This window comes from Williamwhitmania sp., assembly GCA_035529935.1.
Classification (GTDB): domain Bacteria; phylum Bacteroidota; class Bacteroidia; order Bacteroidales; family Williamwhitmaniaceae; genus Williamwhitmania.
Genome location: DATKVT010000102.1, coordinates 1 through 49,753, shown reverse-complemented (window position 1 = coordinate 49,753; position 49,753 = coordinate 1). Strand labels below are relative to the sequence as shown.

Here is a 49,753-nt window from a genome sequence, read left to right as displayed (position 1 = left end):
GTAACCAAACTGTGCGTTTGTGCTCAACACCAAATTGCCTACCAGTTGGCTAAACCACTGGTAGCGGAAATTCCACTTGTGATATTCAATCCATTTATATTTATCGTTTTGACTCATACCCGAATTAGAATAATCCTTTCCATTAAAGAGGGAATAGGGAGGGGTAAATTGAACAGAAAGAGATAAGTTCGACCCTCTTCTTGGGTAAATTGGTTGATCGGTTGAATTTCGTCCAAATGTTGTCTTTAGGCTTAAAATATTTGACGATCCATTACTAATAATAAACCCGGACCAATCCTTAAGATCGTAATTTTGATAGCTAATCTCATTCGACAATGTAAAATAGTTGTCTGGCCATTTTAAACGCTTACCTAGCCCAACACCTGCACCGCTAACCTTCATATACTGAGTTCCTGCTTGGTAAACATAGCTACTATTGTTTTGCACAGAATGGTAGAGCGATACGGATAATGAAGTAGGTTTCTTACCTCCAAGCCAAGGCTCTTCGAAGCTTAAGCTATAGGCTTTATAGTATGATCCATTGGTTTGAGCTCTAATGGCAAGTGATTGGCTATCTCCCGAAGGAACAGGTCGCCAAGCTCCCTTGTCGAAAACTCGCCTCATGGAAAAGTTTGAGAATCGTATCCCAATGGTTCCAACAAACATATTCGCACCCCATCCGCCAGAAATCTCGAGCTGGTCGTTGGGCTTCTCCTCTACAATATACTTAAGGTCAACAGTTCCGTCAGCTTGGTTTGGCATTGGAATTACATTGAGCTTCTCAGGGTCGAAGTGCCCAAGTTGGGCAAGTTCACGATTGGTTCGCATAATATCGCTCTTGCTAAATAGTTCACCTGGCTTGGTCCATATTTCGCGACGAATTACGTGCTCATTGGTTTTGGTGTTTCCGCTAATTAAAACCCTATTGATAGTGGCCTGCTTCCCCTCGTAAATTCTCATCTCAACATCAATGGAGTCATTCTCAATTTTCACTTCGGTAGGCTCCACGTTAAAGAACAGGTATCCATCGTCCATATAGAGGGTTGAAACTGAATTGTCGTCTTGGAGCAAGCGCTTATCGAGCAGCGTTTTGTCGTACACATCGCCTTTTTTAATTTTCAAGACAGCACTTAGAAACTCGGAGGGATATTTGGTATTTCCAACCCAAGTAATATTTCTAAAGTAATACTTTGGTCCCTCTTCAATCTTAATCACAATACCCACACGTTTAGGGTTTACAGCGTACACTGAATCGGACAATATGCGCGCATCCCGGTAACCCTTTTCATTATAGTAGGTAATTATCTTCTCCTTATCAGCCTCATAGTTAGACTCTACAAACTTAGCACTCTTAAAAAAGTTTAAGTCCTTCCTATGGGTTTTTTTCATTGCCCTGCGCAGCTTACCGTCAGGGATAGCCACATTTCCTTCAAAGTCAATGTTACTTATTTTTACCTTTTTCTTCCTATCCACCTGAAATGTTACTCTTACACCATTTGAAATAACGGTATCATTTGCCTGAAGAACATCAACGGTTATATTTCGATAACCCTTTTCAGCAAAATACTTTTTAATGGTTCCCTCTGCCGTAGACAACAAATATGGGGTAAGTTGATCTCCAATTTTGAGCGTCAACTTATCCTTTAACGCATCTTGCTCCGATTTCTTTAGTCCGGTATAAAATATTTTGGAGACTCGGGCTCGCTCAACAAGGTCCATATTAAAATATGCAGTATCACCTTTAAACCTAACAATGGAAACATTAATATTTGAAAACAATCCCTGTTTCCATAGTTTTTTAATCCCTCGTGTGACTTCATCGCCCGGAACCATAATGGTTTCTCCTTCGTCGAGGCCAAAAAGGTTTATCAGGGTTTGTGCATCTAGAAACTTTAGCCCTGAAATAGTTACACCGCCCACCACATATTGTTTAGGAGCAGTATAGTCTGCAGATGAAACTGAGGCTAACGAGTCGGTAACTTGAGAAAAAGCTGGAAGAGAAGTAAAAAATATTACTGCGGAAACTATTAATTTACGAAGCATTCTCAGATGTTGTTATTTGTAGTTAACACTTATGTTTTATTTGATCGCCCGTTTTTCCAAAACGACGTTCTCTTCGCTGGAAATCGAGTATTGCATTGAAAAATTCATTTTTATCAAAATCGGGCCAAAGCACTTCAGAAAAGTAAAATTCCGCATAGGCAAGTTGCCATAGCAAAAAATTACTGAGACGCTCCTCTCCGCTTGTTCTAATAAGCAACTCTGGGTCAGGAATACCCTTCGTTGTAAGGTAATTGCTGAAAAGTTCTTGAGAAATATTACCAGCGGGTAGCTTCCCGCTTACAACATCATCCACAATTTTCTTAGTGGCATCAACAATTTCCCATCTAGCGCTATAGCTGAGTGCAAGGATCAGGTTAAGTCCATCATTTTTCGCAGTTTTTTCAATTGCTTGAGCCACATTCAGTCGCGCCTTTTCGGGTAGACTTTCAATATCTCCAATAATGCTGAGACGCACTTTGTTTTTCGAAAGATTATCCACTTCGCCATTAATGGTGGAAACGAGCAAGTCCATAAGGGCATCAACTTCAGCCTTTGGTCTATTCCAATTTTCAGTGGAGAATGCATAAAGTGTCAAATATTTAACACCTATCTCACCAGCCGCCTCTACTGCCTCCCTCACAGCATTAACACCGTTTTGATGGCCAAAGATGCGTTGACTACCACGCTGCATTGCCCAACGTCCATTACCATCCATTATAATGGCAACATGGATTGGAACCTTTTGCAAATTGAGACACTCTTTGGACATTTCTGAAAATTCAATTACTTGTAAACAGGACAAACCACGCTATTATTTAAAAGGCGGAAAGTTATAAATAATCCGGCTACTGAGTACCAATCGTTGTTATGAATTACGGAATTTTTCTGATCCGTCCAGTTGGTATAGCCATCTAGCTTATCAGTGAACGTTTTACTAATGGTCCACTCAAAGCCAACGGTCCATCGACGTGCCGGTCGGTATTTAACGCCGATACTCAATGGTACCGAGGGAGACAAAGCTCCTCCAATATAGGAAACACCAAAGCCTGCACTCACAAATGGAGCATACTTTTTTCGTTTATACGCTAGGGCATCGAAGGGTAAAAAGTTAATCTCCAAAGCAACATTTCCATCAAAGATTAGCGTGTTGAAACCACCTCCTGCAGCAGGAAGGTATCCATTTGTAGCGGAATAGCCTCCCGAAAAGTTACCACCATTTACACCAAACCTGACGGCGTAGTAGTCGTTAAAATTATAGCGAAGAAAAACGCCACCGGCAATATTGGGGTGGCTAAAAGGTGTAGCTACGTTGTAGTCACCAATATAGTAACTCCCACCAACACGGCCACCAATATCTATACTGTTTTGAGATATTGCAATCGTCGTAATTAGATTAAGGAAAACAAAAAGGATGGTGTTTTTTTTCATGAAAACGGGCGAAATAGGAATCAGTTCCTTCGGAACTTCATCTTTTGTACCAACTGATATGAAACGCCAAAAGTGACAACATAGTATATATCGTTGGATTTTGAGTAGGGGGACGCAAAACCGTCCATACGATCGGTTGTAGTAAACCGTGTTCCAAACTCACCATTAAATGAAACTCTTGGCATTAAATTCACCTTAACACCCACTCCTATTGGGAAAATTGCAGCAAATGAAGATGAACCGTTAAAATTTGGGCTAGCTTCTAGCGCCGCATTGCCACTCGGAGAAAACATTGCACCACCAAAACCTGCATACACATAAAACCCATAAGGATTGCCATATGGCCTCACGCCTCCTCTTACCGCCATAATTGAAAAATACCTATTTTGAGCAGGCTTTACAAAATAGTATTCAGCAGTAAAGCCTATATCCGTGGCAAAAATATTTACCTTATAACCTCGTGTTTCGTTTCTAGAACCCTTATCGTTACTGTACATAATACCAGAAGCGATCATCCCTTTAACATAAAACCGATCGTTCACTTTATACCTCAAACCAATAGTTAAACCGGGTCGCAAGTTGGTAAAAGAAAAATCGCGAAGGCCGCCCAAATTATTCGAGGATGACGATCCACCAATATCATCAAAACCGTGATAAATAGAAAGTCCTGTAACAATTTCATAGTGACTATAACTCCACGATTGAGCGGCCAGATTAGTCTGAACACTCACAAAAGCCAACACTAAAAATAGATATTTAGTCAGTTTCATGGTTAAGTTGCTATGCACTACAAAAGTAACTATTTTTATTTACAAGCAGACATGCCTTTTTCAGTTCAGGTTGCTTAACAATATTTAACAAATATAATGCGCTAATTGTTTCGTCCGGTCAAACTTCGGTTATCTACACCCCACATCAGTTTTGTGCGTAACCGTTTAAAAAAATCCGTTTCTCCGAGCATGAGCAACTTTACGGTAAACGGTGCTTTCGAAATAAAAATTTGACTGCCAGAAGCAATGGGCATTGACCGGTTATCGATGGCGCAAATAACTGTTTCATCGCGCGATGTAGGTTCAAGCCGTAACTTATAGCTGTCGGGAACCACGAGTGGCCTCACTGTTAGATTGTGCGGCGCAATTGGTGATATTACGAAACTAGCAGAATCAGGTGTAATAATCGGGCCTCCTACACTCAAGGAATAAGCGGTTGACCCAGTAGGTGTCGCCACCAACAAGCCATCGGACCAGTATGTATTTATTAATCCCTCGTTATGATAAACATTTACCGATACCATAGAGGAGCCATGCTTTTGTATACTCACCTCATTCAGGGCAAAAGGAAAATCCGACAGCGGAGCAGGCAGACCTTCAACCATTATTAGTGATCGGTTCTCCACACTAATGGTGTTGCCAAGAAGCGTATCGATCACCTCATCAATAAACTCACACGAAATGGAAGTCAGAAAGCCAAGCCTACCTGCATTTATCCCTGCAATGGGGATTCCGGAATCGCGCACTAGTGCCACTGTTTCCAAAAAGGTACCGTCCCCACCTAGGCTAAACACACAGGCAGTATCCATATCAAGTTCCGATGGAGAATTAAAGACCAAAACGCCTTTAGGTTCAAAGCCAAAATCGTTTTTCAGCAGCTGGTAAAACGCCTCATACACCTTTACCTGAACACCATTCTTAGCAAATCGTTCGAACAGCACCTTAAGACAACTCAAGTGTGATTTAGGGAAATAACGTCCGTAAAGAGCTACCTTCATTACTTAAACATTTAAATACCTCATTAGTAAGTCAAATCTCTCCTCCATCAAGTCGTCCATCTCATCAACCCGCATGTGGGCACCAATAATTGTATATTCGTATCGGGTAAAAGTTTGAATTATAGATGTAAGATCCACCACATTAAGCTTAAGCGTTAACTCTATCTTCGTAGAATCTTTGTGAGCAGTAATGTAGCTCGATAATATTTTTGCTCCGTTACCCTCAACAATCTGGGCAATGTGCGCCAACGAATAATCATTTTCATTGAGTTCTAGAACCACAATTCCACCAGGGTTTTTTAGTGCTGACAACTCTGCAAAATAGTGCAGGAGGTCAGGTAGAGAGATCACCCCTATGTACTGCTTCTTTAGATTTAACACGGGTATTAGTGAAAGTTGCAGCCTCGACATTACATCCATAATCTCGAACACATGCTGATCCTCCAACACATATGGTCGTTGTAGAGAAAGTGGATGATTGCCTAGTGGCTCATCCGGCATATTGGTGTCGTAAATATCGCTTTCACCGATTACCCCAAGAAAATCCTCATTATTTACAATGGGAAGATGGGCAACCTTAAAAATGTCCATCCATCCCAAAGCCTTTGTACCTGTATCAGAAGTTCTCAGGGCAGGAATAACATCGGAGATTAAATCCTTGGCCAGCATAAGGTAATTGTTTTTAACTTTGTGCGATGTTAATACAACAAATCAACAATGACAAAGCTTAGCGTAAATATAAACAAAATTGCCACACTTAGAAATGCAAGAGGTGGCAACATTCCCAATATTGTGGAAGCAGCCATAAACTGCGAACGTTTTGGTGCGCAAGGCATCACTGTTCATCCACGGCCTGACGAACGACACATCCGCTACCAAGATGTGTACAACATTAAAAAGGTGATAAAAACAGAGTTCAACATTGAAGGATATCCTTCGGAACAATTTATTGACCTTGTTATGCAAATTGTTCCAGCCCAAGTAACCTTAGTGCCAGACCCTCCCGAGGCCATTACCTCAAGTGCTGGATGGAATACTCTTCACAATAGAACATTTCTTACAGATGTAGTTAAGGAGTTCCACAAAAAGGGAATTAGGGTTTCCCTGTTTGTGAATGCGGAATCGGCCATGGTAGAAGGAGCTGCAGAAACAGGCACCAATAGGGTAGAACTTTATACGGAACCCTATGCCTCGGGCTACTCTTTGGACAAGGTTGCTGCAATTGCCCCCTTTATCGCTGCTGCTAAGGTTGCAGTTGAATGCGGACTAGGACTTAACGCTGGCCACGATTTGAGTTTAGAGAACCTAAAGTATTTTTACCAGAATATTCCTGGCCTGCTTGAAGTTTCAATTGGGCACGCATTAATTTCCGACGCTCTTTACTTTGGATTGGAAAACACCATTCAGCTTTACCTAAGACAATTGTACGAGTAGCTCATGAAACTCTACCACCGAAGATTAGGACAAGGCAAACCCATAGTAATTGCCCACGGGCTCTATGGCTCTTCCGACAACTGGATGTCCATAGCCACTGCGCTCAGCAACCAGTTTGAGGTAATTCTAGTGGACCTGCGCAATCATGGTCAATCCCCACATAGTCCTGCGCACAGTTACCCTGACCTTGCCGCCGATCTTTTAGAACTTATTGAGGATTTGGGAATTGCCGTGCCCATACTCATTGGCCACTCCATGGGTGGTAAAGCCGCCATGCAGCTAACCCTTGACCATCCAGCAAAAATAGCAAAGCTGGTAGTGGTAGACATTGCTCCCACCTCCTATATTCTGTCCAATTCGCCCCAACTACAGGAACATCGTAAAATAATTTCGGCACTGCAAGAGTTACCGTTGAAAAGGATTGACACCAGAGTTGAAGCCGAACAGCTACTTAGCAAAAGCATTAAACCGCTAGCCGTAGTCCGCTTCTTGCTAAAAAACCTTGCAAGAGATGACCAAGATAATTTCTATTGGAGGCTGAACCTTGATGCACTTGACCAGAATCTCACAAATCTCATGGGTGGAATTTCCTTTAGTGCAAAAGAGGATTATCCAGTTGAGACGCCAACCCTATTTGTTAAAGGAGAACTCTCGCCTTACATCAAAATTGAAAGAGATCAAGAAATTATAAGATACCTGTTTAGTCACTATAAAATAGTTACTATTCCCAATTCTGGTCACTGGGTTCACGCTGAACAATCGGCCTTATTTCTGGAAAAGTTAAAAGAGTTTTTACTCAACGGATGAGCCCGATTGGCTGGCCCTCTCAATATTTTCGGCTGGGATTAACTCTTCACCCCGGTATTTTCTCAACAGCTGCACAATGGTGAGCACATCCTTTTCGCAGTAAGTTACAATTCGATCAATATCGTGCTGGCGATAGTAGACCTCAGCAACCATTGAACCATCAATGTCATCCTTAGGTGTCGGAATGCCAAAAATAGTGGCAAGCAGATGTAGCGAAGTGTAATTTTTATGATCACCAAACTTCCAAAGTTCCATGGTATCGAGAAACGCCACCTCCCAAGGTTTTTTCCCAGCAACATTTAGCATTCCAGGAAGGGATACCCCGTTTATCAGCATCCTTCTGGCAATATATGGAAAGTCAAATTCCTTTCCGTTGTGTGCGCACATTAGTGCTCCCTTTCGCTGGCCAAACTTGCGTAGGAGTTCACCAAACTCTTCAAGGAGCTGTTGCTCGTTGGAATTATAAAACGACTTTAAGCGAACGTATGGAACTTTTTTTCGAGAAAAAACAAAACCAACAGAGATGCAAATCACCTTGCCAAATTCAGCATAAATACCAGCCCGGTCAAAAACCTCGGCACTGGATTGATTCTCATCCTTTTTTATAAACAGTGCCTTCTTATCCCAAAGTTGCTGCATCACTTCAGGAAGTTCAGAGTAAACAGGAACAGCAGGCACCGTTTCGATGTCTAAAAATAGTATGTTCTCTATGTTTACTTCATTAAGCATTGCTAATAGCCATGTTGGTGAAGTGTTTTTTCTATAATGGTGGTAAGAATGCTAACAGCAACTTCATTGTTTCCTCCTTGAGGAACAATAATGTCAGCATATCGCTTAGTTGGTTCTATAAATTGAAGGTGCATCGGCTTCACTGTTTTTTCGTAACGCTCGAGAACCTTGTTTACGGATCGACCCCGCTCAATAATGTCGCGACGGACAACGCGGCTAAGTCTATCATCAGGATCTGCGTCCACAAAGACTTTAATATCCAGCAGATCGCGCAACTCCGGATTGGTGAAAATCAATATTCCCTCAACAATTATAACATGCTTTGGCTCGATATACACAGTTTCTGCCGCCCTAGCGCAGGTGAGGTAGGAGTAAATTGGCTGATTTACAGCCTCCCCTTTCTTGAGTTTCTTTAGATTCTCCACCAGCAACTCAAACTCAACTGATGAAGGGTGGTCAAAATTAATTTCCTGCCTCTGATCCATAGGCAGGTGGCTGCTATCCTTATAGTATGAATCCTGAGGAATAACGGTAACCTCGCCTGGAGGCAAACAGTCAACAAGTTTTTTTACTACAGTAGTCTTGCCTGAACCAGTTCCTCCAGCAATACCAATTATCAACATACTCTCAAAGAATTTATATGCTAACTTTGCAAAGTTTATAATTATATTCGGGAATTCCTTACGATGTGCATTCCCTAATTACTGATTTTTTTAACTACAAAACCATGCAAGAATTATACCCACTTAAATTTCAGCCAATTTACAAAGAGAAAATCTGGGGAGGGAACAAAATCGCAAAAATATTTGCCCGAAAAAACCTTCCTGCAGGTAAAATTGGTGAAAGTTGGGAGCTATCTGCCGTTGAAGGGGATGAATCGATCGTCAAAAATGGTTATCTGGAAGGCAATAGCCTGAACGAGTTGGTAGAAATTTACATGGGCGACATGGTGGGTGAAAAAGTTTATGAAAAATTTGGTTCTGAATTCCCTTTGCTCATCAAGTTCATAGAGGCCAACGATAAGCTCTCTCTTCAAGTACATCCCAATGATGAGGTCGCCATGGAGCGCCATCACTCCTATGGCAAAACAGAAATGTGGTACGTTCTCGATAGCGAACCCGACGCTGAACTTGTGTACGGCTTCAACAGGCCAACCAGCAAGAAGGAGTTCAAAGAAGCATTAGAAAGCAGCAACTTCGATCAGCTGCTAAACTTTGAAAAAACTAAAACAGGAGATGTATTTTACATTCCTGCCGGCAAACTCCACGCATTGGGAAGTGGGTTAATGGTGGTTGAAATTCAGCAAACATCGGACATCACTTACCGGGTCAGCGACTGGGGACGAAAAGATGAAGCGGGAATGGAGAGAGAGCTGCATGTTGATCTCGCAATTGACGTAATTGACTATGCTGGTGAAAAATCAGGTAAGGTTACCTACTCTAAAACAAAAAACCACCCTAGCCTGCTGGTTGAGTCTGCCTACTTCAAGACCAACTTGCTTGAATTCGACCAAGAACTTGCAGTGGATTACAACCTTATCGACTCCTTTGTTGTTTACATTTGCATTAAAGGAACGGCATTCATCATCCAGAGTTCTGGCAAATCGACCAAGATACAGGCAGGCGAAACCATTCTAATTCCTGCTGACTTGCGAAATTTCCGTTTGGTGCCAGAAAAGCCCTGTTCGTTGATTGAAACATACCTTCCGTAAACGATTACACATCTATAATCACATTTTACTAACCTGCACGATCCAACCAAAATATTTTTTCTAACTTCATGCTGATTAAAAACCGCATGGATAACGTTATATATTTCATAAAGTCAATACTGACTAACGAGCTCGCTTCCAGTGGGTTTCCCCTTATTTACAAGGGCGAAATGAACCATAGTATAATGAGGTCATTTGCTTTAATGGCCAACCGAAAGATTCAGGAAAAGCAACTTCCGACATCGATTAGAAAGAGAGTTTTTCACATAATCATTGAGTGCCTTCAGAACGTAACAAAACATTCCGACGATTTTGATGAAAAGGAGAAGCAGATTGGGAATGGAATGTTTGTAGTGGGCGAAACGATGGAAGGATTTTACGTTATTACGGGCAACCTCGTAATGAACGATAAAATTAAGATGTTACGGGAACGGATTGACACCTTAAATGGAGCTTCACCCGAAGAACTTCGAGGCTTGTTCATCAAACAGATGATGGAGGGAGAAATTGATACAAAAGGGGGAGCAGGTCTCGGGTTGATAGATATTGCAAGAAAATCGGGAAGAAAGCTCTATTATCACTTTGTTCCTTTTAATGAACGTGCACATTACTTCATTTTAGTTGTTACAATACCATCAAGCCACAATGTAGTTTAAATCGTTTTATAGCGGAATTAAACGACAAACGCACAATACAGAATGTGGGAACAAATTGCTAACTTTAGGCCCAAACTCATTAAGGAAAAATGAAAAAATTTCTGGTTTTTGTTGCATTATTCTCCTTAGCAACCACTTGCTATGGCCAAACAATTAACGAGCAACGGGAAAGAGAACGCATCGCTGAAAACAAAATTAAGGAGATTACCGTTTGGAACCACAAGTATGCCAACGGTATACCTTCGCCCAAGGGATATAAAAGTTCAGAAACCACCTATGATCTGCAAGGACTCCCAATTTCTGTTATAAACTACAAGTCGACAGGTGCCATTTCATCAAAGCAATCATACGCCTACGACAACCACGGGAATAAGACACAATACGTTAACATTAACGGAATAGATGGTAAAATTACCTACCAACAAACCATTGTTTACGACAACAACAATAACAAGTTGTTGGAAAATGGTTTTGATGGAAGTGAACCATATCGGATTGTTTATAAGTATAACAGCCAAGGGAAACAGTCCGAAATTATCCGCTATAAGGCAAATAATAGCATTGATGAGAAATGGGTTTACAGCTACCAGGGGAACAAAGCAACCATTACTGTATACAAACCTGAAAACGTTGTTTCCTATACCATGGAAAAGGTGAGCGACGCAAACGGCAATATTATTGAAGACATTCGCAAAGAAACCTCAGGTGCCATTTCAAAACGCTATTCAATGAAGTTCAACGATAAAAATCAGGAAATTCAGCGCGATGTTTATCTTGGGGGAAAGTTCGTATACAAACAATTTTTCACCTACGACAATTTCGCCAATCTGATGCAAATTGACCAAACCAACGCCAATGGAGAGAAATTTGTATACAGCAAATATAAGTACGACACTAAGGGAAATATTTTGGAGGAACAGTGGAACGAGGGTGATACGGATGAATTCTCAAAAAAAGAGTCTAAATATAACCCAAAGGGTGTGCTCGTAGAGGTGGATACCTTCTACGCACCTTATAACTACAAAGTGCTCTACAAATACACCTACGAATTTTATAAGTAAACTACGGCTTACTGTTTAACAACTATATACTACAAAACAGGCCGAGTCTCTCGGCCTATTTACATTATTGGAATCAGACACCACAAAATTAATTGTCATGCAAAACTTCAAGCAGGCGGACATCTACGCATTAAAGGAGAATCCCTTTAAGATTCTTGACAAGGACTGGATGCTTATAACCGCAAAGAAAGGTGACGCAGTGAACACCATGACAGCCAGCTGGGGCGGTTTTGGCATTTTATGGAATAAACCCGTTGCCTTCGTTGTTATTCGCCCACAGCGCTACACTTTTGAATTTGTTGAGTCTGCAGAACACTTTAGCTTAAGTTTTTTCCCAGAGCAGTTTCGTGATGCGCTAAAGCTATGTGGGAGTAAATCCGGTCGTGAGATAAATAAGATCAAGTTGGCAAACCTGCATCAGCTTGATCTTCCATCGGGTGTACCAGCATTTAGTGAAGCGAGGCTTATTATGGACTGCAGAAAGCTCTATTTCAACGATCTTGTTTCTTCAAATTTCATTGAACAAAGCATTCCTAAATCAGTTTATCAGAAAAATGATTTTCACAGACTTTATATCGCCGAAATAGAAACTTGCTGGGTTAAATAGCCTATGATTATAAAAGCCAGAGAAAACAGTCTCACGACTAAAAAACAGCTGATAATATTTTTCGACTCCAGCTGTATGCTTTGTAGCAGACTGGCGCACTGGATATTGAAATTTCAAAAAGCACAAGAATTACAGTGCTTATCGCTCGAAAGCGAAGACTCGAGAACGCTCCTACAAGCAAACAATATTCCATTCGACATTAACTCCATAATCGTAGTTGATAGCAATACGGTTTACACAAAAACCGATGCGATAGACAAGATTATGAGCCGGCTGGTTTGGATATTTTGTCCCCTTAGAGTTGCATTGTGGCTAACCCCAAAATTAATTTCCAACTGGGTTTATGATATAATTGCAAAAAACCGAAAGCATCTTTGGCCCAAAGAAAGTAGCTGTATCTTACATAGTAAAAACATAAATTTGTAGATCAATGCACTACCTAAAAATTTCTAAAACAACGGCAACTTTACTCCTTGTTTTCTTCGCATTCACGAGGATTGTAAATGCACAAGATAAAGTGCAAAAAGGAGACACACTAACAAAATCCGACACCACTAAAGCACCAATAATAAAACCATGGAAAATCAAGAATGAAGTGAGCCTAACCTTTTCTCAGGTTTCGCTAACCAACTGGGTCGCCGGTGGAGAAAATACCATCTCTGGTAATGGTCACTATGGATTTGCGTCAAGCTATAGTGAAGGAGATAATTCCTGGGACAATACTTTCGACGCTGGCTATGGACAAACACGGCAGGGCACTAGCAAAAACATCAAGAACGACGACAGAATTGAGGTCTCCTCAAAGTTTGGTAGAAAAGCCTCAGCGAAATGGTTTTATAGCGTGCTTGCAACATTCAAAACACAAATGTTCCCGGGTTACAACTACCCCAACGATAGCACAGTTGTGTCAGACTGGCTTGCGCCTGGATACCTAGGCTTATCTTTCGGTATGGACTACAAACCGTCAGACAGATTGAGCATATTTCTTTCCCCCGTATCGGGAAGATTAACGGTTGTCCAGCGCCAAGATTTGGCTAATGAGGGTAGTTACGGGGTTAAGGCTGCCGTGTATGATCAGAGTGGCAATCTAATAAAGAAAGGGGAACATTACCTATACGAAGCCGGGGCTCTAGTGAGAATACAGCTAATCCAACCCATTTTTAAGAAGAAATTGCTGTGGACTTCGAAGCTGGATCTTTTTTCAAACTTTATTAAGGATCCTCAAAACGTGTATGTAAACTGGGAAAACACGCTAGAGGCAAAACTAAACAGCTGGTTGACAGCTCGATTATTTATGCTGGCTATTTATGACGACAATGCTCGGATAGCGAAGGACACCAATGGTGATGGCATAAATGACAGGTTTACGCCAAAAATTCAGATGAAGGAGATTTTCGGGATAGGAATTGGCATAAAGTGGAAGAATTAATTACGGAAGGGCTATCCAGGTAGTTCCTTTTGACCCGCTTCAATCTGGTGGTAATATTTCGACAGCAGGGCGAGCAAGTTGGTTATATCTTCAACTGCTTGCCTTGTTTCGGTTGAAACAGGAGCATTTTTAAGACCCAAAAGCCAAACTCCATATATTGCAGTAAGAAAAAGGGAAACCATATTCTCCTCAGAGTTTCCTTTCTGGCGAAGTTCTTCACCAAATATCTCCACCTTTATATAGAGTTCATGGTATTCTTCCTCATTAGGTGCATTAACTAACCGCAAATGGAGTTGAAAGAGATCGTTTGTGAGGTTTACCACATGCTGCAAGTGATATTTTTGTTCAATTTTTTCCTCCTGCATCATTTCAGACATAGCCAAAAACCAAGCTATCCCTTCATCCCTATCGCCAAGTTCGCTTCCAAATCGTTGCTCGGCAACTTTAGTAATTATCGACTTGTCAAAATTACAAGCTCGAATAATGTCTTCAACCTGATACATTAGGAGCAAATACTCAAAGAGTGAGGTTTGCTTTAGCTTTCGTGCAAGTTCCATGTGCTAATCTTCAGGGTCTTGAATGAGTTTGTCGATATCACGACGTTCCTTTTTTGTTGGCCTTCCAGTTCCACGATCGCGCTGAAGTGTTATAATTATGCTATTCAGCGTAAGCTTATCCAGTTCCTCCTGAGGGGTCATATTCTCAGCATAGTTTTCGACCAGCTTTGCTGGTTGGCGGTTACCAATAAGGCCTAAAACACGAAAAGAGTATACCACCGGGCTTTTTCTTACAGACACAACATCGTTGAGTTTTAGGTCCCGCGATGGTTTTACCACCAACCCGTTTACCTTTACCCATCCCTTTCTACAGGCGTCGGCAGCTTCTGTTCTGGTTTTGAATACCCTAACAGCCCAGAGCCACTTATCTATTCTGGTATTACTTTCTTGGGCCACCTTTTTATTTTGTGTTGAAGAGATTCATCGTACGGCCTAGGCCAATAGTTCCAAAGTTCAGAACGGCATTGGAAGCCTTTTCAATAAATATTGACAGCTGCTCTGCTTCGGAAGCAGACCATTCGCTAAGCACATAATCCACCTGCTGACCACGCTCAAATTCGTTTCCAACACCCATACGAATACGGGCATAATCCTCACTACCTAAAACCCGTGCAACATCTTTTAATCCATTATGGCCACCATCGCTTCCCTTACCCCGCATCCTAAGCATTCCGAATGGCAACGCAATATCGTCAACCACCACTAGCAAATTCTCGATGGGAACTTTTTCTGTTTGCATCCAATATCGAACGGCCTTTCCGCTAAGGTTCATGTAGGTATTGGGTTTAATCAAAATAAAGGTACGGCCCTTATGCCTTAGCTCTGCGACGGAGGCATAACGACCATCTTTAAAAAAAATATTGGACGCTTTTGCAAGGGCGTCCAACACTTTAAAACCTATATTGTGGCGGGTATTAGCATATTCAGCGCCAATGTTCCCGAGCCCGGCTATCAGATACTTCAATGTTACCTATTCTATTTACTTTCAGCAGGATTTTCAGCTGTAGCTGCAGCGGCACCACGTGCAGCCCTAGTCAACTTAACAGTTGCAATTATTGAATTCTTAGGAGTTATAATCTCAAAATTATCAGCCACTATTTCTCCAACAATCTTTGAGCTGCCCATTTCCATACCAGTAATGTCAATGGTTACGGCATCAGGAAGTTGGGCTGGTAAAGCCGAAACACGAATTTTACGATAAAGAAGTTGTAGCTTGCCGCCTTGCCTTACGCCTTCGGAGGTTCCAACAACAAGAACCGGTACGTCTACGGCAACCTTTTTATCTTCAAAAACACGAACAAAGTCAACATGAAGGGTTTTATCGGACACTGGGTGAAACTGGCAATCCTGCATAACTGCAGAGTATTGCTTTTTGCCAATCTTCAGGTTAACTAAATGGGCGTTAGGGGTAAAGATGAGGGTATTAACCAACTTCTCCTCAACACTAAAGTGAACATTTTCGCCACCTCCATAAAGAACACATGGAACCAAATTGGCATTTCTCAATGCCTTAGTTTCCTTTTTACCAACATTAGTGCGCAATGCACCAACGATTTCTAAAGTTTTCATTTTCTTCTTGTAATTAAGAATTAGTAATTAGTGCTACTCAGAGCATTTGCTCCCCATTACACCATTTGCTAAAATTAGAGGTGCAAATATAGCATTAAATTATAAACTTGGAACTAATTGACTGATAGTTGTAAACTTTATCGATGACATCAGCAAATAGATCGGCCACGCTTAAAACGTGGATTTTTGAGATATCCTCTCCCGGCTTTAGTGGAATGGTGTCCGTAACAACAACCTCTTCCAAAACGCTATTGGCAATTCTATCGTAGGCTGGGCCAGAAAACACTGGATGAGTTGCAATAGCTCTAATGCTCTTTGCCCCTTTATCCATCATCATCTCCGCGGCCTTAGTCATTGTTCCAGCCGTATCGATCATATCGTCAAGAATTATCACATTCTTATCCTTCACGTCACCAATAGCATTTATTTCAGCAATAACATTTGCCTTTTCGCGCGACTTGTGGCATATTATCATGGAGGCATCCATAAACCGGCTGTAAGCATTTGCCCGCTTTGCACCACCCATGTCGGGAGCTGCAATGGCAATGTTATCTAGGTTATGGTTTTTGATGTAGGGGACAAAGATGGAACTTGCGTAAAGGTGATCGACTGGTACATCGAAGAATCCCTGTATCTGGTCTGCGTGCAAGTCCATGGTCATAACCCGATCAACTTTTGCTGCGCTAAGGAGATTTGCCACAAGCTTAGCTCCTATGGAAACACGAGGTTTATCTTTTCGGTCCTGGCGGGCCCATCCAAAATAGGGAATTACGGCAACCACCTTATAGGCTGAAGCACGATGAGCTGCATCAATCATCAGAAGCAACTCAAAAAGATTGTCTGTTGGCGGAAACGTTGATTGGATAATAAATACAGTAGAGCCACGAACAGACTCTTCAAAGCAAGGTTGAAACTCACCGTCGCTAAAATCTAGCACCGACGATTTCCCCAGCTCTGTTCCAAAACTTTTTGCAATTTTCTCCGCGAGGTAATGAGAATTTCTTCCGGAAAAAAACTTAATAGGACTCTTGTGGGACATTGGAGGCAAATATTTAGGATTCTAACTCGCATTCCTGAATGACGGGACAAATTTAATCATAAAAACTGGCCATTGATCCTTTTTCATAAACTGTTTAACCCGTTTGCCATTTTTTATCCTTGGATCCTTGGATCTTCACATCATACTTCATCGGATGCCCCAGCTTTAACATCAACATTCAATGCAGTGATGTAGCTAATAATTTCTTCACGCCCGAGCCTTGTTTCAGCCGAGGTAACAATCATTTTAGGTAGCTCTTCCCAGTCCTCAAGCATGCTACGCTTATAGCTTTCCAGCCTATTGTGAAGTGCATTGGTCCCAAGTTTGTCTGCCTTTGTAAATACAACCGCAAAAGGTATTTGGTTACGCCCAAGCCAACCAACAAACTCCATATCGTTTTTCTGTGGCTCATGCCGAACATCCACGAGTACAAAAACACAAACCAGATTGGTTCGTTGAAGAAGGTAGCCCGAGATCATCTCCCCAAAAGTTGCCCGCATTGTTTTGGATGCCTTGGCATACCCATAACCAGGAAGATCGACCAAATACCAGCTCTCATCAACAACAAAATGGTTAATATGCTGCGTTTTCCCAGGTGTCTGAGAAACCTTGGCCAACCCCTTCTTATCGGTTAGCATATTGATGAGTGATGATTTTCCCACATTGCTTCGGCCAATAAATGCGTACTCAGGCATGGTCTCTGCCGGACATTCGCTTAGCTTCGTGCTTGACTTAATAAATCTTGCCTGTTTTATCAAACTCCCCATTTTACGTGATTTTGCAAAGGTAAACAATCGTTGATCTAGAACCTTCCAACAATAGAAGTATCCGCTTTGAACTCAATCGAAAAAAAACAGCCCGAAGATATCGGGCTGAATCATAATTGTTGCCAACACCTATTGCTTTCCGGTTGTAATAGACACGGTTATCACAACTTGGTCGTCGATGAATTTATTTTTAAGGTTACCAAAAATAGATTTCGAACCGTAGTTTACACCCCAGTCGGTTCTATTAATGCCCAAAGGTCCTGTGGTGGCTTTTATTTCACCATTTAACATTTCAACTAAGGCCTTAAACTGTATGTTTTTGGTAATGCGCTTTAACGTCAAATTTCCCTCAATTCGATATTCAGAATGAGAAGCGTCAACTTTTTCCCGAACGATGGCTTTGGTAATAACAAACTCCGCAAACGGAAAAGTATCAACGTTGAAAAAATCGGCCGACTTAAGATGCATCTCCAATTTTTCACGTGAGGCTTGATCGGAAAGGTCCTTATCATGAAGTTTATTCATATTAATGGTAAATCGGCCACCTACCAACAGCTGATTGGCAACTTCAAAATAGCCATTTGCTAGCATAAATATACCATTATGCTGACCACCGGGCTTACTACCCACCCATGTAATCACCGATTTTGTAGTATCTATTTGGTATACCGTGGTAGTTTGTGAGGAAGATTCCACCTTTTGAGAATCCATCGCTTTTAATACGGAAACACCGCTAGAATCATTGCTACCACAAGAGGTGACCAGCAACAAGCCAGCAGTAATACTTGCAATTAGCACTCCAACTTTTTTCATAGAGGTGGTATTTTAATTCACAACCAAATAACAAAAAAATGCCGAACATGGCAAAATTCAATCACGGTTTCGACCTATTCCTCCTCTTCAAAGGTATAGTCGGAAACGTTAAACCGCTCCAGAATTGTCTTGTCGTTTATTTCCTTGGAAAGGGAGGTTATGGTTTCTATTGGAACCTGAAAGATGTCGAGAATTAGCAGTCCATCGAGGCAGTTGTTGAACAGCGGGTCAACATTGAATCCAATAATTTTCCCATTAAGCTTAATATACTTCTTCAGCAATACGGGCATCCTATAATCCTCCTCCTCAATATCGGCAATGAACTTATCGAGCCTATTGAGATCGTTGGAATGCTGAAGAAGAATGTCAGCATCTATTTTTCCAAACTTCACCTTAAACTTCTTTCTAGGCGAGATATACTTTGAAAACTCAGGGTCATAGTGATTTTCACGCATGAACTTTATGATAATACCTTTGGAAAAGGTAGAAAGCCTATCGCTGATAGAAACAGGTCCTATGAGGAACCGGTACTCAGGATTTTTCAACAAAAAGTATAGTATTCCTTTCCAGAGCAGAAACAGTGGCAAAGGCTTTTTTTGATAGTCCTTAACAATAAAAGATCGTCCCAATTCGATGCTCTGTCCAAGAATTGGAATAAAGGTGTCACTTATCTTAAAGAGAGTTTGTATGTAAAAACCGCCAACTCCATATCTGTCAAGAATTTCTTGGCCCTTGCCCGCACGGTATGCGCCAACAATTTTTTTCTCATCCTCGTCCCAGATAAACAGCTGGTGGTAGTATAGGTCGAATTCGTCGATGTCGATTTTACGATTCGTTCCCTCACCCACTTCACGAAAGGTCACCTCACGTATGCGTCCTATCTCCGTCATCAAGTTCGGCATCTCAATGGATGGCGCGCATATCACAGAATAGTTCTTGCTCTGAAAAAGGAGATAATCCTTCTTTAGCATTTCCACCTCTTCTTGAACAATCGCTGGATTGACAGGATCAATAATATTCTCAACGGCAATGGGTTCTTTTATAACCCTAGGTGAAAAAAAACGCTTCACCTCCAGTGATGTTCCAAGTGCATACGTTTTTGCCCGAAGAAACCGGCCATACTGGCTCAAGTCGGTAAACTCATTCTGCTCTTCGGTGCAAATTGGATTGCCAATCCTTATCCTAATTACCTTATTTCTCTTGTTCAGCAACTCCGATGGCAACTTAATGGTTCGGAGCATAGGATGAAGAAGTCCAAGAAGGTGAAATAACCTGCTGTTGGTTCCAACAAAATAGATTGGCACTATGGGCACACCGGCATTCTTCATGAGTTTCAGAGAGGAAGGTTGCCATTTTCGATCGGCAATCCCCATGAGCCCAGCCTGATACGATGACACCTCCCCTGCTGGGAAAAGGCCCATACAATGCCCTTCTTTTAAGTGACCTAGTGCAAGTTTGAGCCCTGTTAAGCTCGACTTGTCAGCCTTTTTTGATTCGAAGGGATTAACGGGAAAAAAGAAGTCCTCAATGGGCTTTATTTTGCTTAAAAGAAAGTTTGAAAGCATCTTGTAGTCTGGCCGTATTTCAGCAATCGTTCGGATGAGCAAAAGTCCATCCACACCGCCAAACGGATGGTTGGACACGGTAATAAACGGCCCACTTTTGGGAATGCGCTTTAAATCTTCTGGGCTAACTTCAAACTTAAGTTCCAACTCCTCAATAACCTTATCAATAAACTCAAGCCCATTCCTATCGGATATTTTAGAGTAAATTTTATTAATAGTGTTAAACCTTAAAATATACATCAGCAATTTAGACAAGCTATCTCCACCAACAGTGTTCAAGTTGGCTGCCTTTTTAAAATCTTCCGAATCAACCAGGTTCATAGTTTATCTTTTCTTTTTAACAAGGCTGCAAGATAAGAAATATCGGATAATTCCGACTACCATGCAATACGATGTTGATCACATTTAAAGTCGGTATTGTAATTTTTGTAATTTTGAACCATCAAGAAAGTTCATGAAAAAAATTGTCAATATTTTACTAATTTGCCTCTTAGCCTGCCAGACCTTTGCACAAGCTGACAGCGTTAGGATGGTGAAATATACACCTGATCTTAAGTTTAAGGAAGGCCTATACCTTTCCTTTGCCCAGCTTAAGAGCAATAATCCTATTCCAAAATCAAGAGTAATTATTTCAGAAAACATCAACAGTCCATCGTTCTTCGATAAGGTTCTCAGCGGCAAAAAGGTATTTTACTTCGACAGCGAAGGAATTCGGCAGGAAATTCTCACGGAAAAGATTTGGGGCTTCTCCAGCAATGGCTCTATCTACATCAACGTTGGAGGTAACTTTAACCGTATTTCAATCATTGGCAGCATTTGCCATTTTATTGCCACCGTTACTGTGGCAAACCAGCAATACTACGACCCGTTTTACTATGGATACAACGGTTATTACAACTATGGCCCATCGACCTACGCCACTCAGGAAACAAGACAATTCTTGCTAAACTTTAAGACGGGTGAAGTGTTTGACTATGACTACAAACATGTAGCAGTACTCATAGCCTCCGATGAAGAACTCTCCAACGAATATGAACAGCTGAGCCGTAGAAAAAAGAATGACTTGAAATTCTTCTTTATCAGACGGTTCAACCAACGAAATCCGTTGATGATTCCACAACTAAATAAGCAATAATCACTTAAAAACCATAAATGCCATGAAAAGACTTCTCCTTTTAGCAGCCATGATGACCGCCATGGTAAAATTTGCTGCTGCCGAGCGTTACGTACCCACGCAGGCAGACGTTGAACGGTTCTATAAAACCACAACCTACGTAGTGCTGCAGAATAATCCCATGAGCGAGTTTAACATGAGGATTAAGGATGCGGTTGAGAAATCGTGGACCATAACTCCTTTTAAATTTATTACCGCTACCCAGTTTGAGGATATGCGGAAGGATCCTGAAAAATCTTTTATTGTGCTCATTCAGGTAAAATTCCCTGGCGACAAAATTGAAGCGTCATACAATTTTCTAAGCGTTCTTCTCGGATCCGCCGTAAAGAAAATTACCGACATGCCGGAAATATGCGGTATTCCTATTAGCTACGCTAGCGTAGACGAATACAGCTGGGCATACAAAACCAAGGCCATGGTGCTCTTCCTTCAAAATCATATTAAGCTAATGAAGGCAAAGCCCGAAATTATCTCCTCCAACATGTTTGAATATTACAACAAGAACCGCGGAGATATTCACACAAAAGAACTGTGGGTGGTTGAAAAGGACCTAGCCAAAGAAACTCGAAGCCTTGCAACCTTGAGGAAATACTACACATACCCAATTAGGGTAGTTAAACCCGAGGACATTCAAGAGGCAATTGAAAAGAATGATACCAACGTGGTTTTCCTTCACAAGGTTGGCCCAGAGGGAACTCGTCTCCAAGCTCGCTGCTATGTTATGATTATGGGTATTGGTGAGAACAAACTCTACTACTGGAGCTACCACATGATTAAGGACAAGGACGACGATGGTTTGCTGATCAAGGACTTGAAAAAATTAGAGCGGTAGTTCACCACTGCTTAGCTGCAAATGTGACTTCTAATCTGCACAACGATGTAGAAGAGTCCATAGTAACCTTAAACCTTGGAAGAAGATTAAAAAATGCACTTTTGAGGGGCATAATTCATCTTGTTTTTCAATATCTTTGCCCCGCCACACAGCGGGGCAATTCATTAATAGTCAACAAATACCAAAACATGGCTGACGATAAGAAGATTATTTTTTCAATGGTTGGGGTGAGCAAGTTGTTTCCACCTCAAAAAAAGGTGCTCAACAATATTTACCTCTCCTTTTTCTATGGTGCAAAAATTGGCATCATTGGTTTAAATGGATCAGGAAAATCAACATTGCTCAAAATAATTGCAGGTGTTGAGAAATCGTTCGACGGTGAAGTTGTTTTCTCTCCCGGGTACTCCGTTGGATATCTGGAGCAAGAGCCTAAACTCGACGACGCCAAAACCGTGAAGGAGATTGTTCAGGAAGGCGTTCAGGAGGTGATGGACCTACTGAAGGAGTATGAGGAGATTAACAACAAGTTTGCCGAGCCAATGAGCGATGACCAGATGAACCAGCTCATTGAGAGACAGGGCATACTCACAGAAAAGATTGACGCGGTGGAGGGTTGGGAAATTGATAGCAAGCTAGAGCGCGCTATGGATGCATTGCGTTGTCCCGATAGCGATATGCCGGTAAAGAATCTTTCCGGTGGCGAGAGAAGAAGAATAGCACTGTGCCGATTGCTGCTCCGTGAGCCCGATGTTCTTCTGCTTGATGAGCCCACGAACCACCTTGACGCCGAAAGCGTAGAGTGGCTTGAACTACACCTGCAGCAATACAAAGGAACCGTTATTGCCGTAACCCACGACCGCTACTTCCTCGACAATGTGGCCGGATGGATTCTTGAGCTCGACCGTGGAGAAGGAATTCCATGGAAAGGTAACTACACCTCGTGGTTAGAGCAAAAATCGAACAGGTTGATGCAGGAGGAAAAGCAGGAGAGCAAACGCCGAAAAACGCTAGAACGTGAGCTAGAGTGGGTTCGTATGGCTCCAAAAGCGAGACACGCCAAAAGCAAAGCTAGGCTTGCGGCTTACGATAAGATGCTCAACGAGGACTCCAAGCAAAAGGAGGAGAAGTTGGAAATATACATACCCAACGGTCCTCGACTTGGCAATAAGGTTATTGAGGTACAGAACGTATCGAAAGCCTATGGTGAAAAGTTGCTATTCGAAAACCTATCATTCTCGCTACCACCTGCTGGAATTGTTGGTGTGATTGGTCCAAATGGAGCTGGTAAAACAACGTTGTTCCGGCTCATCATGGGGCTAGATAATCCAGACCAAGGATCCTTCGAAGTTGGTGAAACGGTTAAGCTCGCATACGTGGACCAGCAGCACAAGGCCATTGATCCCGAGAAAAGTGTTTTCGAGGTGATTTCTGGAGGCACCGACACCATCATGATTGGCGGACGTCAGCAAAATGCAAGAGCTTATGTTGCCCGCTTTAACTTCTCAGGCGGCGACCAGGAAAAGAAGTGCGGAATGCTTTCAGGTGGAGAGCGCAATAGGCTTCACCTTGCAATCGCACTAAAAGAAGAAGGAAACGTTATTCTGCTTGACGAGCCTACCAACGATATCGACATTAACACCCTTCGTGCCATGGAGGAAGGGTTGGATAACTTTGCAGGCTGCGCAGTGGTTATCTCCCACGACCGCTGGTTTCTAGACCGAATTGCCACGCACATTCTTGCCTTTGAAGGGAACTCACAAGTTTACTTCTTTGAGGGAAGTTACTCCGAATACGAAGCCAACAAAAAGGAGCGTTTAGGTGATGAGGGACCAAAGCGCATCAGATACAAAAAGTTGAAGGCCGACTAACTAGCCGGTCAACAAACGATCACGAGGGTGCTTCACTAAAATGTTGCACCCTCGTTTCATTCAAATCCAGTAAAGATTATTTCGTCGCACCGGGCATAACAGCAATATCCCTAAGAAGGAATAGCGTTGACCTCAGGGCAAATGGTTAATGCTAAATAACATGAAGGGGTAAGAATTTGGTTGTTTTTCTATCTTTGTGCAAACTTTTAACTATGGCTGTTCAAAAACCAAGCATACCGAAAGGCACAAGAGATTTTTCTCCGGAGGAATCGGCTAAGCGGGGATACATCTTCGATAGCATCAAGCAGGAATTTCAGCGATTTGGCTACCAGCCACTGGAAACCCCTGCAATGGAAAACCTCTCCACCCTGCTCGGAAAGTATGGTGACGAAGGCGATAAGTTGCTTTTCAAAATCCTCAACTCCGGCGAATACCTCTCTAAAGTTACTGCCAGTGATCTCACATCGGCAAATAGCAATGCGTTGTCTGTTCAAATTTGTGAGAAGGGGCTTCGCTACGACCTTACTGTTCCTTTTGCAAGGTATGTGGTCATGCACCAAAACGAGCTATCTTTTCCTTTTAAGCGATACCAAATTCAGCCAGTTTGGCGCGCCGATCGGCCTCAGAAAGGACGCTACCGTGAGTTTTATCAATGCGACGTGGACGTTATTGGTAGCACCTCTCTCCTCAACGAGGTGGAGCTCATTCAAATTACAGACAGCGTTTTTCAGAAACTTGGTATAAGCGTTACGGTTAAGTTGAATAACCGAAAGATTCTATCTGGCATTGCTGAATACCTCCACGAATCAGAAAGGCTTACAGATATAACTGTTGCCATAGATAAGATTGACAAAATTGGCCTTGAGGCCGTTAAGGCAGAGTTGGCAGAGCGTGGAGTTGCACAAGAAGCCATTACCAAGTTGGAACCCATTCTGTTGCTCGAAGGCGACAATAGAACAAAACTCGCTAAGTTAAAATCCATTCTTAGTACTTCAGAAATTGGGCTAAACGGCATTGCGGAGTTGGAAACAGTGCTTGGATTTATTGAACCTCTATCAATAACCACAATGGTGGAAATCGACCTGTCGCTAGCAAGAGGTTTGAACTACTATACCGGGGCAATTATTGAGGTAAAAGCAAACGATGTGGCGATAGGAAGCATTTGCGGTGGTGGCCGCTACGACGACCTTACCGGAATCTTTGGATTGAAAGACATGTCGGGTGTTGGCATCTCATTTGGCGCCGACCGCATCTACGACGTTATGGCCCAGCTAAACCTATTCCCTGTTGAATCGGCTGCCTCATCGAAGCTGCTTTTTGTAAATTTCGGAGACAAAGAGGCGATGGAGTGCTTAAAGCTTCTGGCACAAACTAGAGCTCTCGGAATTGCATCGGAACTTTATCCCGACTCCACCAAAATGAAAAAACAGCTGGACTACGCCAACAAAAAGAACATACCATTTGTAGCCCTCATTGGCGCGAACGAGATTGAGCAAAAGATAGCCAACGTTAAGATTATGGCCACTGGTGAGCAGCACCAAATACCATTTCATCATCTAGCCGAATTTATCTCTAACCAATAAAAACTATGTAAAAGCCCGTCCTTCTGTCGGGCTTTTACATTCCCATAAACTTCAATAAACCAATGAAAACAATTCATCAAATTTCACCTGCACCCCTCACCTTCCAACTTTTGGAAAACTTTCTTGAAGGAGATGTTGAAATTAAACTCTCGAACGAATCGAGAGTGCTAATCCAGAAATGCCGGACCTACCTCGACAACAAAGTAAAAAACCAAAAGGAACCAATCTATGGCATTACCACCGGTTTTGGTTCGCTTTGCAAGGAAACCATCTCCCCTGACCAGCTGGCCCAGCTGCAAAAAAACCTAGTAATGTCGCACGCCTGCTCCACTGGTACCGAAGTGAGTGCAGAAATTGTGAGGCTAATGCTTTTCCTTAAAGCGCACGCCCTATCCATGGGCAATTCCGGTGTTCAGGTAGTTACAGTGGAGCGAATATTGTACATGCTCAACCACAACGTGCTACCCATAGTTTACGACCGTGGTTCGTTAGGAGCATCCGGTGACTTAGCACCTCTATCCAACCTCTTTCTTCCGTTGCTTGGACTTGGTGAGGTAAGATACAATGGTGTAAAACGCAACGCCGAAGATGTCCTTCTGGAACTCGGCTGGCAGCCCATCGAGCTGCAGAGCAAAGAGGGGCTAGCGCTTCTGAATGGCACGCAGTTTATGAGTTCCCATGCTGTATTTGCTCTACTGAAAGCATTTAAGTTAACCAAACTCACCGATATTATTGGCGCTATTTCACTGGAAGCGTTCGATGGACGCATTGAACCATTCCACGCCAACCTTCAAATGGTAAGGCCACATCAGGGACAGATTGAGACAGCCAAAAATTTTAGAAAAATTCTCGAAGGTAGCGAGCTCATTACGCGACCAAAGAAGCATGTTCAAGACCCATACTCCTTCCGCTGCATGCCTCAGGTGCATGGGGCTTCTAAGGACGCCATTAACTACGTGGCATCGGTAGTGCTTACCGAAATAAACTCGGTTACCGATAATCCTACAATTTGGCCCGACGAAGATTTAATTATCTCTGGAGGAAATTTTCATGGACAGCCACTGGCATTGTCGCTCGATTTTCTAGCCCTATCGCTGGCCGAACTAGGAAATATTTCTGAGAGAAGAACTGCACAGCTGATCTTAGGTCTTAGAGGACTTCCTGAGTTTTTAGTTGCCAATCCGGGCTTAAACTCCGGCTACATGATTCCACAGTACGCGGCAGCCTCCATGGTAAGCCAGAACAAGATGTATTGCTTTCCTGCCTCGAGCGACTCCATTGTTTCGAGCAACGGTCAAGAGGACCATGTATCCATGGGTGCCAACTCCGCAACAAAGGTGCTCAAGGTGGTCGACAATCTGGAGCGCATTATGGCCATTGAACTGATGAATGCCGCACAAGCACTCGACTTCCGTCGCCCAGCCAAAACCTCCCCTTACTTAGAGGAGTTTGTGGGTGAATTCCGGAAAGTTGTTGGATTTATAAGCGAGGACAAGATTATGTACCACGAGATAGACAAAGCGGTAGAATTTATCAGGTCAGGAAAATTCGACAGCTTCGAGTAGACCAAATAAAAAAGGGCGGTTCCTCAGGAATCGCCCTCTTCAATAGAAATATCTTCTACTTAATTATCTTTCCCGCCTTCTTTAATCTGCTGCAGCAGCCAATTCTTAAAGTCGTTATCGGCCTGATATAGCTTCATCACCTTTTCCACGGGAAGCACCTTTTGAAACTTCAGGTTAAACTCCAGTAGTAAATCAGCCTCCTTCTTCTGAAAACCCACATACTTATCGGCGTAGGCTTTAATCTCCTTAGAGGACATACGACTCAAATTCTTCTGACAGTAAGCCATGGTCTCCCTTCGGTCGGCAATAATAATATTCTTTCGGCTCCAATACTCATTGTAAACAGGCCAAAAACGCTGTGCCTCGTCGGGAGTAAGGTTAAGCTTTTGAGTAAAGAACGCGATTTTTTGAGCCTTCACCAGCTCAGCCTTATTCTGATTATCCTGCGCCACTATTTTTGTGGAGTTCCCAGCAAAAATGATGGTTGCAATTAGGAATATGCGCATTAATGTTTTCATCGGAAAGGATTTAATACTTTTCAACAAGCGTAGTGTAGTCCACATTATCCTCAACGAGGTATTGAATCATGGCATCCTTGGTTGCGTTGTCGGTAACGGTAGTTTTAACTTGATTATGATCATTCTGAAGCGCATCGATCAGCGATGCTTCATCAAAATCGATGTACACTCCATTTTCCCTAACAGCAGTAACCTTCGCAACAGGCTGGGTCACTTTAGTGGGCTCCATCATTCGTAAACCAAGGTATCCAAGGCTTATAAGTAGGGCAAAACCCGCAGCATAGGCCAGCTGAGTGTAAATAAATCTTCTGCTTGGCCTGTGGGTTACTTCAATAAAAGAAGGTTGGCTAAGTTGTTCCTTCAACCTACGCGGAAACTCGTTGAAGTATCCTTCCGGAACCTTATAAGGGTTGCCTTTGGGAAAACCTTCCACCACCTTTTCTAACTCCTCTTCTCCGCTAAAACGCTTTTTCATTGCACTGTAAATCTTTTGTTGTTATGATAACCGGCTTGACTAATAGTTTAATCCTCAGCCATAAATTTCTCAATCTTTTTTACAGCATGGTGATACGATGCCTTAAGCGCACCAACAGAAGTTTTTAGAACTTCGGACATTGCCTCGTACTTTATATTCTCGTAATACTTCATATTGAAAACCAACCGCTGCTTGTCCGGCAGCCTTAGAATTGCTTTCTGTAGTTTTAATTGTAACTCATCCCCATCGAAATACACATCAGATTCGAGCGAATTTCCCAGCTGATACTCCATGTTGTCAATTGGAGAAAAGATGTTCGATCGCTTCTTTTTCAAAAATGTCAACGCCTCGTTGGTTGCTATGCGGTAGAGCCAAGTATAAAGTTGAGAATCCTCCCTAAATCCATTTAATCCGCTCCATACCTTTAAAAATGTGTTCTGCAGAATGTCGTCTGCATCGTCGTGGTCAGCCACCATTCTCCGAATATGCCAGTAAAGCCTCTCCTGATACTTTTGCACAAGAAGGGTGAAAGCATTCTCCTTGCTTTCACCCTTCTTAAAGAGTTCTACAATATTTGCATCGGAATATTCGGTCATCAAACGGATGCGAGTATTACTGTTTTTTTCTTTTTAGCACACGCTTCACTGCTTCAACAATTGTTGGGGTGTCGAGGTGATACTTCTCCATGAGCTCCTCCGGCTTTCCACTTTCACCAAACACATCATCAATCGCAACCATTTCAATGGGTGTTGGAAGCTTACGGCCAAGAACCTGCGCAATGCTATCGCCTAGGCCACCATTCATCATGTGCTCCTCCGCTGTAACTACCGCTCTAGTTTTTCCAACTGAGCGAAGCACTGCCTTCTCATCAAGAGGTTTAATGGTGTGAATATTGATAACTTCCACCGATATCTCATCCTCAGCAAGAATTTCTGCAGCCTCAAGAGCTTTCCACACCAGATGCCCAGTTGCAAAAATGGTAACATCCTCGCCCTCGGTTAGCAACACTGCCTTACCAATTTCAAACTCCTGATCTTCTGGAGTAAAGTTGGGAACAGCTGGCCTGCCAAAACGAAGATAAACAGGCCCTTTATATTCTGCCATGGCAAGCGTTGCTGCCTTCGTCTGGTTGTAATCGCAGGTATTGATCACTACCATGTTTGGCAGCATCTTCATCATTCCTAGGTCTTCCAATATCTGGTGGGTTGCCCCATCTTCACCAAGGGTAATTCCCGCATGGGAACCAACAATCTTCACATTTTTGTTTGAGTAGGCAACGCTCTGACGAATCTGGTCGTAAACCCTTCCCGTTACAAAGTTGGCAAAGCCTGCTGCAAATGGAATTTTACCACCAATAGTCATCCCGGCAGCTAGACCTATCATGTTGGCCTCGGCAATACCCACCTGCACAAAGCGTTCAGGGCAGTGCTCAATAAACCCCTCCATTTTGAGTGAACCAATAAGGTCGGCGCAGAGACCCACCACATTTGGGTTGGTCTTCCCGAGCTCTGTGAGCGCATCACCAAACCCAACCCTTGTCTCCTTTAATCCAGTAGAAACGTATTTTTTCATCAGTAATTTTTTTTCATCAAAACATGGTGGAGTAATCAACTACTCCTTGCTCTTCAACCTCTCGGAGGCCTCCTTTTTAATCAGGCCAAGAATGAGAAGTTCGGCACTAGCATAGTTGGTGGCAAGCGGAATGTTATTCACGTTGCAAGCCTCCAGCAAGTTACGAATATCCTCGTGGTGTGGCTGGTATAGCTTGTGGTCACGGAAAAAGATCACAATATCTACCTCACCGTTATTAATCATGTCGGTAATTTGGATATATCCTCCCGAAAGACCTGGACTTAAATGCTTAACTGTGATGCCCTGAGCCTCCACAAACTCCGCCGTACGACCCGTGGCAAGGAGATTTACCCCCTGAATCCAATCACGTCGTTCGCTCAAGAACTGAACCAAATCGTTCTTTTTCCCATCGTGGGCAATAACAACAATATTTTTCATCTCAATAAGTTTTTTGTGGTTACCATAATGACAACCATTCTCTCAAAAGAAAATCTCTAATAATCACCGATAGTTTCGGGAAGTTGCTCCAAAGCCTTGGCCAGCTGCTCATCGTTGGGTGCCTTGCCATGCCACTTGTGCGTGCCCATCATAAAGTCGACACCATTTCCCATCTCCGTTTTCATGAGGATTACCACCGGTTTACCCTTACCTGTTCTCACCTTAGCCTCGTTAAGGCCACGGAGCACGTCTACCATATCGTTGCCGTTCATCTCAACCACATCCCAGCCAAAGGCAAGCCATTTGGCCTTAAGGTCACCCAGAGATAGCACCTTATCCACAGGGCCATCAATTTGCTTTCCGTTGTAGTCAACAGTGGAAATGAGGTTGTCTATCTTGTTGTGAGCGGCAAACATCATGGCCTCCCAAATCTGACCCTCCTGCAATTCGCCATCGCCGTGGAGTGAGAATACCAGCTTCTTGTCGCCATTTATCTTCTTTGCCAATGCTGCACCACATGCCACGCTAAGACCCTGACCAAGCGAACCCGAAGCAATGCGAATACCGGGAAGGTGCTCTGCGGTGGTTGGATGTCCCTGCAACCTAGAGTTTATTTGTCGAAATGTTGAAAGTTCACGCGTTTCGAAGTAACCAGAGCGTGCCAGTACGCTATACCATAGTGGCGAAATGTGACCGTTGGAAAGGAAAAACAGGTCCTGATTTTTTCCGTCGAGGTCAAAATGCTTCGGATCGTGCTTCATTACCTTGAAGTAAAGAGCAACCATAAAATCGGCACAACCTAATGACCCACCGGGATGTCCCGAAGCCTGAGCATGTACCATACGAACAATGTCGCGTCGAACTTGAGATGCAATTTTTTTGAGCTTATCTACGTCTTCCATTAATGTAGAAAATGTTAAACCATAAATAAAGCCGGCAGTAATTCTCCCAGCTTAGAAAAATTTGGTTGTAAAATTAGCTCTTTTCCAGCGAATCCCACAGAAAAAAATCGGTTTTCTACAACCATCTTAAAAGCTAATCTATTCACTATCATTTTTTCAACTAACTTTGCGCTCCTGAAAATATTGATACGAAAATGGGACTTCAATGTGGTATAGTAGGGCTTCCCAACGTGGGCAAGTCCACACTTTTTAACTGTCTTTCGAATGCGCGTGCTCAGGCTGCAAACTTTCCGTTCTGCACCATTGAGCCAAACCTGGGAGTGATCACCGTTCCCGATGAGCGGCTCAACAAGCTGGCTGCCATCGACAAGCCCGCACGTATTATTCCTACTACGGTGGAAATTGTGGACATTGCCGGGTTGGTGAAGGGAGCCAGCAAGGGCGAAGGTTTGGGCAACAAGTTTTTGGCCAACATCCGCGAAACCGATGCCATTATCCACGTGCTTCGCTGCTTCGACAACGACAATATCACCCACGTCGATGGCACCATCAACCCGCTGCGTGACAAGGAGGTTATCGACATGGAGCTGCAGCTGAAGGACCTCGAAACGGTGGAAAACCGCATTGCCAAGGTGGAAAAGCAGGCCAAAACCGGAGGCGACAAGAACGCCAAGCGGGTGCTCGATATTCTGATGCACTACAAGCAGCTGCTGCAGGAGGGCAAATCGGCCCGCGTGCTTGAGCTCGAAAAGGAGGACCGCAAGCTCGTGAGCGACCTCATGCTGCTTACCGATAAGCCCGTGCTATACGTTTGCAACGTTGACGAAGGCTCCGTTCTAAAAGGCAACAAGTATGTAGATGCTGTGAGGTCGGCCATTGAGGAGGAAAACGCACAGATGCTCATTATTGCCGCCGCCACCGAAGCCGACATTGCCGAGCTGGAGACCTTTGAGGAGCGACAGATGTTTTTACAGGAAATTGGGTTGGAGGAGTCCGGCGTTGCAAGGCTCATCCACTCTGCCTACAAGCTACTAGACCTACAAACCTACTTCACCACCGGACCCGACGAAACAAGGGCGTGGACCTTTACCCGTGGCACCAAGGCTCCACAGGCAGCAGGCATTATTCACACCGACTTTGAGCGTGGCTTTATTAGGGCAGAGGTGATTAAATATACCGACTATACCACCCTTGGCTCTGAAGCTGCATGCCGCGATGCCGGTAAAATTGGCATTGAAGGCAAGGAATACGTGGTGCAGGATGGTGACATTATGCACTTTAGGTTCAACGTATAGGAGTTTAGGTTGTTAGGGGAATAGGATTTGATTCCTGATTCCTAGCTACACAGAGTTACACCGTGTTTTCACTGAGTTACACAGAGGGATTAAAGAGGTAGATGGCAGCCGCAAAACTTCGGTCTCCTGTCTTCCGATTTTTTCGTTACTCGTCACTTTTCTGTCACTTGTAACTATTAAAACTATCGCTCCTACATAAACACATTCAGCCCGGTTAACGCCTATCTCGGTACCGCGATCCTCTTGATGGGTTTATACCTTGCCTCGAATTTCTTATAGCTAATGGCATTGTCACAGCTGGCCACGGAAACACTCTTTTTCAGAAAAGTTCCAGGCTCCTTGCGGTGAATCGAGACGTAAAACAGCTCCTGCTTAGCCACATCGAGCGAAAAGAAACTAGGCACTTCGGCTTCACTGAAATATGGCGTAACGTAAAGGCGCTTTGTAACAAAATCGTAGTAGTAGTATCGGGTAAGATGTTCAGAAGAGTTGCGTTCCGAAAATAGGCTGACAATTTTTTTTGAAGATGGCAGCACCAGCATTCCCATAAATACAAAATCGTTGGTATCGCATTTGACCTGAAAAACCTGCAGCATTCGACTGCCATCGATGGAATCTAATACGCATAGGCTGTCCGTGAGCCTGTCGGTGGCAACAATGAGCGATTCCCTATTTTGCGCCAATACAGAATTGGCAACAAAAAGCAATATGCCAGCTAGTATGAGTCTCATAGGCGATTATTATTAAGAAACGTATTAGAACACAAGCAAGAACCAAGTGCTAGCGTAAATATAGTAAAAAACTTTTTGACCGATGATAACGCTTCCGTTCTGCATATAAGTCAGAACCGAACCCTTGGAACCAAACATGTCACCCCGCTGGTAGGCCAAAAGTTTGTATATTTCCTATGATCATTAAAGCACCAAAAGCCATGAACTCCATCATTATAACCCCAAAGAACAAGGAAGAGCTCGACCTAATCAAAGAAATTCTTCGTCGCATGAATATTGCCTCCGCAATCCTTACTGATGAAGAGAAGGAAGAGTTGGGACTCATTGAAATGATGAAAAATGTGGATCGAAATGAAAAGGTTTCGAGGGAAACTGTAATGAAATGTCTTGGTAAATAAAAGTTGAATTCCTTACCAGCTTTAACAGGGATATCGGCAAGTTAACCACTTCGGCAAAGGTAGATGTTATTAATGCTATCGCAGAAGTAGAGCGGGCAACAAGGTTAACCGATATTACAAACCTAAAGAAGTTGAAAAGGATATAAAAACGTATACAGGATTAGAATTGGCGACTACAGAATTGGCCTTTTTATTGAACACGCCACAGTTGAGTTTGCCCGTGTAGTTCACAGAAAAGATATCTACAGAATTTTTCCCTGACCAATTTGTGTAAAATCAGTTTTGGTGCGTTCCCCACAAACTAACATATTTCAAGAGTAAAGAGGAGTTGTTGCTCTCCAACCACCTCTGCACGAACTAGTCCCAACCTAAGGATTGATGCCTAACAAAACAATTGATGGATGAAGAGAGGAATAAACTTTCCTATTGACTGCATACCGTTCTATCCCTTATAAACATCGATTTCTTTCGCCCTGTGGCCACAAAAACACGAAGGAACACAAAGGAAATATCTTACACAATGCACTCTATTTCTTTTGTATATTTACCTCCTTAAAATGCAAATGCCATGATGCGATTTTTTACCGCCATTCTGCTTCTGTTATCCCTTTCCTCATTTGCACAGCAAGTTCCTGAATACTACTTCACCTTTACCATTCAGTCGAAAAGCGAACTGCAGAAACTCACCCGCATAATCTCCATCGATAGGGTTAGCAACAAACAGGTTTGGGCCTATGCGTCACCTACGGAGATGCAGAAGTTTGCTGCTTTGGGCTACACCTACACAAAACTCACCCGTCCCTCGCTGCTCAATACCCGCTCCATTACCATGGCCACCACCACCGACCAAATGGCCAACTGGGACCGCTACCCCACCTATGAGGTTTATCGCGCCATGATGAAGCATTTTGAGGCCACCTACCCTACCCTTTGCAAGCTCGACAGCATTGGAACCACCGCCAACGGGAGAAAAATATATATGGCTAAAATCTCGGCAAATGTTGCCCAAAGCGATGGGAAACCTGCCGTTCTCCTAACCAGCACCATGCATGGCGACGAAACCACCGGCTACGTGCTCATGCTTCACCTCATGGACTCGCTGCTCAGCACCTATGGGCAAGCGAGCGGCGTTACCAACCTGCTCGATAACGCCATTGTGTTCATCAATCCCGACGCCAACCCAGATGGAACTTACTATGGAGGAAACTCCACCGTTCTAGGTGCAACCCGATCCAACGGAAGTGGAATCGACCCAAACCGAAATTTCCCCGATCCTTGGGTTGGCAGCCACCCCGATAGTAAAAGCTATACCTTGGAAAACCAAGCCATGATGAACTTCGCCAACCAAAATAGGATTGTGCTTTCGGCAAACTTCCACGGAGGTTCGGAGGTGGTTAATTACCCTTGGGATTACTACACAGCCTCACAGCGTCAGCACCCCGACAGACAATGGTTTATAGCCGTTAGCCAGCAATTTACCAACCTTGCAAAGGCCTATGGGCCAGCGAACTACTTTACCGACGTTGATCTCTCTGGAATTACTCAAGGTGCCGACTGGTATCCCATTACTGGTGGTAGGCAGGACTACATGACCGTCTTCCATCATGGGAGGGAAGTAACCATCGAAATTTCATCAACCAAATTGCTTAGTTCTGATCTGTTACCAAACTACTGGAACTATCTAAAACGATCGTTCTTCTCCTACATGAACCAAGTTCTTACAGGAGTTTATGGAACAGTTAAGAATGCAGATGGTGAAGCCGTAATGGCCGATATTATAGTTGCCTCGCACGACAAGGACAGCTCCAACGTATGGAGCGATTCGACCACCGGAACATACTACCGTTTAATTTATCCGGGAACCTACACCTTCACGTACTCGGCCACCGGATACGACACCTATCAAAAGAGTATCACCATCAACAGCATCACCGACCGCGTGGAGCAAAACATAGTGCTAACTAAAAGCACCTCCACCATTGGCAATAACGATAGCAGCCAAAACAAGTTATCAGCAAATTTAGGTAGCAATGGCACCACCGTTATGTTCACCACAAATAAGTTCACCACAGGGCAACTTAACATTTACAGCATAAGCGGAAAATTATTGGGAAGCAACACGGTAAGTATACAACCGGGGGTAAACCAATGGCCGCTGGAGCAGTGCGTGTCGAGTGGAAATTCGTTGGCTGCGGGTATCTACCTTGTCTCGCTTACGATTAATGGCATTCGGTATTCAGCCAAGATTCCTGTCATCATAAATTAATTTCAAATAAACCTCTCACCTGACCTTTTAGGCCATTGCATACACTAATCGTACAATGAAATTTATCTCAAAGCAACTTATCTCCACAGCAATTTTGCTGTTTACCATTTCACTCAACACCTTTTCTCAAAACGGCAGAGCACTCCCTCCTGATAAGCCGAAACTAATCGTTCAAATTGTGGTTAGCCAAATGCGCTACGATTTCATTCACCGGTATTGGAGCAACTTCTCAGAGGATGGCTTCAAGGTGCTGGTCAACGAGGGCACTTTTTGCAAGAATGCCCGCTACAACTACCTGCTCACCCAATCGGCTCCCGGCATAGCCACCCTCGAAACCGGGGCGCAACCGGCTACGCACGGTATTGTTTCCGACCAGTGGTTTTCGCGCAATTCCGAAGAGATGGTGGAAGCCACAGCGGACAAGCGCTACCGCGGTGTTGGTGGCGACGACATGTATGGCTCCTACTCCCCTCGAAATATGATGGCCAGCACCCTAGGCGATGCACTTAAGCTGTGGGACCCTAAGTCGAAAGTTATCGCCATCTCCCTTGATCCGCAATCGGCTACACTTGCAGCCGGTCACTCGGGCGATGCAGCATACTGGCTAAACCCATACAGTGGAACATGGATGACCAGCAGCTACTATATGGAAGACCTACCCAACTGGGTTAAGGAGTTTAACAAGAAAAAGTTGGCCGACACCTATGTAGCACAATCGTGGGAAACACTTCTTGCATTGGGCAGCTACCAGGCACACCTAATGTCAGCCATCGACACAACCAAGAAGGACGAGCTGGAAGAAAAGCGCAAATCGCCGATGATGATCCTGCAATCGCTATTTAAGGATAAGCAGAAGGAGCCAAATTACGCCCTACTAGCCTCCACTCCGTTTGGCAACACCTACACCAAAGACTTTGCTGTAAACACCATTATAAACGAGAATCTCGGCAAGGACTCCAGCACCGACCTGCTCACCATCGTATTTTCATCCACTGGTGATATTTGCCAGAAGTATGGCACCAACTCCGTAGAGTTGGAAGATGCTTACTACCGCCTCGACAACGAATTAGGGCACTTTATGTCGTTCCTAAGTGAGAATATAGGGAAGGAGAATGTGCTAATTATTCTTACCTCCGACCACGGGACACCCGATACGCCGGGCAACCTCTCGTCGGTGAGAATTCCAAGTGGCTTTTTTGAGCCAAAAGCAGCGATGGCTCTGCTGCGCAGCTATCTCTCCGTAACCTACGGAAAGGGTGATTGGGTAAAGGCCTATGACCAAAAACAAATTTACCTCAACCGTAACCTCATTGAGGACAGCAATCTTAAGCTGTCGGATTTTCAGGACAAGGTTCGCGACTTTATGGTACAGTTCACCGGAGTGGCAGGAGCTGCTACAGCATCTACCATGGTAAACGCGGCCTTTAGCCAAGGTAATTTCTACAAGATGCAAAACAGCTTTAACGACAAGCGCTCTGGCGACGTTATCTTCTTTCTCGAACCTGGATGGGTGGAGAGGACTGAGAAGCCAACAGCGGCCAGCAGCCCCTACAGCTACGACGCTCATGTGCCTCTTATATTCTATGGATGGAAGATTAAGCGGAAGACCATCCTAACGCCAATAGATATTGCCGACGTGGCCCCAACCACTGCCACGCTAATTGATATCTCCTGGCCCAATGCGGCTACGGGCAAACCGTTGGAAGAGCTATTCCAATAGCATCACATAAAAGAAAGGTCTGGCAGATGCCGAACCTTTCTTAATTATAGTCAAAAAAAATCTAACGACGGAAATTTTTCACAAGGCTCACCAGCCGACCAACAGTGTTGAGATCATCCTCAACCGCAGTTCCAACCACAACCACATCGGCTCCTGCTTTTAAGGCAGCAGTAACGCTTTCGTTGGAGCGTAAGCCACCACCTACAATAATAGGAATGCTCACCGAACTTCTGGTAGCAGCAATCACCTCTGCCGGAACTGGTTGTGTTGCACCACTACCTGCCTCTAAATAAATCATCTTTAATCCCAGCATTTCACCAGCCATTGCTGTAGCAACCACCAAATCGGGCTTGCTGGCAGGAATGGGCATGGTGTTGCTCACATACTGCACGCTCGAAACAACCCCACCATCCACAAGAATGTAGCCAACCGGAATTACCTCAACGCCCAACTTTTTAATGTAACCTGCAGCTAGAACGTGGTTTCCAATGAGGTATTCTGGATTTCGCCCAGAGATGAGCGACAGTAGAAAGATGGCATCGGCGCTGGCCGACAGCTGCAACGGACTGCCAGGAAAAAGCACCACCGCTAACTGAGTAGACTCTTTTATGGCAGATACAACATCGTTGGCATCGGCAGAAACATAGCTGCCGCCAACCATTATAAAGTCCACTCCTGCTGCAGTTGCAACGGCTGCAGCAGCCGCGGCTGAAGTGGGCGTATGCTTGTCTGGGTCGATGAGCAGGGCAATTTGTGGTTGCCTACCGGTCTTTTCTGCTATTTGATGGAATACTTTCAATCTTGCTAGTTTAAGAATGCATTACAGAATAGGCAATACAGTAATCCTCAACATCAAGAAACGACACCAATTGGTTACCGTTAAATGGTCGCACAAAGAAGGTGGTTGAAGTAGAGTTTGCAAACAATTTTTCAGCAAGAACAAAGTCCTCCTTAAATGTATAGCAGTTCTTTCCCAACACCTTAAAAAGAGCCTCCTTGGAACACCATGCCCGAGTAATGGCGGCACCCCTAATATCGTTTTCTAAGAGAGCAACCTCCTGCTCCTGCATAAACCGTCGAGTAATTTTTGCCGGACGAGATGAAACCCGCTCAATATCCAAACCCACAGAGTTCTTCGTGGAGAAAAGTAAGCCAACCAACGCATGAGAATGGCTAATGCTAATATGACCGTCCACCCCAACCAAAAGGGGTTTACCGTCGTCCGTGTATTTCACTTGACCATTTTCACCTAACCCCAACTTAACGAGCAATCGGGAAGCTAGCCATTCCAGCCTGCGCGGTGCATGGGTGTAACTGTTCAACCGTGAAAGTTCGTGGCTGCTTAAGCTTAGCTGGTTCATGAAGAAGGATTCTCCTTCCTCAACCTTCCAAACCCAGAGCATGGTGTTGGCGCGAACATTCTCTTGCAGCAGCAACGGCATGGCTACTTTTTCCAGTGAAACGAATCAATGAGCTTAAGCACATCCTCCCTTTCGAAAGCGACCACGGGAGCCAGCGAATCTTGATTGGGAACGGTGTAGAAGTACAGAGCACCTCTCAAAAAGTGGTGAAGGCTATCGGTAAGGTAAAATTGTACAGGTGAGGCTGCATTACCTTTAACATCGTAAAGCAAGCCATAAACCTTTCGCTCAGGCATGGATATTCGGCTTTCATCGATGGCATCGGCCTTAACCGATTGCTTGTAAAGCAGCGTATGGGAGTCCTCGAGCAGGGCGCTCAGCTTATCCTTACTCAATGGTAGATAGCTGATATGAATTGTTGCCTTCAACGATGGCGTAACAACGTTTATCCAATACTTCTGTGACAACCGTTCCGGATCGGGAGTAATTTTTGAATATACAGGATAGTCGAAGGCAAATGGAAATGAAGTCGAATCGAATGAACGGTAACTCTTCTCCGGAAAACCAATTCGAAAATACCCTCTTGGCTTGGGCGTATAGTTCTGACTGCAAGAAACCAATAATCCAAGTGCAATACAGCTAGTCAGCCACCTCTTGATTTTGATCATAGTTAACGTTCCTCGGTTTAGCAACTACTCTAATTTTCTTAATTCTACGGCTATCCACTAATTCTATCCTAAATTCAAATCTACCGAAAGTCAGGGTGTCATTTTTCCGAGGCATTTCGCCCTTGATCTCCAAAATCAACCCGGCTAGCGTATCGGCTTCGCCACGAACCTCGTCAAGTGAATCAACGCTTTCGTTAAAAATTTTGCAAAAATCATTCAGCAATATTTTTCCCTCAAACAGGTATAAATTCTCGTCCAACTTCTGATAGAGAATCTCCTCCTGATCCGATTCGTCAGAAATTTCACCCACAATTTCCTCAAGAATATCCTCCAAAGTAACAATACCGCAGGTTCCACCAAACTCATCAACTACAATAGCCATGTGGTTCTTTCGTATCTGAAACTCCTCAAGTAGGTCGTTGGTTTTTTTATGTTCCGGAACAAAATAGGGTTTGCGCATAAGGTGCTGCCAACGGAATTTGTCGTCCTTCTGTAGATGCGGTAGCAGGTCTTTCACGTAAAGAATCCCCTTTACATTATCAAACGAATCAGCATATACAGGTATTCTAGAATAGCCAGTATCGAGCACCACCTTGAGGACCATCGAAAAGGGTGTCTCGTAGTCCACTGCCTCAACGTCCATCCTGGGACACATTATGTCGCGGGCCTGAATGTTGGCAAGTTTTACTATACCCTTCAATATCTTTCTATCCTCCGGGTTCGGTGTAACCGTGATGTCTATTGCCTCCGAAAGGTCGTTAATGGAAAGGTTTGTTCGCTGTAAGCTGAAGTGTCTATTAACCCTAGTAGCCAAAAAGATGAGCATTATCCCAAATGGTTTAAATATCTTCTGCAAAACAAACAGTGGATGCGCCATGAGGCTAGCCATTCCAGTAGGCTTATGAGTAGAGTATACCTTGGGGAGAATTTCACCAACCAGCAGAATAAGAAAGGCAACCAGCACCACCTGAATAAAGTATCCAAGCACTGGCGCTTCGGAAAAATTAAACATGGAGGAGGTAATAAAGGTGCTCAACACAACAATACCAACATTCACCAAGTTGTTGGCGATTAGAATGGTGCTAAGAAGCATATTTGGCTCAGACAGCAGCTTTAATGCCATTATTGATCTACCCGACTTAGCCTTACGCAGCTTGGCAATGTCGGCAGTGCTCAGCGAAAAGAAGGCTGATTCAGAACCGGAAAATAGTGCCGATAATATTAGAAGAACCACCAGAAGCGCCAGCCCAAGAATTGAAGAGCTTGAGAGAGGCAGAAAAATATTGACATATGCAAAGGTCACTGCGGAGGGAGGAATACTTGCTTCCAAAATAAAACAGTTTGGTTCGGGCCATAAAATTAGTCTTTTATGGCGAAAAAATAAAGGGATCAGCCACTTGATCAGCAAAATCATCCTCCATTGCTGCGCAAGAAGCTGCTCCCTTAAGCTTAATTAACGATTAATAACGACTAAAAAGGCAAATCATCGGCATCGGCCAATGGTGCCTCCTGTAGGTCACTAACCTTGGTCTCCGGCATATTGGATGCGTATTCTCCGGTTGGAGCACTGGAGCCATCTTTCTTACCAAGTAGTTTAATGTTATCGGCTAAGATCTCTGTAATGTAGCGTTTAACACCATCCTTACCTTCGTAGGAGCGGTTGCGAATGCGTCCCTCAATAAAGAGCGGGGTTCCTTTCTTTACGTACTTTTCAACAATTTCAGCTAAGCGGCGCCATACCACAATATTGTGCCACTCGGTGTGCTCTTGACGTTGTCCGTTCTTCGAAGAAAAAACTTCGGTTGTTGCCAGCGGGAAATTGGCAACCGGTGTGCCGTTAGCACTTTTAACGTCAGGGTCTTTCCCTACATTTCCAATCAGCATTACTTTGTTTAACGACATCGTTTTATGAATTAAGTGGTTACGGTTCTCAAATTACAACATTTTTATTTCAAAGTCAATTTCACTTGCAATATTTCTCCAATGGTTCGGCCGCCAAAAAGTTGTCAATGAGCCTTGGAGTTGAATAGTTATGCAAGGTTGAAGACGAAATCTCCATATATTTTTGTTTTAAAAAATATGAAGGCCGATCGACACGAACCACAAAAAACCGCGTGTAAAGGTGTTGGTGGCTGAGCACGTGCTTCACCTCGTTCGAGATGTATGCAATTTCCACGCTACCAGCACCACATATATCGAGCCATTCAGCAGTTAGCGGTAGTTCCTCAAGCGACAACCTCCGGTTCACCTCCACCAGTGGAAATTCAAACAAGCTGTGCCATATATCCTTTTGATCCCTTTGCCGAATAAAGGTGCTACTGCCACGCATTACTATAATATAGTAAAAAAAACGGTCACGCACCTTTACCTTTACCGACTTGACTGGCAAATTGGGAGTCTCCTTACTTTTATATGCATAACACATAGCATTTACAGGACATTCCTCGCAAAGCGGATTCTTTGGTAGGCAAATCTGTCCACCCAAGTCCATGATTGCTTGGTTAAATAATGCTGGGGTTTCCCTGTCGAGCTCATCTGAAGCAATTTGCCGTAGTGCGCGCTTTCCATCGCCCTTGTCCACCGGTGCATAAATGCCAAAGATGCGGCTATATATACGGTATACATTCCCATCGATGGCCGCAACCGGTTCATCAAATGCAAAGGAGGCAATGGCTGCAGCGGTATAGTCGCCAATCCCCTTGAGTTTTATTAGGGCATCATACGATTCGGGCAATCGACCATCAAAATCGGAAACAATGCTTTTAGCCGTCTGGTGAATATTCCGGGCACGGGTGTAATACCCTAACCCCTGCCATACTTTAAGGACTCTTTCGAGTGGAGCGTTGGCTAAATCCTCAATTGTTGGAAATGCCTCAACAAAGCGAAGGTAGTAGCTGTAGCCCTGCTGTACGCGGGTTTGCTGCAAAATAATCTCTGATATCCAAATAAAGTAGGGGTTACGGGTGTGCCGCCACGGTAAATCACGCTTATGTGTGTGATACCAATCAATCAGAGCCTTACCAAACACCATGTCATAAAATTCTTCATAAAGGAAATCAAAAATAATGGTTATGAATTTCTTAAATAGGATTAATTCATTTATATTTGCAATCCGAAACTCAAGAAGTTTTTAAAACATTGATAATTAAAGGTTTTTAAAAATGACTAAGGCAGATATTGTAAACGAGATCTCGAAGAATACCGGTATCGAAAAGATAACGGTACAGAAGGCGGTAGAAGCTTTCATGGAGTCAATCAAGGATTCTCTTGTGAAAGAAAAAAATGTCTACTTGCGTGGCTTTGGCAGCTTTATCGTAAAGAAAAGAGCCCAAAAAACTGCAAGGAACATTTCCAAAAACACTACCATCATCATTCCTGAGCACTTCATCCCATCCTTCAAACCCGCAAAGAGCTTTGTCTCTAAGGTTAAGAGTCATGTAAAAAAGTAGTGCTGAAAAAATTTATTATTAACTTCTAAACACCTACGTGTCATGCCTTGCGGAAAAAAAAGGAAGAGACATAAAATGGCGACACACAAACGGAAGAAACGCCTCCGTAAAAATCGCCACAAAAAGAAAAACCGTTAGTCTTCATAGGCTTTTAACGCCTATATTCTAATCATGGATTAAACCTAAAGAGTCCTCGATTCTTTAGGTTTAATCTATTGTAGCACATCCAATAATTTAAACCTTCCAACAAAAGTTTATGGCTGCGAGTAACGATCTAATTATTAACGTAACTCCCTCCGATATTGCCATAGCCCTTCTGGAAGACAAGCAACTGCTGGAACTCAATAAGGAAAAGAGCAACCTGCAGTTCTCTGTCGGTGACATTTACCTAGGCAAGGTTAAAAAGATTATGCCTGGACTAAATGCTGCTTTTGTTGACGTTGGTTACGAAAAAGACGCATTTCTCCACTACCTAGATCTTGGGCCACAGTTTAAAACCCTCGTAAAGTATGTAAACATTCATCTTTCGAGGAAAGGTAAACCCATTGGCATTGCAAGTTTTAAACCGGAAAAAGATCTAGACAAAAACGGAAAAATCACCGACGTCCTCACTTCTGGACAGGTGGTAATGGTTCAAATTGCTAAAGAACCCATCTCCACCAAGGGACCAAGGCTCGGTTCGGAAATTTCAATTGCCGGTAGAAATATCGTGCTCATTCCGTTTTCAGACAAAATTTCCATTTCACAAAAAATCTCCTCACTGGAGGAGAAGAAAAGACTAAAAAGGTTGATGCAAAGCATCATGCCTGATGGCTATGGGGTAATCGTACGCACAGCAGCAGAGGGGAAGAAGGTTGCAGTGCTCGACGCCGAACTTCGTGGTCTTATTAAGAAGTGGGAAAGCGCCTTTGAAAAGCTTCGAACAAATAATATTCCTACGCTCCTAGTGAGCGAGCTCGACAGAACCTCCACCATTCTGCGTGATTTACTGACGGTGTCGTTTAGCAACATTTGGATAAACGACGAGGCAATTTTTCACGACATCCGCAGCTACATTGCCACAATTGCTCCCGAGAAGGAGAAAATTGTGAAATTTTATGCTGGAGGCGTGCCAATTTTCGAACAATTTGGCATTGAGAAACAGATTAAAGCGCTCTTTGGGAAAACTGTCTCCTTTAAAAGTGGGGCATATCTTATTATAGAGCACACCGAAGCACTTCACGTAATAGACGTTAACAGCGGTAACCGTAGCAAGGCCTCTAGCGATCAAGAAACGAACGCGATGGAGGTTAATCTATCGGCTGCCGATGAAATTGCCCGACAGCTTCGTCTTAGGGATATGGGAGGGATTATCGTTGTCGACTTTATCGACATGCACAACCCGGATAACAAGCAGATGGTTTTCGACCGAATGCGAGAGGCAATGGCCAAAGACCGGGCAAAGCACAACATTCTACCCTTATCAAAATTTGGGTTAATGCAGATTACCCGGCAACGGGTTCGACCAGAAATGCACATCCACACTCAAGAAAAGTGCCCCACCTGTAACGGTAGTGGCGAGATTGGACCAAGCATTCTGCTCGATACCGAGATTGAAAACCAGGTAGCTTACCTTGCCCGAGATAAGAAACAAGCTATTCTAACGCTCAAAGTTCATCCTTACGTTGCCTCTTTCCTCAACAGAGGATTCTTCCCCAAAAGGCTTCGTTGGTCGCTAAAATACCGTTGTATTCTAAAGGTAAAGCCAGCTACGGCCTATGCCTTCTTGGAATATCACATTTTCGACAGACATGGCGATGAGCTAACCTATTAATTTACAAAACAGTTGATGAACCGAGCCACAATGGCTCGGTTTTTTTGTTTTTTATTACATTTGTCTTCTCACAAAATCAATCATCCAAATATGAAAAGAGCTGCATTTTATCTACTTACCATTGCAGGACTATTCACCAGCCTAGTTGGCACGGCTCAGGTGCAGAACAATGTGAAATGGAAATTCTCGGCCGAATCAGTGTCTAATGGAGACGTTGTGCTTCACTTTACTGCCAACATCGACAGGGAATGGCACATGTATGGGCTTGACCTTCCTGAGGGAGGGCCACAATCGACCGTCTTCACATTTAAGAACAAGGATGGTTATAAGTTTGTGGGGAAAATGAACTTTACCCCAGCGCCCACCGTGGTTTACGATGACGTATTCAAATTAAACGTTAAATACTTCACTGGAAAAGCCGAATTTACCCAGAAAATAAAAGTTGGAAACGCTAAAACCGTGGAGGGGAACATCGCCTACCAAACATGCAAGGAGGGCACCTGCATGTATAGTGAGCAAAATTTCTCCATTGCCCTTCCGGAGAATAAGGCAGCAGTTGCTTCCAGCAGCACCACCGCTGACACCACCACCAAAACGGCTGTTGCTGAAGTGAAAGCAGATACAGCCAAGACAGTGGTAATGGCAGCTAAGCCAACTTCCAAAGAGACCAAATCGATGGGTGGATTTATTTTACTTGCCATTCTTACTGGATTTGGAGCACTTCTAACACCTTGTGTATTCCCAATGATTCCCATGACAGTTTCCTTCTTTATGAGCAAGCAAACGTCGAAGGCGAGTTCAATTCTCAATGCTGCAGTGTTTGGCTTCTCCATAATATTGACATACACACTTCTTGGCGTAATCGTATCGTTACCAGGAGTTGGTAGTGATATTACCAACCAGATCACTTCTAGTTGGATTACCAACCTCATCTTTGGCGTGCTTTTCTTAGTATTTGCTGCTTCGCTCTTTGGCGTTTTCGAAATTGTACTTCCCGGCTCACTTGCCTCAAAGGCAGATAGCAAGGCAGAAAAAGGCGGTCTCATTGGTTCGTTCTTCCTTGGGCTCACCACAGTGATCGTCAGCTTGTCGTGTGTAGGACCTTTTGTAGGTGCACTACTGGTTCAATCAGCTACTGGAGTTTCGCTCCGCCCCATTATTGGAATGTTGAGCTTTTCCGCGGCATTCGCTCTCCCATTTGTTGTTCTGGCAGCATTTCCCTCTCTGCTCAAGAACTTACCAAAATCGGGAGGTTGGCTCAATGCCGTTAAGGTGGTTATGGGCTTCATTTTGCTTGCCTTCTCACTCCAGTTCTTCTTGGTAATCGATAGCGTTTACCACTGGAACATCCTTACAAGGGAGATTTTCCTGAGCCTCTGGATTGCAATTTTCAGCATGCTTGGGCTTTACCTTCTTGGTAAGATTAAATTTAAGCTGGATAGCGAGGTTAAGCACGTTGGGTTCTTCCGGCTCATGCTTGCAATACTCACCTTTTCCTTTGTTATTTACCTAATCCCCGGACTCTTTGGTGCACCGTTAAAGACACTCTCGGGGTTGCTTCCAAACGAAGGTGAAAACGCAGCATTTTACGAAAAGCAAGCCTCTCCAACCGCAACAGGAGCCAATAACACTGAACCCAAAATTACCGCCAAGTATTCTGATATTCTTCATTTACCATTTGGATTACAAGGCTACTTCGACTACGACGAAGCTTTGGCAGCCGCTAGATTGGCAAACAAACCCCTTTTCATTGATTTCGTTGGCCACACCTGCCGTGAATGCAAAAAGATGGAGGGGCAAGTGCTCTCCGACCCTAGAATTATTCAGCGGCTTCGCGACAACTTTGTGGTTGTTGCCCTGTATGTTGACGAACCAGCAAAGTTGCCTGATTCAGAACAATATAAATCAAATCTCGACGGTCAATTAAAAACAACGCTAGGAGAAAAAAACAAGGATATCCAAGTGGCTAAGTTCGGATTAAACGGACAACCCTACTACATCATTACCGATCAAGATGAGAAACCACTCGGTGATCCTCATGCCTATGATCTCAGCATCGACAACTTTATTCAGTTTTTGGATAATGGAAAAAAGATTTACGAAACGAAGCACAGTGCGGGAAAGTAATACAACCTGCAACTTCTTCTCAGCATAATCAAAAAGAGATCCCCGGATTACTTCCGGGGATCTCTTTTTATTCCTATGTCAAATGGTTTTTAACTAGTTCGTCCGCAATAAGAATTCTTCTCTTTACATATCTGTTGGATTGGATTATTGCAAGCTAGTTAGTTCCAGTTAATAGCCGTTTCATCTTTTGTATCAGAACCTCAATTTGGAAAGGCTTGCTAAGGTAATCATCCATACCTGCGGCAATACACTCCTCACGATCGCCCTGAAGGGCATTGGCTGTAATGGCAATTATGGGTGTATGGGTGTTAGTTGAGGCTTCAATTTCCCTAATTTTTCTGGTGGTTACGATACCATTCATAATGGGCATTTGGATATCCATGAGAATTATATCGAAACGGCTCGTTCCAAATCTATCGAGTGCCTCCTTACCATTGTTGGCAATTTCAATATTCTTCACAATTTTCTTAAGACTCAGAATAACAATCTTCTGGTTAATCAAATTATCTTCAACCAACAAAACGTTTGCATCTAACAAATCGATTTTCCGCAGAGGTACATAAGCTGTGCTAACAGAGAAGTCTGTGCTTTCAGTCGGATTCTCGACAACTTCTTTCAGCGGTGCCATTGGATCGTTGACCTTATTGAATGAATATGGGAAGGAGAAAGTAGATGAATCGGTATTAAGAACGATGGTCAGTTTCCCTCCATTTCGCTCAATGAGTCGTTGCGTAATCTTTAGGTCTAGAACGTCAACAAGCACCTGGCTTCCAATAGCATTTCCAACAAGATCACTTGTAATCAGCTGGTTTTTACCATCACCCGCAGGAATAAATATGGGGCTATTGCTTTTGAGTTCAAATAATAGATCAACCTTATCAGCCGTTTCACTACTCTTTTTAACCAAAATGTCAATCTTAATTCGGCTGCTACTTTTTGTTTTTATCAGACTCTCAATAATGTTCAGAAATATCTGCTTTATCTTAACTGGCTCACCCCCTATTAGTCCTGGAATAATTTCATCGATCTTCAGGTTAAACTGAACGTTATTGGAGTACTGGTGAGCAAACAACTTTATGGTATTTGCCACTGTGGCACCAAGGTTAAAGTTAATGGTAAAGCTGTCTCTTTCCGAAAGGTCAATGTTGGAAACCTCCACCATACTATTAACCACGTTCACCAGGTTGTTTGTGGATGCATGGATGGTATCTATTAAATCCTTCAACTTTTCATCTTCCGTTGAGCTATCTACCAAGTTGGCAATAACCATAATGTTATTGAGGGGAGTTCGTATTTGGTGTGACAGGGTAGAAATGAATTCGTCTTTCCGTTTATTAATATTTCGCTCTAAAAGCACTTGCTTTTCTACGGAGGTCATTGCCCAGATTCTAAAATAATCGAACACATAATAAAACAGTGATATTGCAACAAAAGAAGCAATGAAACTTATTTTGAACACGGAACTATACTCTACCACTCTGTCGAACATGGGGACATAGAGCAGAACTGAAAACAAAAGCAAGTAGAGGAAGTTAATCGCAAGCGCAGTACCAGAAGTAAAGGCAAAAATAGTTAAGATCGGCAACAAGTAACTAATTGCAACAGCATATTGGTCTGCTACTCCTACATAGGCCATTGCAAGGCCAGTCATAAAAATGGCAAATGACAAGAAGTAAGCAGCCAGAGTAATTTTACCAGCACGAAGAAGAATCAGTAGAACCACCAATGTGATCAAGAATCCAGCAAACGAGCTGATCACCACAACAGTATTGTCGGCGACTAAACCCACAATACCATATACAGTATAAAGAATCAACGAAACAAACCCAACCAGATTGAGAATGGAGGCCTTACGTTTTGCTTCTTCCGGCATTCTTTCCGAAAGATTAAACTGAAAAATCTTGAACAACAGGTTTGAATTAGGCATATTTCAATATCTTTTTATCGGGCTTTACATCAATCCAAACGCCACTACAAGTTAGTAAAAAATGGAAATAGAGTATCAGTTGCGGCAATTAATCCTAAAAGAAAAATAACGCCACCTGATATCTTGTTAATCCACCACAACTGTTTCAATCTAAAACGAGCTCTAAAAACATTAATAAGAGTGCTCAGAGTAAACCACCAAAGTCCCGCACCAAAGAAAACACCGCTAAGCATTATTCCCGCATAGAATATGCTTTCACCGTCAGAAACCAGACCCATCGTTGCAAACAGTGCGACAAACAAAAAAATGGCAAGCGGATTTGTGATGGTAAGGAATAATACTGAAAGGTAATCTTCAAGTAAACTACTTTTTTTCTTACGGTGACGCTTGAGCTGACGGATAGGATCGGTATAGAAAATTTTAATTCCCAACAACATTACAATAATACCACCTGTTAGCTGGAAAACAAACTGCTTTTCCTCAACAAAGTTAATAACAAAGGTTAAGCTAAAACCTGCAATGGTGGCGAAAATAGTATCGGCAGTTGCCGCACCAAGTCCCGAAAGAAACCCCGAGAGTCGTCCTTTATTAATTGTTCTCTGTATACAAAGAACACCTATAGGGCCAAGGGGAATAGAAACAAATAATCCAACAATTATTCCCTTAATCAGTAAAACAAAACTCATTTTTGCCAAAATTCATCAGAAACAAAGAGTTTCTGGGTTCACGTAACAAGAAATGCAAAGTTAGCAAATGTTTTTAACCAGCAGCCGAGGTTCAAGCATATCATGCATGGCGTATTTAACCCCTTCTCGCCCCATCCCAGAATCCTTAGTCCCACCGTATGGCATATGGTCGACCCTAAAAGTGGGAACATCGTTTATGATTACTCCACCTACATTTAAGTCTCTGAATGCATGATTCATCTCATTAATATTATTTGTAAATACCCCTGCCTGCAAACCATACGAGGAACTATTTATTGCCGCCACCGCTTCATCAAACTGGCCAAAGCGTTCAATGGTAACCACTGGACCAAACACCTCTAAGGAGCACACTTTCATGGAGGGTGTGGTACCTGAAAGCAC

51 protein-coding genes are annotated in these 49,753 nt (G+C 43.3%); 19 read left to right on the top strand and 32 right to left on the bottom strand.

The window, feature by feature from the left end:
- The 6 genes from VMW01_08110 to VMW01_08085 form a co-directional block, all read right to left on the bottom strand.
- Positions 1-2,043, bottom strand: a 2,043-nt coding sequence (locus tag VMW01_08110; protein ID HUW06212.1) for a POTRA domain-containing protein, incomplete at its 3' end; no start/stop codon positions are given.
- A 22-nt stretch (positions 2,044-2,065) separates the two neighbouring features.
- The gene (locus VMW01_08105) at positions 2,066-2,812 is read right to left on the bottom strand and encodes an isoprenyl transferase (GenBank protein HUW06211.1); all 747 of its coding nucleotides are present in this window, start codon (positions 2,810-2,812) and stop codon (positions 2,066-2,068) included.
- A gap of 14 nt (positions 2,813-2,826) precedes the next feature.
- Positions 2,827-3,471, bottom strand: a complete 645-nt coding sequence (locus VMW01_08100) for a DUF6089 family protein (GenBank protein ID HUW06210.1) — start codon at positions 3,469-3,471, stop codon at positions 2,827-2,829.
- Between the two features lie 20 nt (positions 3,472-3,491).
- The gene (locus tag VMW01_08095; GenBank protein ID HUW06209.1) at positions 3,492-4,241 is read right to left on the bottom strand and encodes an outer membrane beta-barrel protein; all 750 of its coding nucleotides are present in this window, start codon (positions 4,239-4,241) and stop codon (positions 3,492-3,494) included.
- A 101-nt stretch (positions 4,242-4,342) separates the two neighbouring features.
- Positions 4,343-5,239: an NAD kinase gene (locus VMW01_08090; protein ID HUW06208.1), complete on the bottom strand. Its 897-nt coding sequence runs from the start codon at positions 5,237-5,239 to the stop codon at positions 4,343-4,345.
- Positions 5,240-5,242: 3 nt separating this feature from the next.
- Positions 5,243-5,908, bottom strand: a complete 666-nt coding sequence (locus VMW01_08085; protein HUW06207.1) for a CBS domain-containing protein — start codon at positions 5,906-5,908, stop codon at positions 5,243-5,245.
- A 48-nt stretch (positions 5,909-5,956) separates the two neighbouring features.
- Here VMW01_08085 and VMW01_08080 point away from each other — a divergent pair, with 48 nt between their 5' ends.
- Together VMW01_08080 and VMW01_08075 are read left to right on the top strand one after the other, a co-directional pair.
- The gene (locus VMW01_08080; protein HUW06206.1) at positions 5,957-6,673 is read left to right on the top strand and encodes a pyridoxine 5'-phosphate synthase; all 717 of its coding nucleotides are present in this window, start codon (positions 5,957-5,959) and stop codon (positions 6,671-6,673) included.
- Positions 6,674-6,676: 3 nt separating this feature from the next.
- Entirely contained in the window at positions 6,677-7,480 is an 804-nt protein-coding gene (locus VMW01_08075; GenBank protein ID HUW06205.1) for an alpha/beta fold hydrolase, read from the top strand.
- On the opposite strand, the gene VMW01_08070 is transcribed toward VMW01_08075, so the two are convergent.
- Positions 7,466-8,209 (bottom strand): 3'-5' exonuclease, encoded by a 744-nt coding sequence (locus VMW01_08070; GenBank protein HUW06204.1) that lies wholly within the window; start codon positions 8,207-8,209, stop codon positions 7,466-7,468. The two genes, VMW01_08075 and VMW01_08070, sit on opposite strands and share 15 nt — an antisense overlap.
- Positions 8,210-8,211: 2 nt before the next feature.
- Positions 8,212-8,832 (bottom strand): uridine kinase, encoded by a 621-nt coding sequence (gene udk, locus VMW01_08065; protein HUW06203.1) that lies wholly within the window; start codon positions 8,830-8,832, stop codon positions 8,212-8,214.
- A gap of 104 nt (positions 8,833-8,936) precedes the next feature.
- Here udk and VMW01_08060 point away from each other — a divergent pair, with 104 nt between their 5' ends.
- The 5 genes from VMW01_08060 to VMW01_08040 all read left to right on the top strand — a co-directional run bounded on the left by VMW01_08060 (position 8,937) and on the right by VMW01_08040 (position 13,673).
- The gene (locus VMW01_08060) at positions 8,937-9,920 is read left to right on the top strand and encodes a type I phosphomannose isomerase catalytic subunit (protein ID HUW06202.1); all 984 of its coding nucleotides are present in this window, start codon (positions 8,937-8,939) and stop codon (positions 9,918-9,920) included.
- A gap of 86 nt (positions 9,921-10,006) precedes the next feature.
- Complete coding sequence (locus VMW01_08055; GenBank protein HUW06201.1) at positions 10,007-10,576, top strand: SiaB family protein kinase; 570 nt, start codon at positions 10,007-10,009, stop codon at positions 10,574-10,576.
- A gap of 89 nt (positions 10,577-10,665) precedes the next feature.
- A complete protein-coding gene (locus tag VMW01_08050) occupies positions 10,666-11,637 on the top strand; it encodes a hypothetical protein (protein HUW06200.1) in 972 nt (323 codons plus the stop codon).
- 97 nt (positions 11,638-11,734) lie between these two features.
- Positions 11,735-12,244, top strand: coding sequence for a flavin reductase family protein (locus VMW01_08045; protein HUW06199.1), 510 nt, complete (start codon positions 11,735-11,737; stop codon positions 12,242-12,244).
- 430 nt (positions 12,245-12,674) lie between these two features.
- On the top strand, positions 12,675-13,673 hold the full coding sequence (locus tag VMW01_08040; protein HUW06198.1) for a DUF3078 domain-containing protein: 999 nt from the start codon (positions 12,675-12,677) through the stop codon (positions 13,671-13,673).
- 11 nt (positions 13,674-13,684) lie between these two features.
- Here the strand turns inward: VMW01_08040 and VMW01_08035 are convergent, their stop codons facing one another.
- The 8 genes from VMW01_08035 to VMW01_08000 form a co-directional block, all read right to left on the bottom strand.
- The gene (locus VMW01_08035) at positions 13,685-14,230 is read right to left on the bottom strand and encodes a DUF4924 family protein (protein HUW06197.1); all 546 of its coding nucleotides are present in this window, start codon (positions 14,228-14,230) and stop codon (positions 13,685-13,687) included.
- Positions 14,231-14,233: 3 nt separating this feature from the next.
- Positions 14,234-14,626: an RNA-binding S4 domain-containing protein gene (locus VMW01_08030; GenBank protein ID HUW06196.1), complete on the bottom strand. Its 393-nt coding sequence runs from the start codon at positions 14,624-14,626 to the stop codon at positions 14,234-14,236.
- A gap of 4 nt (positions 14,627-14,630) precedes the next feature.
- Entirely contained in the window at positions 14,631-15,194 is a 564-nt protein-coding gene (gene pth / locus VMW01_08025; GenBank protein HUW06195.1) for an aminoacyl-tRNA hydrolase, read from the bottom strand.
- 11 nt (positions 15,195-15,205) lie between these two features.
- Positions 15,206-15,799, bottom strand: a complete 594-nt coding sequence (locus VMW01_08020; protein ID HUW06194.1) for a 50S ribosomal protein L25/general stress protein Ctc — start codon at positions 15,797-15,799, stop codon at positions 15,206-15,208.
- A 94-nt stretch (positions 15,800-15,893) separates the two neighbouring features.
- On the bottom strand, positions 15,894-16,838 hold the full coding sequence (locus VMW01_08015; GenBank protein ID HUW06193.1) for a ribose-phosphate pyrophosphokinase: 945 nt from the start codon (positions 16,836-16,838) through the stop codon (positions 15,894-15,896).
- 140 nt (positions 16,839-16,978) lie between these two features.
- Positions 16,979-17,605 carry a ribosome biogenesis GTP-binding protein YihA/YsxC gene (gene yihA, locus VMW01_08010; protein HUW06192.1) on the bottom strand — a complete coding sequence of 209 codons (627 nt, stop codon included), beginning with the start codon at positions 17,603-17,605 and terminating at the stop codon, positions 16,979-16,981.
- Between the two features lie 129 nt (positions 17,606-17,734).
- A complete protein-coding gene (locus VMW01_08005; protein ID HUW06191.1) occupies positions 17,735-18,418 on the bottom strand; it encodes a YceI family protein in 684 nt (227 codons plus the stop codon).
- A gap of 74 nt (positions 18,419-18,492) precedes the next feature.
- A complete protein-coding gene (locus VMW01_08000) occupies positions 18,493-20,304 on the bottom strand; it encodes a GNAT family N-acyltransferase (protein ID HUW06190.1) in 1,812 nt (603 codons plus the stop codon).
- A 133-nt stretch (positions 20,305-20,437) separates the two neighbouring features.
- Between VMW01_08000 and VMW01_07995 the strand changes: the two genes are divergently transcribed.
- From VMW01_07995 to hutH, 5 genes are all read left to right on the top strand, one after another.
- Positions 20,438-21,118, top strand: coding sequence for a hypothetical protein (locus VMW01_07995; protein ID HUW06189.1), 681 nt, complete (start codon positions 20,438-20,440; stop codon positions 21,116-21,118).
- 22 nt (positions 21,119-21,140) lie between these two features.
- Positions 21,141-21,989, top strand: a complete 849-nt coding sequence (locus VMW01_07990) for a hypothetical protein (protein ID HUW06188.1) — start codon at positions 21,141-21,143, stop codon at positions 21,987-21,989.
- A 188-nt stretch (positions 21,990-22,177) separates the two neighbouring features.
- Positions 22,178-23,857 carry an energy-dependent translational throttle protein EttA gene (ettA, locus tag VMW01_07985; protein ID HUW06187.1) on the top strand — a complete coding sequence of 560 codons (1,680 nt, stop codon included), beginning with the start codon at positions 22,178-22,180 and terminating at the stop codon, positions 23,855-23,857.
- 212 nt (positions 23,858-24,069) lie between these two features.
- A complete protein-coding gene (gene hisS, locus VMW01_07980) occupies positions 24,070-25,440 on the top strand; it encodes a histidine--tRNA ligase (protein ID HUW06186.1) in 1,371 nt (456 codons plus the stop codon).
- Between the two features lie 62 nt (positions 25,441-25,502).
- On the top strand, positions 25,503-27,005 hold the full coding sequence (gene hutH / locus VMW01_07975; protein HUW06185.1) for a histidine ammonia-lyase: 1,503 nt from the start codon (positions 25,503-25,505) through the stop codon (positions 27,003-27,005).
- Positions 27,006-27,064: 59 nt separating this feature from the next.
- On the opposite strand, the gene VMW01_07970 is transcribed toward hutH, so the two are convergent.
- Genes VMW01_07970 through VMW01_07945 form a run of 6 tightly spaced genes read right to left on the bottom strand, consistent with a single transcriptional unit; the run spans position 27,065 to position 30,910 of the window.
- Entirely contained in the window at positions 27,065-27,523 is a 459-nt protein-coding gene (locus tag VMW01_07970; protein HUW06184.1) for a hypothetical protein, read from the bottom strand.
- 10 nt (positions 27,524-27,533) lie between these two features.
- Positions 27,534-27,998, bottom strand: a complete 465-nt coding sequence (locus VMW01_07965; GenBank protein HUW06183.1) for a hypothetical protein — start codon at positions 27,996-27,998, stop codon at positions 27,534-27,536.
- Positions 27,999-28,045: 47 nt separating this feature from the next.
- Positions 28,046-28,594, bottom strand: coding sequence for an RNA polymerase sigma factor (locus tag VMW01_07960; protein ID HUW06182.1), 549 nt, complete (start codon positions 28,592-28,594; stop codon positions 28,046-28,048).
- A 16-nt stretch (positions 28,595-28,610) separates the two neighbouring features.
- Positions 28,611-29,570, bottom strand: coding sequence for a transketolase family protein (locus tag VMW01_07955; GenBank protein HUW06181.1), 960 nt, complete (start codon positions 29,568-29,570; stop codon positions 28,611-28,613).
- Positions 29,571-29,609: 39 nt separating this feature from the next.
- On the bottom strand, positions 29,610-30,008 hold the full coding sequence (locus tag VMW01_07950) for a methylglyoxal synthase (protein HUW06180.1): 399 nt from the start codon (positions 30,006-30,008) through the stop codon (positions 29,610-29,612).
- A gap of 56 nt (positions 30,009-30,064) precedes the next feature.
- The gene (locus VMW01_07945; protein HUW06179.1) at positions 30,065-30,910 is read right to left on the bottom strand and encodes a transketolase; all 846 of its coding nucleotides are present in this window, start codon (positions 30,908-30,910) and stop codon (positions 30,065-30,067) included.
- 194 nt (positions 30,911-31,104) lie between these two features.
- Here VMW01_07945 and ychF point away from each other — a divergent pair, with 194 nt between their 5' ends.
- Entirely contained in the window at positions 31,105-32,205 is a 1,101-nt protein-coding gene (gene ychF, locus VMW01_07940) for a redox-regulated ATPase YchF (GenBank protein ID HUW06178.1), read from the top strand.
- Positions 32,206-32,426: 221 nt separating this feature from the next.
- Here the strand turns inward: ychF and VMW01_07935 are convergent, their stop codons facing one another.
- Positions 32,427-32,936, bottom strand: a complete 510-nt coding sequence (locus tag VMW01_07935) for a hypothetical protein (protein HUW06177.1) — start codon at positions 32,934-32,936, stop codon at positions 32,427-32,429.
- A gap of 176 nt (positions 32,937-33,112) precedes the next feature.
- Between VMW01_07935 and VMW01_07930 the strand changes: the two genes are divergently transcribed.
- From VMW01_07930 to VMW01_07920, 3 genes are all read left to right on the top strand, one after another.
- Entirely contained in the window at positions 33,113-33,334 is a 222-nt protein-coding gene (locus tag VMW01_07930) for a hypothetical protein (protein HUW06176.1), read from the top strand.
- Between the two features lie 568 nt (positions 33,335-33,902).
- Positions 33,903-35,600 (top strand): M14 family zinc carboxypeptidase, encoded by a 1,698-nt coding sequence (locus VMW01_07925; GenBank protein HUW06175.1) that lies wholly within the window; start codon positions 33,903-33,905, stop codon positions 35,598-35,600.
- A 55-nt stretch (positions 35,601-35,655) separates the two neighbouring features.
- A complete protein-coding gene (locus VMW01_07920) occupies positions 35,656-37,320 on the top strand; it encodes an alkaline phosphatase family protein (protein ID HUW06174.1) in 1,665 nt (554 codons plus the stop codon).
- A gap of 61 nt (positions 37,321-37,381) precedes the next feature.
- Here the strand turns inward: VMW01_07920 and VMW01_07915 are convergent, their stop codons facing one another.
- From VMW01_07915 to mutY, 6 genes are all read right to left on the bottom strand, one after another.
- On the bottom strand, positions 37,382-38,119 hold the full coding sequence (locus VMW01_07915) for a geranylgeranylglyceryl/heptaprenylglyceryl phosphate synthase (GenBank protein HUW06173.1): 738 nt from the start codon (positions 38,117-38,119) through the stop codon (positions 37,382-37,384).
- A gap of 10 nt (positions 38,120-38,129) precedes the next feature.
- Entirely contained in the window at positions 38,130-38,762 is a 633-nt protein-coding gene (locus VMW01_07910; protein ID HUW06172.1) for a 4'-phosphopantetheinyl transferase superfamily protein, read from the bottom strand.
- A gap of 2 nt (positions 38,763-38,764) precedes the next feature.
- A complete protein-coding gene (gene gldD, locus VMW01_07905; protein ID HUW06171.1) occupies positions 38,765-39,349 on the bottom strand; it encodes a gliding motility lipoprotein GldD in 585 nt (194 codons plus the stop codon).
- Positions 39,321-40,679, bottom strand: a complete 1,359-nt coding sequence (gene gldE, locus VMW01_07900) for a gliding motility-associated protein GldE (GenBank protein ID HUW06170.1) — start codon at positions 40,677-40,679, stop codon at positions 39,321-39,323. Before gldE ends, gldD begins: the two co-directional genes overlap by 29 nt.
- A gap of 140 nt (positions 40,680-40,819) precedes the next feature.
- Positions 40,820-41,251: a single-stranded DNA-binding protein gene (gene ssb / locus VMW01_07895; protein HUW06169.1), complete on the bottom strand. Its 432-nt coding sequence runs from the start codon at positions 41,249-41,251 to the stop codon at positions 40,820-40,822.
- Between the two features lie 61 nt (positions 41,252-41,312).
- Positions 41,313-42,380 (bottom strand): A/G-specific adenine glycosylase, encoded by a 1,068-nt coding sequence (gene mutY / locus VMW01_07890; protein ID HUW06168.1) that lies wholly within the window; start codon positions 42,378-42,380, stop codon positions 41,313-41,315.
- Positions 42,381-42,510: 130 nt separating this feature from the next.
- Here mutY and VMW01_07885 point away from each other — a divergent pair, with 130 nt between their 5' ends.
- The 3 genes from VMW01_07885 to VMW01_07875 all read left to right on the top strand — a co-directional run bounded on the left by VMW01_07885 (position 42,511) and on the right by VMW01_07875 (position 46,738).
- Complete coding sequence (locus tag VMW01_07885) at positions 42,511-42,798, top strand: HU family DNA-binding protein (GenBank protein ID HUW06167.1); 288 nt, start codon at positions 42,511-42,513, stop codon at positions 42,796-42,798.
- A gap of 256 nt (positions 42,799-43,054) precedes the next feature.
- Entirely contained in the window at positions 43,055-44,611 is a 1,557-nt protein-coding gene (locus VMW01_07880) for an Rne/Rng family ribonuclease (protein ID HUW06166.1), read from the top strand.
- 90 nt (positions 44,612-44,701) lie between these two features.
- Complete coding sequence (locus VMW01_07875) at positions 44,702-46,738, top strand: cytochrome c biogenesis protein CcdA (GenBank protein HUW06165.1); 2,037 nt, start codon at positions 44,702-44,704, stop codon at positions 46,736-46,738.
- A 154-nt stretch (positions 46,739-46,892) separates the two neighbouring features.
- On the opposite strand, the gene VMW01_07870 is transcribed toward VMW01_07875, so the two are convergent.
- From VMW01_07870 to VMW01_07860, 3 genes are all read right to left on the bottom strand, one after another.
- A complete protein-coding gene (locus tag VMW01_07870; protein ID HUW06164.1) occupies positions 46,893-48,665 on the bottom strand; it encodes a response regulator in 1,773 nt (590 codons plus the stop codon).
- A 44-nt stretch (positions 48,666-48,709) separates the two neighbouring features.
- Complete coding sequence (locus VMW01_07865; protein ID HUW06163.1) at positions 48,710-49,351, bottom strand: LysE family transporter; 642 nt, start codon at positions 49,349-49,351, stop codon at positions 48,710-48,712.
- A gap of 60 nt (positions 49,352-49,411) precedes the next feature.
- Positions 49,412-49,753 (bottom strand): aldehyde dehydrogenase family protein (locus VMW01_07860; protein ID HUW06162.1); only part of this gene is annotated, 342 nt, incomplete at its 5' end.

Bases quoted from the DNA above. Each gene is read 5' to 3' on its own strand.
- VMW01_08105 (HUW06211.1), bottom strand. From the start codon at position 2,812: ATGTCCAAAGAGTGTCTCAATTTGCAAAAGGTTCCAATCCATGTTGCC.
- VMW01_08100 (HUW06210.1), bottom strand. From the start codon at position 3,471: ATGAAAAAAAACACCATCCTTTTTGTTTTCCTTAATCTAATTACGACG.
- VMW01_08095 (HUW06209.1), bottom strand. From the start codon at position 4,241: ATGAAACTGACTAAATATCTATTTTTAGTGTTGGCTTTTGTGAGTGTT.
- VMW01_08090 (HUW06208.1), bottom strand. From the start codon at position 5,239: ATGAAGGTAGCTCTTTACGGACGTTATTTCCCTAAATCACACTTGAGT.
- VMW01_08085 (HUW06207.1), bottom strand. From the start codon at position 5,908: ATGCTGGCCAAGGATTTAATCTCCGATGTTATTCCTGCCCTGAGAACT.
- VMW01_08080 (HUW06206.1), top strand. From the start codon at position 5,957: ATGACAAAGCTTAGCGTAAATATAAACAAAATTGCCACACTTAGAAAT.
- VMW01_08075 (HUW06205.1), top strand. From the start codon at position 6,677: ATGAAACTCTACCACCGAAGATTAGGACAAGGCAAACCCATAGTAATT.
- VMW01_08070 (HUW06204.1), bottom strand. From the start codon at position 8,209: ATGCTTAATGAAGTAAACATAGAGAACATACTATTTTTAGACATCGAA.
- udk (HUW06203.1), bottom strand. From the start codon at position 8,832: ATGTTGATAATTGGTATTGCTGGAGGAACTGGTTCAGGCAAGACTACT.
- VMW01_08060 (HUW06202.1), top strand. From the start codon at position 8,937: ATGCAAGAATTATACCCACTTAAATTTCAGCCAATTTACAAAGAGAAA.
- VMW01_08055 (HUW06201.1), top strand. From the start codon at position 10,007: ATGGATAACGTTATATATTTCATAAAGTCAATACTGACTAACGAGCTC.
- VMW01_08050 (HUW06200.1), top strand. From the start codon at position 10,666: ATGAAAAAATTTCTGGTTTTTGTTGCATTATTCTCCTTAGCAACCACT.
- VMW01_08045 (HUW06199.1), top strand. From the start codon at position 11,735: ATGCAAAACTTCAAGCAGGCGGACATCTACGCATTAAAGGAGAATCCC.
- VMW01_08040 (HUW06198.1), top strand. From the start codon at position 12,675: ATGCACTACCTAAAAATTTCTAAAACAACGGCAACTTTACTCCTTGTT.
- VMW01_08035 (HUW06197.1), bottom strand. From the start codon at position 14,230: ATGGAACTTGCACGAAAGCTAAAGCAAACCTCACTCTTTGAGTATTTG.
- VMW01_08020 (HUW06194.1), bottom strand. From the start codon at position 15,799: ATGAAAACTTTAGAAATCGTTGGTGCATTGCGCACTAATGTTGGTAAA.
- VMW01_08015 (HUW06193.1), bottom strand. From the start codon at position 16,838: ATGTCCCACAAGAGTCCTATTAAGTTTTTTTCCGGAAGAAATTCTCAT.
- yihA (HUW06192.1), bottom strand. From the start codon at position 17,605: ATGGGGAGTTTGATAAAACAGGCAAGATTTATTAAGTCAAGCACGAAG.
- VMW01_08005 (HUW06191.1), bottom strand. From the start codon at position 18,418: ATGAAAAAAGTTGGAGTGCTAATTGCAAGTATTACTGCTGGCTTGTTG.
- VMW01_08000 (HUW06190.1), bottom strand. From the start codon at position 20,304: ATGAACCTGGTTGATTCGGAAGATTTTAAAAAGGCAGCCAACTTGAAC.
- VMW01_07995 (HUW06189.1), top strand. From the start codon at position 20,438: ATGAAAAAAATTGTCAATATTTTACTAATTTGCCTCTTAGCCTGCCAG.
- VMW01_07990 (HUW06188.1), top strand. From the start codon at position 21,141: ATGAAAAGACTTCTCCTTTTAGCAGCCATGATGACCGCCATGGTAAAA.
- ettA (HUW06187.1), top strand. From the start codon at position 22,178: ATGGCTGACGATAAGAAGATTATTTTTTCAATGGTTGGGGTGAGCAAG.
- hisS (HUW06186.1), top strand. From the start codon at position 24,070: ATGGCTGTTCAAAAACCAAGCATACCGAAAGGCACAAGAGATTTTTCT.
- hutH (HUW06185.1), top strand. From the start codon at position 25,503: ATGAAAACAATTCATCAAATTTCACCTGCACCCCTCACCTTCCAACTT.
- VMW01_07970 (HUW06184.1), bottom strand. From the start codon at position 27,523: ATGAAAACATTAATGCGCATATTCCTAATTGCAACCATCATTTTTGCT.
- VMW01_07965 (HUW06183.1), bottom strand. From the start codon at position 27,998: ATGAAAAAGCGTTTTAGCGGAGAAGAGGAGTTAGAAAAGGTGGTGGAA.
- VMW01_07960 (HUW06182.1), bottom strand. From the start codon at position 28,594: ATGACCGAATATTCCGATGCAAATATTGTAGAACTCTTTAAGAAGGGT.
- VMW01_07955 (HUW06181.1), bottom strand. From the start codon at position 29,570: ATGAAAAAATACGTTTCTACTGGATTAAAGGAGACAAGGGTTGGGTTT.
- VMW01_07950 (HUW06180.1), bottom strand. From the start codon at position 30,008: ATGAAAAATATTGTTGTTATTGCCCACGATGGGAAAAAGAACGATTTG.
- VMW01_07945 (HUW06179.1), bottom strand. From the start codon at position 30,910: ATGGAAGACGTAGATAAGCTCAAAAAAATTGCATCTCAAGTTCGACGC.
- ychF (HUW06178.1), top strand. From the start codon at position 31,105: ATGGGACTTCAATGTGGTATAGTAGGGCTTCCCAACGTGGGCAAGTCC.
- VMW01_07935 (HUW06177.1), bottom strand. From the start codon at position 32,936: ATGAGACTCATACTAGCTGGCATATTGCTTTTTGTTGCCAATTCTGTA.
- VMW01_07930 (HUW06176.1), top strand. From the start codon at position 33,113: ATGATCATTAAAGCACCAAAAGCCATGAACTCCATCATTATAACCCCA.
- VMW01_07925 (HUW06175.1), top strand. From the start codon at position 33,903: ATGATGCGATTTTTTACCGCCATTCTGCTTCTGTTATCCCTTTCCTCA.
- VMW01_07920 (HUW06174.1), top strand. From the start codon at position 35,656: ATGAAATTTATCTCAAAGCAACTTATCTCCACAGCAATTTTGCTGTTT.
- VMW01_07910 (HUW06172.1), bottom strand. From the start codon at position 38,762: ATGCCGTTGCTGCTGCAAGAGAATGTTCGCGCCAACACCATGCTCTGG.
- gldD (HUW06171.1), bottom strand. From the start codon at position 39,349: ATGATCAAAATCAAGAGGTGGCTGACTAGCTGTATTGCACTTGGATTA.
- ssb (HUW06169.1), bottom strand. From the start codon at position 41,251: ATGTCGTTAAACAAAGTAATGCTGATTGGAAATGTAGGGAAAGACCCT.
- mutY (HUW06168.1), bottom strand. From the start codon at position 42,380: ATGGTGTTTGGTAAGGCTCTGATTGATTGGTATCACACACATAAGCGT.
- VMW01_07885 (HUW06167.1), top strand. From the start codon at position 42,511: ATGACTAAGGCAGATATTGTAAACGAGATCTCGAAGAATACCGGTATC.
- VMW01_07880 (HUW06166.1), top strand. From the start codon at position 43,055: ATGGCTGCGAGTAACGATCTAATTATTAACGTAACTCCCTCCGATATT.
- VMW01_07875 (HUW06165.1), top strand. From the start codon at position 44,702: ATGAAAAGAGCTGCATTTTATCTACTTACCATTGCAGGACTATTCACC.
- VMW01_07870 (HUW06164.1), bottom strand. From the start codon at position 48,665: ATGCCTAATTCAAACCTGTTGTTCAAGATTTTTCAGTTTAATCTTTCG.
- VMW01_07865 (HUW06163.1), bottom strand. From the start codon at position 49,351: ATGAGTTTTGTTTTACTGATTAAGGGAATAATTGTTGGATTATTTGTT.